The organism is Roseateles sp. GW821-FHT09H10, assembly GCF_059415865.1.
This window is the reverse complement of record NZ_JBWKOB010000001.1, coordinates 736361-791658: the sequence shown is the minus strand read 5'-3', so window position 1 is coordinate 791658 and position 55298 is coordinate 736361. Positions and strand designations below refer to the sequence as shown.

General features: G+C 70.0%; 53 protein-coding genes, 2 tRNA genes and 1 riboswitch (1 of these 56 cut by a window edge). Of the genes, 24 read left to right on the top strand and 31 right to left on the bottom strand.

Features of this window, described 5'->3' with window-relative positions; translation table 11 throughout:
• The 9 genes from ssuD to AC07OY_RS03525 all read left to right on the top strand — a co-directional run.
• On the top strand, positions 1 to 569 hold the end of the coding sequence (gene ssuD / locus AC07OY_RS03565) for an FMNH2-dependent alkanesulfonate monooxygenase (protein WP_495041141.1). 604 nt of this gene lie to the left of the window's left edge; 569 of the gene's 1173 nt are visible here — the last part of the coding sequence; its start codon lies off the left edge, out of view; its stop codon occupies positions 567 to 569.
• A 4-nt stretch (positions 570 to 573) separates the two neighbouring features.
• Positions 574 to 1338 (top strand): aliphatic sulfonate ABC transporter permease SsuC, encoded by a 765-nt coding sequence (gene ssuC / locus AC07OY_RS03560; RefSeq protein WP_495041140.1) that lies wholly within the window; start codon positions 574 to 576, stop codon positions 1336 to 1338.
• A 2-nt stretch (positions 1339 to 1340) separates the two neighbouring features.
• Complete coding sequence (locus AC07OY_RS03555; protein WP_495041139.1) at positions 1341 to 2129, top strand: ATP-binding cassette domain-containing protein; 789 nt, start codon at positions 1341 to 1343, stop codon at positions 2127 to 2129.
• A gap of 199 nt (positions 2130 to 2328) precedes the next feature.
• Entirely contained in the window at positions 2329 to 2775 is a 447-nt protein-coding gene (locus tag AC07OY_RS03550; protein ID WP_495041138.1) for an Ohr family peroxiredoxin, read from the top strand.
• Positions 2776 to 2844: 69 nt separating this feature from the next.
• Positions 2845 to 3171: a DUF4148 domain-containing protein gene (locus tag AC07OY_RS03545; protein ID WP_495041137.1), complete on the top strand. Its 327-nt coding sequence runs from the start codon at positions 2845 to 2847 to the stop codon at positions 3169 to 3171.
• Between the two features lie 35 nt (positions 3172 to 3206).
• A complete protein-coding gene (locus AC07OY_RS03540; RefSeq protein WP_495041136.1) occupies positions 3207 to 3467 on the top strand; it encodes a hypothetical protein in 261 nt (86 codons plus the stop codon).
• 90 nt (positions 3468 to 3557) lie between these two features.
• Entirely contained in the window at positions 3558 to 4022 is a 465-nt protein-coding gene (locus AC07OY_RS03535; RefSeq protein WP_495041135.1) for a MarR family winged helix-turn-helix transcriptional regulator, read from the top strand.
• Positions 4019 to 4363 (top strand): thioredoxin domain-containing protein, encoded by a 345-nt coding sequence (locus AC07OY_RS03530; protein WP_495041134.1) that lies wholly within the window; start codon positions 4019 to 4021, stop codon positions 4361 to 4363. Before AC07OY_RS03535 ends, AC07OY_RS03530 begins: the two co-directional genes overlap by 4 nt.
• Before the next feature lie 155 nt (positions 4364 to 4518).
• On the top strand, positions 4519 to 13014 hold the full coding sequence (locus AC07OY_RS03525; RefSeq protein ID WP_495041133.1) for a GH36-type glycosyl hydrolase domain-containing protein: 8496 nt from the start codon (positions 4519 to 4521) through the stop codon (positions 13012 to 13014).
• A gap of 55 nt (positions 13015 to 13069) precedes the next feature.
• Here AC07OY_RS03525 and AC07OY_RS03520 read toward each other — a convergent pair whose 3' ends face one another.
• Positions 13070 to 13273, bottom strand: a complete 204-nt coding sequence (locus AC07OY_RS03520) for a hypothetical protein (RefSeq protein WP_495041132.1) — start codon at positions 13271 to 13273, stop codon at positions 13070 to 13072.
• Positions 13274 to 13429: 156 nt separating this feature from the next.
• On the opposite strand from AC07OY_RS03520, the gene AC07OY_RS03515 reads away from it, so the two are divergent.
• Together AC07OY_RS03515 and AC07OY_RS03510 are read left to right on the top strand one after the other, a co-directional pair.
• Entirely contained in the window at positions 13430 to 14920 is a 1491-nt protein-coding gene (locus tag AC07OY_RS03515) for a glycine betaine ABC transporter substrate-binding protein (RefSeq protein ID WP_495041130.1), read from the top strand.
• Positions 14917 to 15732: a substrate-binding periplasmic protein gene (locus tag AC07OY_RS03510; protein ID WP_495041129.1), complete on the top strand. Its 816-nt coding sequence runs from the start codon at positions 14917 to 14919 to the stop codon at positions 15730 to 15732. The genes AC07OY_RS03515 and AC07OY_RS03510 overlap by 4 nt, the downstream gene beginning before the upstream one ends.
• A gap of 1 nt (position 15733) precedes the next feature.
• Here AC07OY_RS03510 and AC07OY_RS03505 read toward each other — a convergent pair whose 3' ends face one another.
• Positions 15734 to 16747 carry an MBL fold metallo-hydrolase gene (locus AC07OY_RS03505; protein WP_495041128.1) on the bottom strand — a complete coding sequence of 338 codons (1014 nt, stop codon included), beginning with the start codon at positions 16745 to 16747 and terminating at the stop codon, positions 15734 to 15736.
• A gap of 135 nt (positions 16748 to 16882) precedes the next feature.
• Here AC07OY_RS03505 and AC07OY_RS03500 point away from each other — a divergent pair, with 135 nt between their 5' ends.
• Complete coding sequence (locus AC07OY_RS03500) at positions 16883 to 17824, top strand: LysR family transcriptional regulator (protein WP_495041127.1); 942 nt, start codon at positions 16883 to 16885, stop codon at positions 17822 to 17824.
• 83 nt (positions 17825 to 17907) lie between these two features.
• Positions 17908 to 18696 carry a glycoside hydrolase family 19 protein gene (locus AC07OY_RS03495; protein WP_495041126.1) on the top strand — a complete coding sequence of 263 codons (789 nt, stop codon included), beginning with the start codon at positions 17908 to 17910 and terminating at the stop codon, positions 18694 to 18696.
• Between the two features lie 65 nt (positions 18697 to 18761).
• Here the strand turns inward: AC07OY_RS03495 and AC07OY_RS03490 are convergent.
• From AC07OY_RS03490 to AC07OY_RS03415, 16 genes are all read right to left on the bottom strand, one after another.
• Positions 18762 to 18837: transfer RNA gene (locus tag AC07OY_RS03490), tRNA-Lys, on the bottom strand.
• A gap of 74 nt (positions 18838 to 18911) precedes the next feature.
• Positions 18912 to 18987, bottom strand: a tRNA-Lys gene (locus tag AC07OY_RS03485).
• Positions 18988 to 19055: 68 nt separating this feature from the next.
• Positions 19056 to 19844 carry a tRNA threonylcarbamoyladenosine dehydratase gene (locus AC07OY_RS03480; protein WP_495041973.1) on the bottom strand — a complete coding sequence of 263 codons (789 nt, stop codon included), beginning with the start codon at positions 19842 to 19844 and terminating at the stop codon, positions 19056 to 19058.
• A complete protein-coding gene (gene ybgF / locus AC07OY_RS03475; RefSeq protein ID WP_495041125.1) occupies positions 19844 to 20623 on the bottom strand; it encodes a tol-pal system protein YbgF in 780 nt (259 codons plus the stop codon). Before ybgF ends, AC07OY_RS03480 begins: the two co-directional genes overlap by 1 nt.
• Entirely contained in the window at positions 20623 to 21159 is a 537-nt protein-coding gene (gene pal / locus AC07OY_RS03470; RefSeq protein WP_495041124.1) for a peptidoglycan-associated lipoprotein Pal, read from the bottom strand. Before pal ends, ybgF begins: the two co-directional genes overlap by 1 nt.
• A gap of 102 nt (positions 21160 to 21261) precedes the next feature.
• On the bottom strand, positions 21262 to 22539 hold the full coding sequence (tolB, locus tag AC07OY_RS03465) for a Tol-Pal system beta propeller repeat protein TolB (RefSeq protein WP_495041123.1): 1278 nt from the start codon (positions 22537 to 22539) through the stop codon (positions 21262 to 21264).
• Between the two features lie 70 nt (positions 22540 to 22609).
• Positions 22610 to 24094 carry a ribonuclease G gene (gene rng, locus AC07OY_RS03460; RefSeq protein WP_495041122.1) on the bottom strand — a complete coding sequence of 495 codons (1485 nt, stop codon included), beginning with the start codon at positions 24092 to 24094 and terminating at the stop codon, positions 22610 to 22612.
• A 62-nt stretch (positions 24095 to 24156) separates the two neighbouring features.
• Complete coding sequence (locus AC07OY_RS03455) at positions 24157 to 24759, bottom strand: Maf family protein (protein WP_495041121.1); 603 nt, start codon at positions 24757 to 24759, stop codon at positions 24157 to 24159.
• Positions 24752 to 25219, bottom strand: a complete 468-nt coding sequence (rlmH, locus tag AC07OY_RS03450) for a 23S rRNA (pseudouridine(1915)-N(3))-methyltransferase RlmH (RefSeq protein ID WP_495041120.1) — start codon at positions 25217 to 25219, stop codon at positions 24752 to 24754. Before rlmH ends, AC07OY_RS03455 begins: the two co-directional genes overlap by 8 nt.
• Positions 25219 to 25908 (bottom strand): ribosome silencing factor, encoded by a 690-nt coding sequence (rsfS, locus tag AC07OY_RS03445; protein WP_495041119.1) that lies wholly within the window; start codon positions 25906 to 25908, stop codon positions 25219 to 25221. Before rsfS ends, rlmH begins: the two co-directional genes overlap by 1 nt.
• Before the next feature lie 2 nt (positions 25909 to 25910).
• A complete protein-coding gene (nadD, locus tag AC07OY_RS03440) occupies positions 25911 to 26501 on the bottom strand; it encodes a nicotinate-nucleotide adenylyltransferase (RefSeq protein WP_495041118.1) in 591 nt (196 codons plus the stop codon).
• On the bottom strand, positions 26492 to 27427 hold the full coding sequence (gene hemF, locus AC07OY_RS03435; RefSeq protein ID WP_495041117.1) for an oxygen-dependent coproporphyrinogen oxidase: 936 nt from the start codon (positions 27425 to 27427) through the stop codon (positions 26492 to 26494). Before hemF ends, nadD begins: the two co-directional genes overlap by 10 nt.
• Complete coding sequence (locus AC07OY_RS03430) at positions 27424 to 28044, bottom strand: 1-acyl-sn-glycerol-3-phosphate acyltransferase (protein WP_495041116.1); 621 nt, start codon at positions 28042 to 28044, stop codon at positions 27424 to 27426. Before AC07OY_RS03430 ends, hemF begins: the two co-directional genes overlap by 4 nt.
• Positions 28041 to 29327 (bottom strand): phosphoribosylamine--glycine ligase, encoded by a 1287-nt coding sequence (gene purD / locus AC07OY_RS03425; RefSeq protein ID WP_495041115.1) that lies wholly within the window; start codon positions 29325 to 29327, stop codon positions 28041 to 28043. Before purD ends, AC07OY_RS03430 begins: the two co-directional genes overlap by 4 nt.
• Complete coding sequence (locus tag AC07OY_RS03420; protein WP_495041114.1) at positions 29327 to 30049, bottom strand: YebC/PmpR family DNA-binding transcriptional regulator; 723 nt, start codon at positions 30047 to 30049, stop codon at positions 29327 to 29329. Before AC07OY_RS03420 ends, purD begins: the two co-directional genes overlap by 1 nt.
• A gap of 54 nt (positions 30050 to 30103) precedes the next feature.
• Complete coding sequence (locus tag AC07OY_RS03415) at positions 30104 to 31354, bottom strand: hypothetical protein (protein ID WP_495041113.1); 1251 nt, start codon at positions 31352 to 31354, stop codon at positions 30104 to 30106.
• A 119-nt stretch (positions 31355 to 31473) separates the two neighbouring features.
• On the opposite strand from AC07OY_RS03415, the gene AC07OY_RS03410 reads away from it, so the two are divergent.
• From AC07OY_RS03410 to AC07OY_RS03385, 6 genes are all read left to right on the top strand, one after another.
• On the top strand, positions 31474 to 33027 hold the full coding sequence (locus AC07OY_RS03410; protein WP_495041112.1) for a helicase HerA-like domain-containing protein: 1554 nt from the start codon (positions 31474 to 31476) through the stop codon (positions 33025 to 33027).
• A gap of 81 nt (positions 33028 to 33108) precedes the next feature.
• Complete coding sequence (locus tag AC07OY_RS03405; RefSeq protein WP_495041111.1) at positions 33109 to 34173, top strand: sensor histidine kinase; 1065 nt, start codon at positions 33109 to 33111, stop codon at positions 34171 to 34173.
• Positions 34170 to 34949 carry a LytR/AlgR family response regulator transcription factor gene (locus AC07OY_RS03400; protein WP_495041110.1) on the top strand — a complete coding sequence of 260 codons (780 nt, stop codon included), beginning with the start codon at positions 34170 to 34172 and terminating at the stop codon, positions 34947 to 34949. Before AC07OY_RS03405 ends, AC07OY_RS03400 begins: the two co-directional genes overlap by 4 nt.
• A gap of 51 nt (positions 34950 to 35000) precedes the next feature.
• Positions 35001 to 35255 carry a hypothetical protein gene (locus AC07OY_RS03395; protein WP_495041109.1) on the top strand — a complete coding sequence of 85 codons (255 nt, stop codon included), beginning with the start codon at positions 35001 to 35003 and terminating at the stop codon, positions 35253 to 35255.
• A 10-nt stretch (positions 35256 to 35265) separates the two neighbouring features.
• Positions 35266 to 36081 (top strand): hypothetical protein, encoded by an 816-nt coding sequence (locus AC07OY_RS03390; RefSeq protein ID WP_495041108.1) that lies wholly within the window; start codon positions 35266 to 35268, stop codon positions 36079 to 36081.
• Positions 36082 to 36137: 56 nt separating this feature from the next.
• A complete protein-coding gene (locus AC07OY_RS03385) occupies positions 36138 to 37907 on the top strand; it encodes a glutamine--tRNA ligase/YqeY domain fusion protein (RefSeq protein WP_495041107.1) in 1770 nt (589 codons plus the stop codon).
• Between the two features lie 3 nt (positions 37908 to 37910).
• Here the strand turns inward: AC07OY_RS03385 and AC07OY_RS03380 are convergent, their stop codons facing one another.
• From AC07OY_RS03380 to AC07OY_RS03370, 3 genes are all read right to left on the bottom strand, one after another.
• On the bottom strand, positions 37911 to 39029 hold the full coding sequence (locus AC07OY_RS03380; RefSeq protein WP_495041106.1) for a sensor domain-containing diguanylate cyclase: 1119 nt from the start codon (positions 39027 to 39029) through the stop codon (positions 37911 to 37913).
• A 99-nt stretch (positions 39030 to 39128) separates the two neighbouring features.
• Positions 39129 to 39353: a hypothetical protein gene (locus AC07OY_RS03375; RefSeq protein WP_119043205.1), complete on the bottom strand. Its 225-nt coding sequence runs from the start codon at positions 39351 to 39353 to the stop codon at positions 39129 to 39131.
• Positions 39354 to 39481: 128 nt separating this feature from the next.
• Positions 39482 to 40366, bottom strand: a complete 885-nt coding sequence (locus AC07OY_RS03370) for a hypothetical protein (protein WP_495041105.1) — start codon at positions 40364 to 40366, stop codon at positions 39482 to 39484.
• A 148-nt stretch (positions 40367 to 40514) separates the two neighbouring features.
• Here AC07OY_RS03370 and AC07OY_RS03365 point away from each other — a divergent pair, with 148 nt between their 5' ends.
• Positions 40515 to 41018 (top strand): hypothetical protein, encoded by a 504-nt coding sequence (locus tag AC07OY_RS03365; RefSeq protein WP_495041104.1) that lies wholly within the window; start codon positions 40515 to 40517, stop codon positions 41016 to 41018.
• A 6-nt stretch (positions 41019 to 41024) separates the two neighbouring features.
• Here the strand turns inward: AC07OY_RS03365 and dbpA are convergent, their stop codons facing one another.
• From dbpA to AC07OY_RS03335, 6 genes are all read right to left on the bottom strand, one after another.
• Entirely contained in the window at positions 41025 to 42422 is a 1398-nt protein-coding gene (gene dbpA, locus AC07OY_RS03360) for an ATP-dependent RNA helicase DbpA (RefSeq protein WP_495041103.1), read from the bottom strand.
• The gene (locus AC07OY_RS03355) at positions 42419 to 43843 is read right to left on the bottom strand and encodes a S41 family peptidase (protein ID WP_495041102.1); all 1425 of its coding nucleotides are present in this window, start codon (positions 43841 to 43843) and stop codon (positions 42419 to 42421) included. The genes dbpA and AC07OY_RS03355 overlap by 4 nt, the downstream gene beginning before the upstream one ends.
• A 73-nt stretch (positions 43844 to 43916) precedes the next feature.
• A complete protein-coding gene (locus AC07OY_RS03350; protein WP_495041101.1) occupies positions 43917 to 45014 on the bottom strand; it encodes a helix-turn-helix domain-containing protein in 1098 nt (365 codons plus the stop codon).
• Positions 45015 to 45018: 4 nt separating this feature from the next.
• Positions 45019 to 45363 carry a translation initiation factor Sui1 gene (locus AC07OY_RS03345; RefSeq protein ID WP_495041100.1) on the bottom strand — a complete coding sequence of 115 codons (345 nt, stop codon included), beginning with the start codon at positions 45361 to 45363 and terminating at the stop codon, positions 45019 to 45021.
• 160 nt (positions 45364 to 45523) lie between these two features.
• A complete protein-coding gene (locus AC07OY_RS03340; protein WP_495041098.1) occupies positions 45524 to 47749 on the bottom strand; it encodes a S9 family peptidase in 2226 nt (741 codons plus the stop codon).
• Between the two features lie 22 nt (positions 47750 to 47771).
• Positions 47772 to 48179, bottom strand: a complete 408-nt coding sequence (locus AC07OY_RS03335; protein ID WP_495041097.1) for a rhodanese-like domain-containing protein — start codon at positions 48177 to 48179, stop codon at positions 47772 to 47774.
• Positions 48180 to 48243: 64 nt separating this feature from the next.
• Between AC07OY_RS03335 and ftrA the strand changes: the two genes are divergently transcribed.
• The 3 genes from ftrA (at position 48244) to AC07OY_RS03320 (ending at position 50757) form a co-directional block, all read left to right on the top strand.
• Entirely contained in the window at positions 48244 to 49230 is a 987-nt protein-coding gene (ftrA, locus tag AC07OY_RS03330) for a transcriptional regulator FtrA (RefSeq protein WP_495041096.1), read from the top strand.
• Between the two features lie 86 nt (positions 49231 to 49316).
• Positions 49317 to 49976: a peroxiredoxin gene (locus AC07OY_RS03325; RefSeq protein WP_495041095.1), complete on the top strand. Its 660-nt coding sequence runs from the start codon at positions 49317 to 49319 to the stop codon at positions 49974 to 49976.
• 82 nt (positions 49977 to 50058) lie between these two features.
• On the top strand, positions 50059 to 50757 hold the full coding sequence (locus tag AC07OY_RS03320; protein WP_495041094.1) for a DUF899 family protein: 699 nt from the start codon (positions 50059 to 50061) through the stop codon (positions 50755 to 50757).
• Here AC07OY_RS03320 and AC07OY_RS03315 read toward each other — a convergent pair.
• Genes AC07OY_RS03315 through AC07OY_RS03305 form a run of 3 tightly spaced genes read right to left on the bottom strand, consistent with a single transcriptional unit; the run spans position 50754 to position 52713 of the window.
• Positions 50754 to 51662: a tRNA dihydrouridine synthase gene (locus AC07OY_RS03315; RefSeq protein ID WP_495041972.1), complete on the bottom strand. Its 909-nt coding sequence runs from the start codon at positions 51660 to 51662 to the stop codon at positions 50754 to 50756. The two genes, AC07OY_RS03320 and AC07OY_RS03315, sit on opposite strands and share 4 nt — an antisense overlap.
• A gap of 14 nt (positions 51663 to 51676) precedes the next feature.
• Positions 51677 to 52171 (bottom strand): YgjP-like metallopeptidase domain-containing protein, encoded by a 495-nt coding sequence (locus AC07OY_RS03310; protein ID WP_495041093.1) that lies wholly within the window; start codon positions 52169 to 52171, stop codon positions 51677 to 51679.
• Positions 52172 to 52221: 50 nt separating this feature from the next.
• On the bottom strand, positions 52222 to 52713 hold the full coding sequence (locus AC07OY_RS03305; RefSeq protein WP_495041092.1) for a 6,7-dimethyl-8-ribityllumazine synthase: 492 nt from the start codon (positions 52711 to 52713) through the stop codon (positions 52222 to 52224).
• A 90-nt stretch (positions 52714 to 52803) separates the two neighbouring features.
• Positions 52804 to 52954, bottom strand: a riboswitch (FMN riboswitch).
• 55 nt (positions 52955 to 53009) lie between these two features.
• Here AC07OY_RS03305 and AC07OY_RS03300 point away from each other — a divergent pair.
• Complete coding sequence (locus AC07OY_RS03300; protein ID WP_495041090.1) at positions 53010 to 53288, top strand: 2Fe-2S iron-sulfur cluster-binding protein; 279 nt, start codon at positions 53010 to 53012, stop codon at positions 53286 to 53288.
• A gap of 125 nt (positions 53289 to 53413) precedes the next feature.
• On the opposite strand, the gene AC07OY_RS03295 is transcribed toward AC07OY_RS03300, so the two are convergent.
• Positions 53414 to 55081 carry a serine hydrolase domain-containing protein gene (locus tag AC07OY_RS03295; protein WP_495041089.1) on the bottom strand — a complete coding sequence of 556 codons (1668 nt, stop codon included), beginning with the start codon at positions 55079 to 55081 and terminating at the stop codon, positions 53414 to 53416.
• Between the last annotated feature and the right edge of the window lie 217 nt (positions 55082 to 55298).

The window sequence follows — 55298 nt, the reverse complement described above, 5'->3', positions numbered from 1 at the left end:
CGCCCGCCGAGGTGGCGAAGAAGCTCGCCGATGTGCGCGGGCGCGCCGCGGCACGCGGCCGCCAGCTGCAGTACGGCATCCGCCTGCATGTCATTGTGCGCGAGACCGAAGACGAAGCCTGGCGCGCCGCCACCGAGCTGCTGTCAGAGCTGGACGAGGCCACCGTGGCCGCGGCCCAGCAGCGCTTCAAGACCATGGACTCCGTCGGCCAGCGCCGCATGGCCGAGCTGCATGGCGGCCAGTTCAACAAGGCCGATGTGCGCGCCGGCCTGGAGATCTCGCCCAACCTCTGGGCCGGCGTCGGCCTGGTGCGCGGCGGCGCCGGCACGGCCCTGGTCGGCAACCCGCAGCAGGTGGCCGACCGCATCCAGGAATACTCGGACCTCGGCCTGGAGTACTTCATCCTCAGCGGCTATCCGCATCTGGACGAGGCGCACCGCTTTGCCGAGCTGGTCTTCCCGCTGCTGCCGCTGGGCGTGCGCGAGAAGCTGACAGCGCCGGCACTGACGGGCCCGTTCGGCGAAGTGGTTGCCAACAGCTACGTCCCGAAAGCCGTCTCTGCAAGCTGAAGCCATGCTGAAGCGCCTCACTCCCTGGCTGCTGCCCGCCACCATCCTGGTCGCCTGGGAGATCGCCTCGCGCAGCGGCGTGCTGTCGGCGCGCATCCTGCCCGAACCCGCCGCCGTGCTGGCAGCCTTCTGGCAGCTGCTGCGCTCGGGCGAACTGGCCCATCACGTCGGCGTCAGCGCCGTACGCGCCTTCTCGGCCCTCGCCATCGGCGGTGGCCTGGGCCTGCTGCTGGGCCTGCTGACCGGCACCTGGAAGCGCGCCGAAGCCCTGCTCGACACCACGCTGCAGATGCTGCGCAACATCCCGGCCCTGGCGCTGATCCCGCTCGTCATCCTGTGGTTCGGCATCGACGAGGCAGCCAAGCTGGTGCTGGTGGCCGTGGGCGTGTTCTTCCCGGTCTACCTGAACACCTTCCACGGCATCCGCAACGTCGACCGCGACCTCATCGAGATGGCGCGCAGCTACGGGCTGTCGGGCTGGCAGCTCTACCGCCAGGTCATCCTGCCCGGCGCCCTGCCCTCCATCCTCGTCGGACTGCGCTTCTCGCTGGGCCTGATGTGGGTGCTGCTCATCGTCGCCGAGACCCTGTCGGCCCAGGCCGGCATCGGCTATCTGACGATGAATGCCCGCGAGTTCCTGCAGACCGACATCGTGCTGGTGGGCATCCTGCTCTACGCCCTGCTGGGCAAGCTGGCCGACGTGGTCGCCCGCGGCCTCGAGAAGGCCTGGCTGCCCTGGCACAAGGGCTATGCCGAACAAGGAAGCTGACCATGTGGCTCACCGAAGTCGACTCCCCCGTGCTGCCGCGTGAACCGGTCGCCGAGGCGCCGCCAACAAGGGACACCGCCAACGGCCTCGCGCTGAAGCTGCGCGGCGTCGCCAAATCCTTCGGCGCCCGCCATGTGCTGGAGGCGCTGGACCTGAACGTCGCCCCTGGCGAGTTCGTCGCCCTGGTGGGCCGCAGCGGTTGCGGCAAAAGCACGCTGCTGCGCCTCATTGCCGGGCTGGATGCACCGAGCGCCGGGCTCATCGAGGCGGGCCGGGCCGACGAACGCCGGCTGATGTTCCAGGACGCCCGCCTGCTGCCCTGGAAGCGCGTCGCCGACAACGTGGCCCTCGGCCTCGATGGCCGGGATGCGAAGGATCGAGCCCTGCAGGCCCTGTCCCAGGTCGGCCTCGCCGGCCGCGGCGATGACTGGCCGGCGACGCTGTCCGGCGGCCAGCGCCAGCGCGTCGCCCTGGCTCGCGCCCTGGTGCATCGCCCGCGCCTGCTGCTGCTGGACGAGCCGCTGGGCGCCCTGGATGCGCTGACGCGGCTGGAGATGCACCGACTCATCGAGCAGCTCTGGCGCCAGCACGGCTTCACGGCCCTGCTGGTCACCCACGATGTCGCCGAGGCCGTGGCCCTGGCCGACCGCGTGCTGCTGATCGACCGCGGCGGCATCGCCCTGGACGCCACGGTCGCCCTGCAGCGGCCGCGTTCCCGCACGGCGGCGGGCTTCGCCGAACTGGAGGAGCGGGTGCTGCGCCACATCGTGGGGCACCCGGCCACGGCTTGAGAAACCGGCGGGGCGGCAGCGGGCGTGGGCGTGCAGGCGCCCCCATCACGGCCCGGGTCGGCGACACGGCCGCGCTGCCGCCCTGCCAAAAAAGTTCTTGACCTCGTTCTGCTCGCCATCTACAGTGCACTACATCGCATGCGATTTAAACGTATGCGATTGCAAACCAACCCACCCACCATCCTCCGAGTCCGACACCATGAGCAAGATCCAGAACGTCCTCGTCACCGGCAAGACCCACACCACCGTGAGCGGCGGCGCCAAGCCCGGCCGCCACGACAAGGTGGACATCCGCCTGACGGCCCCGCGTGGCGCCGCGCCCTCGCACGCTTTTGAAGGCATCGCCGCCCACCCCACCGCCGAGCAGCTGTTCGCCGGCGCCTGGTCTGCCTGCTACACCGGTGCGCTGGACCTGGCCGCCCAGTCGCTGAAGGTCGCCCTGCCCGCCAATCTGTCCGTGGACATCGAGGTGGACCTGGGCCAGGCCGGCAGCGAGTACCTCCTGCAAGCCCGCCTGACCGTCAGCCTGCCCGGCGTCGATCCCGAAACCGCCGCGGCCGTGGCCCACAAGGCCGATCAGATCTGCCCGTACTCCAAGGCAGTGCGCGGCAACATCGACGTCGCGCTGAACGTCATCACGGCCTGAATTTTTCAAGCATTAGACATCGCATGCGATGCAATCGCATGCGTTTTCAAGCAGATCAAGGAACCCATCATGAAGACCTTTTCCACCATCGTCATCGCCGCCGTCCTGTCCGCCATTGCCATTTCCGCGAGCGCGGCCGGCGCAAGCCGTGAGCAGGTCATCGCCGAACTGGCCCGTGCGCGCGCCTCCGGCGAACTGACCGAGCTGAACAGCGAGAACGCCGGAGCCTTCCGGCGCAACGCGCCGTCCACCAAGACCCGTGCCCAGGTGGTTGCGGAATTGCAGGACTCCCGCAACAGCGGCGAACTGGCCCGGCTGCAAGCCGAAGACCCGACTCTGCAGCCGAACCAGCCACGGATCGCCGGCAGCAAGCTGGCGGTTGCCCAGGCCCGTTGATGCCGCGCCAGGCCTGCCTCGAAAGGACAGCTCCCATGAACGCCCTCCCCGCCAACTACGTCCCCATCAGCTGCGAGTTCCACGACCTGCTGGAAATTCATGCGATGGCGGGCCGGGCCGTGCCCCTGCTCTTCCGTGACGAGGAAGGGGCGCTGCAGGCCCAGACCGCCCGCATTGCCGATCTGTTCAGCCGCGGCGGTGCCGAGTTCCTCAGCACCGCATCCGGCCAGTCCATCCGCCTGGACCAGCTGGTCGAGGTGGACGGGGTCAGGCTGGCCAGCTTCTGCAGTGGCTGACGGAAGACTCATGCGATACAGTCGCATGCGATTTTCGACGCAGCGGCCGGCGAGCTCTCGTCCTTGCGCATGCGCCACCAGAGGATGCCCATGAAATCCAACACCGCCGACGCGCCAGCCCGCCCGCTGTCCGACTACCTCTGCTTTGCGGTCTATTCAGCCAACCTCGCGTTCGGCAAGGCCTACAAGCCGATGCTGGACGAGGTGGGGCTCACCTACACCCAGTACATCGCCCTCATCGCCATCTGGGAAGAGGACAACCAGACCGTCGGCAGCCTGGGGGAGAAGCTGTTCCTCGAGTCCAACACGCTGACGCCGATGCTGAAGAAGCTCGAGGCCATGGGCTTCGTGGAACGCCAGCGCGACCCCCAGGACGAACGCCTGGTGCGCGTCACGCTGACGAAGAGCGGCCGCCGCGTGCGCGAGAAGGCCTTGGCCCTGAATGCGGGCCTGCTGCAGGCCACGGGGCTCTCCGCGGACGAGTTCGCCAAGCTCCAGCGCGCCGTGGTGGGGCTGCGCGGCAGCCTGATCCGCTCGACGGGCACCGCGGAATGAATCCCGTGCTGCACATCGCCTGCCTCTGCGCCGCCTGGTGCCGCACCTGCGAGTCCTACCAGCAAGTCTTCGAAGCCGCCTGCGCCGAGCTGCCGCAGGCCGGCCTGCAGGTGCGCTGGATCGACATCGAGGACGAGGCCGAGTTGATCGGCGACCTGGACATCGAGACCTTCCCGACGCTGCTGATCGCCGATGCAGAGCACGTCCGCTTCGCCGGGCCGCTGACGCCCCAGCCCGAGACGCTCAAGCGGGTGCTGCGCGCCCACCTGGCGGACGCACGGCCCATGGCGGTCGAGGCGGCCTACATCGAGCTCGCCTCCCGGCTGCGCAGCCGGGCCTGACCCCCTACAAACGCACTAACCGAGCAGACAACGCCGCCGCTTTTCACCATGCGGCAGAACCGGCGTTTTTCATGGGGGACGCGTAGGACAGCACTGACAGAGACACGCGACGCATGCCGCTGTGCCGACACGGCCTCGACACCCAAAGTCGAATCATGTCCGCACCGCCCCAACATCCTCCGCATGACCTGACACCCACGGGCGCTGCACAAGCCTTCGTCAAGCTCGCCGGAGGGCATGAGGCCGCGGCTTCTCCCGTGCGAGCCGTGCAGTTCGGTGCCGAGCGCTTCGCCGAGCACGGCCGCAGCCTGGCCGCCGCCCAGCGTGTCGACGACCCGCGCCACCAGCCCCGTCCCTTCTCGCCACGCCTGCGCAGCAATCTGCAGGTCTGGACCTCGGCGCTGGCGGTGTTGTCCGAGGAAGGCCTGCAGGCCGACATCGATCCGGCCCATGCCTGGCTGCTGGACAACGCCCGCATCGTGCAGCAGCAGCTCGACGAGGTCTTGCACGACCTGCCGCGCAGCTATTTCCAGCGCCTGCCGCGCTTGGCCGACGAACCCCTGCAGGGCCTGCCGCGCGTCTATGGCGTGGCCTGGGCCTGGGTGGCCCACGCCGACAGCTCGCTGGACCTGGCCCTGCTGCACCATTTCCTGACCGGCCACCACGAGGTCGAGGCGCTGACGCTGCGCGAGCTGTGGGCCCTGCCGTCGACGCTGCGCGTCGTGCTGGTGGAGAACCTGCGCCGCCTGGCCGAGCGTGCCGCCTGGCGTCATCTGGCCCGCCGCGCCGCCCAGGGCCTGTTCGAGGCCCTGCCGCATCTGGACGCCGACGCCGTGCGCCGACAGCTGCAGCAATGGCAGGCCGCCTGGCCGCACGACCCCGCCATCGCCGCCCTGGCACTGCGCCTGCATGAGCGGCTGACCGACCGCGCCCTCGGCCAGGCCGACCAGCGTGATGCGGAGGATTCGTCCTGGGGCGCCGTGGCCGCCTGGCTGGCCGAGATGCTGCCCGACCCTGGCGCCGTCCAGGCCGCCGAGCAGGCCGAGAGCGGCGCCGACCACCAGAGCATCCGCAATGCCATCGGCAGCCTGCGCAACCTCGGCGCGGCCAACTGGGCCGGCCTGTTCGAGGCCGTGCACCCGACGCTGCGGGCGCTGGGCCGCATCGACGTCTACCGCCAGGAGCACGAGGCCACGCGCGACATGGCCATGCATGCCATCGAGGCGCTGACCGAAAGGCACAACGTGCCCGAGGCCGACGTGGCCCAGGTGCTGCGCCTGCTCTGCAACGACCCCGCCTGGGCCGAGGACGCCGAGGAGCGCGCGCCGCTGTACTGGCTGTCCGGCCCCGGCCGTGAGCGCCTGCTGGCCGAACTGCGCCTGAAGGCCACCCGCGGCGAGCGCTTCGCCGCCGCGCTGCGCCGCCATCGCGTCGCCCTCTACCTGACCAGCCTGGGCGGCCTGCTGGTGCTGGCCGAGCTGACCCTGCTGATGCTGGGCCTGCCCGCAGGCGCGGGCTGGCCCATGGTGGTGGTGGCCGTGCTGCTGTCGCTGCTGCCGACCAGCGAGGCCGTCGTCGCCCTGGCCAACCGCCTCATCAGCGAATGCGCCCCGCCGGCCTTGCTGCCGCGCCTCAGCTGGCCGCAGGGCATCCCGGCCACGGCCCGCAGCCTGGTCGTCATCCCCTGCATGCTGACGCGGTCCAAGGGCATCGCGACGCTGCTGGCCCAACTGGAGCGTCACCACCTTGCCAACCTCGAGGACGAAGCCCAGTTCGCCCTGCTCAGCGACTGGACCGATGCCAAGGCCGAGCACCAGCCCCAGGACTCCGCCCTGCTCGCCGAGGCGCGTGACGGCATCGCCGCGCTGAACCAGCGCCACGGCACCGCCAGCGACGGCCGGCCGCGCTTCCTGCTGCTGCACCGCGAACGGCGCTGGAGCGAGTCCGAGCAGCGCTGGATCGGCTGGGAGCGCAAGCGCGGCAAGACCGAGGCCCTGGCCGCCCTGCTGTCCGGCCAGGCGCCCGACGCCCTGCCCGACCGCTTCGTCGACCTCGGCGAGCTGTCCACCCCGGCGCCGGGCATCCGGCACATCGTCACGCTGGATGCCGACACCGCCCTGCCCCCCGGCGCGCTGCGCGAGCTGGTGGCCATCGCCGCCCACCCGCTGAACCGGCCGCGGCTGGGACGCTCGTCCAGCGGCGCCGTCACCGTCGTGCGCGGTCACGGCATGCTGCAGCCGCGCATCGCCACGCCGCTGGCCACCGCCGCCGGCAGCTCGACGGTGCACGGCACCTGGTTCCACAGCCTGTTCGCCGGCCAGCTCGGTCTGGACCCCTACAGCGCCGCCAGCTCCGAGGTCTACCAGGACCTCTTCGACGAAGGCAGCGCCACCGGCAAGGGACTGATCGACGTGCAGGCTGCGGCCGCCGTGCTGGCCCACCGCCTTCCCGAGGGCCAGGTCTTGAGCCACGACCTGCTGGAAGGCTCGCTGATGCGCTGCGCGGGCGTCAGCGACGTGGTGCTGGTGGAGCCCGCCCCCATGCATGCCGACGTGGCCGCCTCGCGCATCCACCGCTGGACGCGCGGCGACTGGCAGCTGCTGCCCTTCCTCGGCAACCCGCGCCGCTGGGGCCTGCGCGGCGTCCACATCTGGAAGATGCTGGACAACCTGCGCCGCTCCCTCGTCGCCCCTGCTGCGCTGCTGCTGCTGGTGGCCTCCTGGGTGGGCATCGGCCTGTCGCCGGCCTGGGCCCTGGGCCTGGTGGCCGCCGTCTTCGGCGGCGGGCCGCTGATGGGCGCCCTGGCCGCCTGCGCGCCGTCGGGCGACAACCTGTCGCTGGCCCGCTTCTACCGCCACGCCGCCGTCGAGCTGGGCCGCGCCGTCGGCAGCGTGGTCTGGCATCTGGCCCTGCTGCCGGCCTCGGCCTGGCTGGGCCTGGACGCCATCGTGCGCGCGCTGTGGCGCCAGCGCGTGAGCCACCAGCATCTGCTGGAATGGACCACGGCCGACGCCGCCGAGGCCGCCGCCCGGACCGACTGGAAATCGCTGTGGCGCCAGCACAAGCACATCACCGCGGCCGCCGGCGTGCTGGCCCTGCTGCTGATGACACCGGCCCTGATCGGCCGCCCGGTCGACTGGGAGCAAGCCCTGCCCCTGCTGCTGGCCTGGGCACTGACGCCGCTGTGGATAGGCCTGGCCAGCCGGCCGCGCGCCCGCCCGCGCCGCGAGGCCATCAGCGACGACGAGCGCCAGTACCTGCTCGGCGTCGCCCGCGACACCTGGCGCTGGTTCGAACGCTGGGTCACCAAGGACGACAACGACCTGCCGCCCGACAACGTGCAGTTCGACCCCGACATCGCCGTCGCCCACCGCACCTCGCCCACCAATATCGGCCTGTACCTGCTGTCGGCCTGCTGCGCGCGCGAGTTCGGCTGGCTGCACGACGTCGGCCTGGCCGAGCGCATCGGCCGCACGCTGGACACGCTGGACAAGCTGCCCCGCCATCGCGGCCATTTCTACAACTGGATCGACACCCAGCGCATGGCCCTGCTGGAGCCGCACTACGTCTCCGCCGTGGACAGCGGCAATCTCTGCGCGCATCTGCTCGTCGTCGCCGCGGCCTGCGAGGGCTTTGCGCGCGGTGGCGAGGGCATGCCGCCTCAGCCCGAGGTGGCCGAGGCGCTGCGCCAGGTGGCGGCCCGCGCGCGCAGGCTGGCGCTGGAACACGACTTCAAGTGGCTCTACGACCCGCAGCGCCGCCTGCTGCACATCGGCGCCGTCGCCCCCATGGGCGTCGAGCCCGGTGACGAGCGCCTGGACCAGAACCACTATGACCTGCTGGCCTCCGAGGCCCGCCTGGCCAGCCTGGTCGCCATCGCCAAGGGCGACATCCCGGCCGGCCACTGGGGCGCCCTGGGCCGGCCCTTCTTCTCGCGCGGCCGCGTCACCGGGCTGAAGAGCTGGTCGGGCTCGATGTTCGAGATGCTGATGCCTTCGCTGGTGCTGGACGAGCCCACCGGCAGCGCCCTGGCCGAGGCCTCGCGCGCCGCCGTCATGGAGCAGATCCGCGCCGGGCGCGCCGCCGGCCTGCCCTGGGGCGTGTCCGAGAGCGCCTATGCCAAGCGCGACAACAGCCTGGCCTACCAATACGGCCCGCAGGGCGTGGCCTCGCTGGCCCTGCGCGACACGCCGCCGGAAGAGATCGTCATCGCCCCCTATGCCAGCCTGATGGCGACCATGGTCATGCCGCGTGCGGCCGTCGCCAACCTGCGCGCGCTGCAGGCCCTGGGCGCCCGTCACGACGGCGGCTTCATGGAGGCGCTGGACTACACGGCCACCCGCCAGCCCGAGGCGCCCGCCGACGCACCGCCCGGGCGGCGCTTCGTGCGCATCGGCACCACCATGGCCCATCACCACGGCATGTCCCTGGTGGCCCTGACCGAGGTGTTGTGCGGCGGCGCGCCGCAGCGCTGGGCCGACGCCGAGCCGCGCCTGTGCGCGGTGCGCTGGCTGCTGCACGAGCGCGCGCCGCACAAGGTGGCGCCGCTGCGCGAGCAGCCGCCCAAGCTGACGCGCAGCGCGCCGCGCAAGGCGCGCATCTCGCTGGTCGTGCCCGAGCTGCACGGCCGCGCCCTGCCCGCCACGGCCTGGCTGGGCAGCGGCCGGCTCAGCGCCATGGTGCGCGAGCATGGCGGCGGCACCCTGGTCTGGGGCGAGCCCGGCAGCCAGGTGCTGGTGAGCCGCTGGCGCGACGACCTCGCCCAGGACCTGCTCGGCCACCATCTGCATCTGCGCGACCTGGACCTGCACTGGAACGGCACGCCCGAGCAAAGCCCCTGGCGTTCGCTGACGCTGCGGCCGACGCCCGGCCCGCAATGGCGCTACGGCTGCCGCCTGCATCCGGCCAGCGCCCAGTTCACAGCTGAGGGCGAGGAGCTGCATGCCCACACCGAGGCGTGGGTGGCGGTGGAGGACGATGTCGAGCTGCGCCGCATCACACTGCGCAACCTCGCCCACCGGCCGCGCCGCCTGGCCCTCGTGTCCAGCTTCGAGCCGGTGCTGGCCCCGGCCAAGGCCGACCTGGCCCATCCCGCCTTCGGCAAGCTCTTCCTGCAGGTGCAATGGGAGCCCGGCCAGCAGGCCCTGCACTGGCAGCGCCTGCCGCGCGGCCACAAGGAGCAGCCGCTGCATGCGGTGCATGCGCTGGTCGGCGTGGAGCTGGAGGGCGGCGCGCGCCTGGACCGCGTGCGCGCCGGCGCTGACCGCGCCCACTGGCTGGCGCGCGGCGGCACGGCGGGCCAGCCGGGCGGCGCCATCGCGCATGCCGGCGTGCAAGCCCTGCTCGGCACCGACGTCAGCGGCCTGAACACCGAGGCCGGCACGCTGGACACCGGCAACGACCCGATCTCGCTGCTGCACCTGGTGCTGACGCTGCCGCCCGGCGCCAGCATCACGCTGACGCTCGCCACCGCAGCGGCCCGCGAGCCGCAGACGCTGAACCATCTGCTGGACAAGCTGCGCCAGCCGGCCCTGTGCGAGCGCTCGCTGATGCTGGCCCACACCATGGCCGGCGTGCGCACCCAGGGTGCCGCGCTGGCGCCGGGCGCCTGGCGCGCCGGCCTGACGCTGCAGACCCTGCTGACCTCGCAGGCCGCCCGCGAGCCCCTGCCCCTGCCCGAGACCGGCTATGAGCGCGATGCGCTGTGGCGCCACGGCATCTCGGGCGACGACCCCATCGTGCTGATCCGCGTGGCCGACGCCACCGGCGTCGCCATGGTCCGAGAGCTCTGCGCGCTGCTGCAGGCCCAGGGCAGCCCGCTGGCGGTGGACATCGTCGTGCTGGACGCCGAGCCGCCGTCCTATCTGGCGCCGGTGTCGCGCGCGCTGCGCTCGCTGGCCGAGCAGCAGGGCCACGGCCGCTGCCGCGTGCATGTGCTGTCGGACGAAGCGGTGGGGCCGGACACGCGCTTCGCGCTCAACCTGCTGGCCCGCGTGCGCTGGTTCGCCGACGGCCGGCCGCTGGCCCAGCAGCTGGAGCGCCTGGGCATCAACCACGAGCAGTCGGCCAAGGCGCGCCGCGCCGCCGGTGCGACCCTGGTGTCCAGCCTCGCCGCCCAGCCCGGCGCCGAGGCGCCGGCCAGCGACTTCGATCCCGACAGCGGCGCCTGCCGCTTCGAGCTGGCCGAACGCGCCCAGCCGCCGCGGCCGTGGATCAACGTCATCGCCAACGAGGAGTTCGGCTGTCAGGTGTCGGAGCGCGGCGCCGGCATGGCCTGGGCCGGCAACAGCCGCCTGCACCAGATCACGCCCTGGTCCAACGACGCGCTGCTGGACTCGCCCGGCGAATGGCTGATGCTGCACTGCCTGTCCAGCGGCAAGGCCTGGCTGCTGGGCCGCGCCGCGGCGAAGCAGAACGTCGCCCACCTGCCCGGTGCCACGGCCATGGCCTTCCAGCTGCCGGGCATGGTCGTGCGCCTGCGCTGGTCCGTCGACGAGAGGACGGCCGTCAGGCAGTGCCAGATCGAGCTGCATGCAGCCCCGGGCAAGCCGCCGCGCCCCATGCGCCTGCTGGCCGGCGCGCAATGGCAGCTGGGCATGGACAGCAGCGCGCGGCGCAGCGTCGTCACGCGCCTGGAGCCGTCGCAGGGCGATGGCCCGCTGCTGGCCCTGGCCACCCAGGCCGACGGCCTCAACGGCTTTGGCGGCCACACCGCCTGGATGGCCCTGCGCCCCACCCGTGAAGGCGACGCCACGGCCGACCAGATCGACAGCCTCGCCAGCGACCAAGCCCTGTGGCCCTGGCCGGCGGACGCCGGCTTCACGCCCGACCTGAACCGCCCGCGCCCCTGGACGGCCGCCATCGAGGCCAGCGGCGACCGCCGCCTGCTGTTCGACGACGAAGGCCGCCTCGTCATGCCCCATGCCCTGGACGGCCTGGCCGGCCCCGCCACCGATCCCGCGGCCCTGCTGGCCGTGCCCATCCGTCTCGAGGCCGGCCATGCCTGGCACGGCACGGTGCTGCTCGGCCACGCACCCAGCCTGGCCGCAGCTCGCGAGCAGGCCGCCAGCGCCTGGGCCGCCGACCCGCTGCGCCGCCTGGCCGCCCAGCGCGAGGTGTGGCGGGCCTTGTGCGCGCCCGTTCAGGTCGACACGCCGGACCCGGCCTTCGACGCCCTCGTCAACCACTGGCTGCCGACCCAGGTACTGGCCTGCCGCATCTGGGGCCGGGCCGGCTTCTATCAGGCCGGCGGCGCCTTCGGTTTCCGCGACCAGCTGCAGGATGCGATGTCGCTGGTGCAGCACGCGCCCGAGCGCCTGGCCGTGCAGATCCGCAAGCACGCGGCCCGCCAGTTCCCGCCCGGCGATGTGCAGCACTGGTGGCATGAACCCGCCGGCGCCGGCGTGCGCACGCATTTCGCGGACGACCGGCTGTGGCTGGCCCTCGCGCTGGCCCTGTATGTCGAGCGCACCGGCGACACCTCGCTGGCCGACGAGACCCTGCCCTTCCTGCAGGGCCGCCCCGTGCCCGAAGGCGCCGAGGACATCTATGAGGTGCCGGCCATCAGCGACGAGGTCGCGTCCATCTACGAGCACGCGGCGCGCTCCATCGACGTCAGCCTGCCCGTGGGCGCCCACGGGCTGCCGCTGTTCGGCACCGGCGACTGGAACGACGGCATGAACCGCGTCGGCGCCGAGGGCCGCGGGGAATCGGTATGGATGGGCTTCTTCCTGTGCGCCGTCATCGACGCCCTGCACCCGCTGGCCATCGCACGCGGCGAGCAGGCGCGGGCCGCCAGCTGGCGCCAGGCGCGCGAGAAGCTGGCCAAGGCCCTGGATGCCGAGGCCTGGGACGGCCGCTGGTACCGGCGCGGCTGGTTCGACGATGGCAGCATCCTCGGCACCCACGACGCCAGCGAATGCCGCATCGACCTCATCGTGCAGGCCTGGGCCGTGCTGACCGGCGCGGCCGACTCGGATCGCGCCCGCCTGGCCCTGGACAGCGCCTGGCGCGAGTTGCACGACCGCGATGCGCATCTGCTGCGCCTGCTGTGGCCGCCGCTGAAGGACCAGCAGCCGGAGGCCGGCTATATCCAGGCCTACCCCGGCGGCGTGCGCGAGAACGGCGGCCAGTACAACCACGCCGCCACCTGGGCCCTGATGGCCAGCGCCAAGCTCGGCCAGGCCGAACGCGCCTGGGCGGCCTTCACGGCCATCAGCCCGGCCCACCGCGGCGCTCATGGCGAGGACTACGGGCTGGAGCCGTTCGCGGTCGCTGGCGACATCGAAACCGCCTCACCGCATGCCGGCCGCGGCGGCTGGAGCTGGTACACGGGCGCGGCCGGCTGGCTGCTGCGCGCCGCTGTCGAGTCGCTGTGCGGCGTCAAGCTCGCCGACGGTCTGCTGCGCGTGCAGCCCTGCCTGCCGCCGCATTGGCCGCAGGCCCGCGTGCGCCTGCTGCACCAGGGCCGGCGCATCGAGGTCATGCTGCAACGCGCACCCATGGGCGCCGGCGCCGCGCCGCCGGCGGGCTTCCGCACCTTCGTGCCGGGCTCGACGCTGGCCCTGGGCGACGTTGACGGCGATCTGCAGCTGTGGGTGCCCGTGACCGAAGCGCCGGTGCGCCGGGCCGAACCGGCAGCGGCGTTCTGAACCCGCCCAAAGCAAAGCGGCCCCTCGGGGCCGCTTCTGTCGGGGTGGACGCCGCTCAGACCGTGACGCTCAGCACCGCCGCGATGAGAACGCTGCCCAGCACCACGGTGGTGAAGAGGCGTTCGCCGATGGCCGAGTCCAGCGCCTCCAGCGAGCACAGCATGCGCAGACGGCGGTCGGAGAGCGTGCGGCACTGGCGCAGATGGGCGCCCAGGCTGTCCAGGTGTTGACGCAGCAGATGATCGGTGGCGCGGGACATGGGAGACCTCCTCTGAGAACAATGTCTACAACTCTAGACACACCCGGGCGCCGTTGCATTCGGACACCGCGGGACCCGCATGTAGGGCGAGTCCGACAGGTCAAGATTGCCATCAGGCACCATCGGGGAATGAACATTCGCCGGCAAGTCTTACTGTTGCTGACGCTGCTGACGATGTGGAACGTTGCAGTGGCAAGCGGCGCGCCCGCCCTGCAGGTGGGCTCCAAGCGCTTCACCGAGAGCTATGTGCTCGGGGAACTCGTCACCCAGACCCTCACCGGCCAGGGCATCACGGCCGAGCACCGCCAGGGCCTGGGCAATACCGCCATCCTGGCGGCGGCCCTGCAACAGGGTCAGATTGATGTCTACCCCGAATACACCGGCACCATCGTGCGCGAGCTGCTCAAGCGCGAGGCCCCGGCGGATGCGCAGGCGCCGCTGGCCCAGCTCAACGCCTGGCTGCAGCCACTCGGGCTGAAGGCCGCCGTGCCGCTGGGCTTCAACAACAGCTATGCCCTCGCGCTGCGTGAAACCGACGCGGCGCGGCTGGGCATCACGACGATCTCGGAGCTGGCCGCCAAGGCCCCGGAGCTGAAAGCCGGCCTGTCCCACGAGTTCCTGGCCCGCGCCGACGGCTGGCCCGCCCTGCAGCGCGCCTATGGCCTCAAGCTGCAGCCCGGCGCCGGGCTGGACCATGGCCTGGCCTACCGGGCCTTGAGCGATGGCCAGGTCGACCTCATCGACGTCTACACGACCGACGCCCAGCTGGCCCGCCAGCCGGTGCGGGTGCTGCGCGACGACCGCGGCTTCTTCCCGCGCTATGACGCGGTGCTGCTGATGCGCGCCAGCGTCGACGACAAGCCCCTGCAGGCCCTGGCGGGACGCCTGCCCGAGGCCGAGATGACCCGCCTGAACGCGGCAGCCGAGCTGGACGGCCGGCCCTTCGCAGACGTGGCGCGCGGCTTTCTGCAGGCGGCCCCGGCAGGCACGGCAGGCCAGGGCCTGATGGCGAGGCTGCTGGCGCCCGACCTCGGCCGGCTGCTGGCCCAGCATCTGGCGCTGGTGCTGGCGTCCCTGGCACTCGCCGTGGCCGTGGCCGTGCCGCTGGGCGTGGCCGCCCACCGCCTGCCGCGCCTGGCCGCGCCCGTCATGGCGGGGGCGGGCCTGCTGCAGACCCTGCCTTCGCTGGCCCTGCTGGCCTTCCTGATCGCCGCCATCGGCCGCATCGGCTTCGTGCCGGCCCTGCTGGCCCTTTTCGTCTATGCGCTGCTGCCCATCGTGCGCAACACGCATGCGGGCTTGCAGGCCGTGTCCCGGGGGCTGACCGATTCCGCCCTGGCCCTGGGGCTGACGCGCGGGCAGACGCTGCGCGCCGTGGAGCTGCCGCTGGCCCTGCCGACGCTGATGGCCGGCGTGAAGACGGCCGCCGTCACCAATGTGGGCACCGCCACGGTCGCCGCCTTCGTCGGCGCGGGCGGCCTGGGCGAGCGCATCGTCGCGGGCCTGGCGGTCAACGACAGCACGCTGATGCTGGCCGGCGCCCTGCCCGCCGCCGCCCTCGCCGTCGCCGTGCAACTGCTGTTCGACGCATTGGAGCGGCGGGTCGCGCACAATGGGCCTCATCAATCTCGGGATCGAGGGGCATGAACGCAAGGGCGCGATCGGGCTTGTGGCTGTTGGGCTGGCTGGTGGCTGCGGCTGCCGAGGCCGGCTGCACGCGTCCCATCAATGTCCCCATGGCGCCCATAGGCCTGAGCGTCAGCTTCGAGGACAGCCAGCCTCGCGGCATCTATCCCACGCTGTTGCGCGAACTGGCTGCCGGCACGCAATGCCAGATCGACATGCACAAGGTGCCGCGGGCGCGGCTGCAATCCATGTTCGACGCCGGCCAGGCCGACGTCCTCGTGCCCGCCTCGGCCACGCCGGCGCGCGATGCCCTCGGCGAGTTCGTGCCGCTGATCCAGGTGCGGGCCAGCCTGCTGACGCTGGACCTCGAGATGCCGGTGCCGCGCTCCCTGGCCGAACTGCTGACCCAGCCCGACTACAAGCTCGTCGTCGTGCGCGGCTTCTCCTTCGGCCCGGCCTATGAGACGGCCATCGCGACGCTGCGCCAGAAAGGGCGGCTCGTCGAGGAGGCCGACCCTGCCGGCGTGGCGCGCGCCCTGCGCCAGGGCCTCGCCCAGGCCACCGTCATGACCGCCTCCATCCTGGTCGGCACCCTGGTCGTCGAGAACGACCTGACGCCCCTGCTCAAGCGCCTGCGCGTCGAGCCGCTGGAAGAACTGGGCTGGCACGTCAGCGGCCTCTACCTGTCCCGGCGCAGCCTGGGCGAGGCCGACCGGCGCACGCTGCGCCAGGCCCTCGGCCAGGTCGCCCGCAGCGGGCGCACCTGGCAGCTCTTCAACGAGTTGCATCCGCCCGGCAGCCTGGGCGTCAGCATCCGGCCGCTGCCGCCCTGATTCAGCGCACCTGGCTGCTGTAGTCCAGCGGCAGCCACTGCCAGCCCTTGCCGGCCTGGCGCAGGCGGCCGATGCCGGGGAAGTTGAAGTGCGTCACGGCCACCAGGCTGCCGTCCCTGGCGAGTTCGGCGAAGACGCGGGCACGCGTCCTGGCGGCCTGGGGCTCGTCCGTGTCGAAGGCGATGGTCACTTCCGGCGACGCCAGCTGCACCGAGGCGACATGGATGAGGTCGCCGACCAGCACCAGGCGCTGGCCCTGGCTCTCGACCGCGTAGATGGCATGGCCGGCGGTGTGTCCACGGGCCTGCAGCGCACGGATGCCGGGCAGGATCTCGCCGTCGCGCTCGAAGGGCGTGAAGCGGCCGGCCTTCACATAAGGCGTCAGCGAGGCCATCGCGCCCTGGAAGAAGCCCTTGGCGTCCTTGGGCGCGGCCTCCAGCTTGGCCTCGGACAGCCAGTGTTCGGCATCGGCCTTGTCGGCATGCACCGTGGCATTGGGAAAGACGCGCTGCCCATCGGCCGCGAGGCCGCCGACATGGTCGGGGTGCATATGCGTGATCAGGATGTCGTCGACCTGCTCGGGCTGGTAGCCGGCCGCGCGGATCTGCGTGACGAGCTGGCCCAGGGTCGGGCCGAACAGCGTGCCGGCGCCCGCGTCGACGAGGACGAGGCGGCTGCCGGTGTTGATCAGCCAGGCGTTGACCGAGGTCTCCAGCGGGGTCTGCTGGAAGTTCTGCTTGAGGCCTTGGGCGACGCGGCCGGCGGGTGCATGCAGGAGCTGGTCGACAGGCAGGCCGACAGTGCCGTCGCTGAGCGAGGTGACCTCGAAGCTGCCCAGCATCAGGCGGTACCAGCCCGGGGCCTGGGTCTTGAGCTGAGGCGCCGCGGCCTGGGCCGGCGCCGGCAGGGAGGCGGCGGCCAGGCCGGCCAGGGCCAGGGCCGCCGCGATCGCCAGGCGGCCCAGGGCGACGTGGCGACGGCGGGACGGGGTCGGGAAGAGAGAGGTGGAAGTCATCTGGGGGGCTTTCTGTTGCGGGCGGCGCGGGGCCGCGGTAGGGGTGGGTTCGCGAACGGAGCGGATTGTTTTGCTTTGCGTTTCACGGAACAATCACACCAAACGCAAACATTGATTGCGAATCTCGCAAAACCCATGATCGAGTCCTTCGAGACCTTCATCGCGGTCGCCGCGGCCGGCAGCTTTTCCGAGGTGGCGCGCCGGCAGGACGTCGCCGTGTCCTCGGTGACGCGCAAGATCGACGCCCTCGAGGCCGAACTCGGCTCCCGGCTCTTCCACCGCAGCCCGAGGCGGCTGGCGCTGACCGACGCCGGCGAGCAGTTCCTGCCGCGGGCCCGCCTCATCCTCGGCGAGCTGGCCGGCGCCAAGGAGGCCCTGCATGCCGGCGACGTCGAGCCGCGCGGCCTGCTGACGGTGACGGCGCCCACGGTGTTCGGGCGCCAGCATGTCGTCGGCGCGCTGGCCAGCTTCCTGCGGCGCTATCCCGACATCGAGGTCGACCTGCATCTGGTGGACCAGATCGTCGACCTGTCCGAGCAGCGCATGGACGTCGCCATCCGCATCGGCCTGCTGCCCGACAGCGACCTGCGCGCGACGACGCTGGCGCAGGTGCGCCTGGTGACCTGCGCCAGCCCGGCCTATCTGGCCCGCCGCGGCCAGCCGCGCAGCCCCGAGGAACTGCTCGAGCACGAATGCATCACCGTGGCCTCGCCGCCGGCGCCCAGCTTCGTCTGGCGCTATGCCGGCGTGAACCGCAACCAGCCGCTGCCGGTGCGCGGCAGGTTCAGGACGGACGACAAGGACGGCATGCTGCAGGCCGCGCTGCAAGGCCTGGGCGTGCTGCATATCGCGACCTGGGTGGTCTGCGAGCAGCTGCGCTCGGGCGAACTGGTCGCCCTCTTTCCCGAAGAGGCGGACGCCCCGCCCTCACCCGGCATGCCCGGCATCCATGCCGTGCGCCTGCCCGGCCGCAGCCACGCGACCAAGGCCCGGCTCTTCATCGACCATCTGCGCGCCGAGATCGGCGACACGCCCTGGTGGGATCGCATGCTGCAAGGCCGCACCGAGACGGCCTGAGGCTCTCGTCCCGCCGATTGAGGATTCACGCCGCGCGGCAAGCGAATAAGGTGGCAGCTGCTTTTCCTTCACGGAGGCTGACCATGTGCATTGCCAAGAGCGTCGGGCAGGGTGCCCGCAACGACGTCGCCGATGTCCGCATCGTGCAGGCGCTGCTCAACATGAACAGCGAGGCCTGGAGCGGCGCGGCCCTGAAGCAGCTGGGCGTGGACGGGCAGATCGGCCCCAACACCATCGAGGCCATCCGCGCCTTCGAGATCCGGGCCATGGGCCTGCCGGAATCCGACGGCCTGGTGACCCCCGGCGACGCCACCATGGCGCGCCTGCTGGCGGGCCTGCCGCCTGGCGCGACCAAGGAGAAGCTCGGCATCGTCATGCCGCGGGCGATGGAGAAGCGCATCGACCTCTACTTCCAGCCGCTGGTGCAGGGCATGACCCGCTACGGCATCGACACGCCGCGCCAGATCGCCCATTTCATCGCCCAGCTCGCGCATGAGTCCGGCTCGCTGCTCTATGCCGAGGAACTGGCCAGCGGCAGCGCCTACGACGGCCGCACCGACCTGGGCAACACCGAACCCGGCGACGGCCCGCGCTTCAAGGGCCGCGGCCTGATCCAGCTGACCGGCCGCAACAACTACCGGGACTACAGCAAGTTCACCGGCATCGACTACGTGGGCGACCCCACGCGGCTGGCGCTGGACCCCTTCGCCTGCGTCGACGTGGCCTGCTGGTTCTGGAAGACGCGCGGCCTGGGCCCGCTCGCCGAGGCTGACGACGCGAAGGCTGTCACCAAGCGCATCAATGGCGGCTACAACGGCCTGGACGACCGCCTGGAGCACCTGGCGCGCTCCAAGGCCCTGCTGGGCCTTTGATTCCCGGCCGGACGGATAAGAAAAAAGGACTTGTCTCGCGACAAGTCCTTTTTCTTTCTTAATTTTGGTGGGCCCTGAGTGACTCGAACACTCGACCTACGGATTAAGAGTCCGCTGCTCTACCAACTGAGCTAAGAGCCCTGATTCAACGCGGCGTATGCCTTGCTGAGCCAAAGATTGTAGCGTGGATTCCTTCGAATCTTCGCCAGAAATTCTGGTGGGACGTGCAGGATTCGAACCTGCGACCAACGGATTAAAAGTCCGCTGCTCTACCGACTGAGCTAACGTCCCGTGTCAAGCAGAGCCCGCCATTATAGGCAGATTTTGGCGGGCTTCACAAGATTTCCTTGAAATTCGTGTCAGCCTGGTTTTCGGGCCAGATGCAGGCGCTGCAATTCGGCCGCGGCACACAGCCCGAAAGTCGCCGTGACGGTGACGCTGGAGCCATAGCCGTGGCAGTTCAGGCTGCCGTCGCTGCTGGCGATTTCACAGGCTTCGCCCTCGCCCTGCTGGGGCAGGTGCACCGGCTCGCGCGAGTAGACGCAGGCCACATCCATCTTGCCGGCGCGCGGCGCGGCGTGATGCTTGCGCAGGCGCTGGCGCAGCGAGGCGAGCAGCGGATCGTGGGTCGTCGCGCTGAGGTCGTCGAGCTGCACGCGATGCGGTTCGCGCTTGCCGCCGGCGGCGCCGACGGTGACGAAGGGCATGCCTTGCTCGCGCGCCCAGGCAGCCAACGTCGCTTTTGCGCGCACCTGGTCGCAGCAGTCGATGAGGCCATCGAACTCGGCGTCGCCGACCAGCGCGGGCCAGTTGTCGGGTTCGACGAATTCCTCGATGACGCTCACGGCGCAGCCGGGATGGATGTCGGCGATGCGGCATTTCAGCGCCTCGGCCTTGGCCATGCCGACGGTGGATCCCAAGGCCTGGATCTGTCGGTTGATATTGGATTCGGAGACCTGGTCCAGGTCGATCAGCGTCAGCGCGGCGACGCCGCTGCGGGCCAGGGCCTCGACGGCCCAGGAGCCGACGCCGCCCAGGCCAACGACCGCGAAGCGTGCACTGCGCAGTTGCTGGTAGGCAGCGTCGCCATGCAGGCGGCGCAGGCCGCCGAAGCGGCGCTCGAGATCAGCGTCCTGCTGATCCACGATCAACGCAAGGCCGCCAGACGTTCCTTGGCGGCCTGGGCGGCCTCGGTGCCGGGGTAGGCCTTGATGAGGTCGTCCAGGCTGCGGCGGGCGGCCTTGTTGTCCTTCAGCTCGATCTGGCAGTTGGCCAGCGCGAGCAGGGCTTCGGCCGCGCGCGGATGGTCGGGATTGCCGGCGATGAAGGCCTTGAAGGTCGCGACGGCGTCCTTGTAGTCGCGCTTGCCGTACTGGGCATTGCCGAGCCAGAAGCGCACCGAGTCGGCGTAGCCGCTGGCCGAGTAGCGCTTCAGGAAGGCATTGAGCGCGGCGACAGCCTCGGAGAATTCGCCGCGGCGCACGAGGCCGACGGCGGCTTCGTACTGGCTGCGCTCGTCCGGGCCGACCTGGAACTCGCGGCCATCGAGGCTGACCTTCTGCGGCTCGAGCGGCTTCAGGCGAGCGTCGACGGACTGTGACTGGTCGGACAGCTTGCGCTGCGTGTCGGCGAGGTCGCGGGCGAGCTGCTCGTTGGCACCGCGCAGCTTGGCGATCTCGGCACGCAGGGCATCGATCTGGCCGTTCAGGTCCAGCATGCTGCGGCGCAGGGGCTGCAGCTGATCCTGGACCAGCGCGTTGAGCTGCTCGTCGCGCCGCTTGGCGGCGTCCTCGTTGGCCTGGACCTTGGCGCGCAGATCGAGGATGGCCTTGCGGGCTTCGTCATCCTCGAACAGGCCTGCCCGAGCTGGCTGCACAAAGGCCGCCGAGGCGGCCAGGGCGAGCAGCGTCAAACGCAGAACGCGCATCACTTGTCCTTGAGCTCGACGCGGCGGTTCTTGGCCCAGGCTTCTTCACTGCTGCCTTGAGCGGCGGGGCGTTCCTTGCCGAAGCTGACGGCCTCGACCTGGTTGCCAGCGGCGCCCAGCAGGGTCAGCGACTTGGCGACGGCTTCGGCACGGCGCTGGCCCAGGGCCAGGTTGTACTCGCGGCCACCGCGCTCGTCGGTGTTGCCTTCCAGCATCAGGGCGGCCTGGGCACGGGCCTTCAGGCGCTTGGCGTGCAGGTCGACGACCGGGCGGTACTCTTCCTTGACGACGTCGCTGTCGAAGTCGAAGTAGACGACGCGATTGGCACCCTGGTTAACTTCCTGGGTGTACTTGGTGAACAGGTCGACCGTCTGCACGGTGTTCTGGGCAACGGACGGCTTCTGCTCAGGCGTGGCCGTAGGCGGCGTGACCTGGCGCGTTTCGACCGTCGCGGGCTCCTCCAGCTTGACGGCGGAGCTGCAACCAGCCAGAACGGCGACGGCAGTCAGGGTGAGCGCATAGCGGGTCAGTTTCATTCGAGTGGTCTCCACAACAGACGGGGGCGGGGGGATGGGGCTAACTGCACCGGCGGCGGCGCAAGCGCGCCATTGTCCAACATGGTGCGACTTGTCAAGTTACTAGCGTGTAAATGGCCCCCAGGTGGGTTCGCGAACCTCCACCAGGGTGACCAGCAACGGCGTCTTGATCTTGCCGTCCAGCGTCGTCGTCATCAGCACTTCCTTGCCGCCGGCGCGGCTGGCGTAGACGATGAGCTTGCCGTTGGGCGAGAAGGCCGGACTCTCGTCGTCGTGGGCCTCGCTGATCTGCTGCGACTGGCCCGTGCCGAGGTCCATGACCGACAGGCGGAAGGCCCCGCTGATGCGCGTGATGTAGGCGAGCGTGCGGCCATCGGGGCTGACGGCCGGGCTGATGTTGTAGCTGCCGCTGAAGGTCACGCGCTCGGCGCTGCCGCCGGAGGCGGCCATGCGGTAGACCTGGGGGCCGCCGCCGCGGTCGCTGACGAAATAGATCTTGCTGCCGTCGGGCGAATAGCAGGCCTCGGTGTCGATGGAGCCGCTTTGCGTCAGTCGGCGCAGGCCCGAGCCGTCACGGTTGATGACAAAAAGCTGGGTGCCGCCTTCGCGCGACAGGCTGAGCACGAGCTGCTGGCCGTCCGGCGACCAGGCCGGCGCGCTGTTGGTGCCCTTGAAGTCGGCCAGCACCCGGCGGCCGCCGGTCTGCACGTCCTGGATGCGCACGGTGGCCTTGCGGCTCTCGAAGCTCACATAGGCCAGCTCGCGGCCATTGGGCGCCCAGGCCGGCGAGATGATGGGGTCAGGGCTGGTCAGGGCGATCTTGGCACCCTCGCCGTCGGCATCGGCGACGACCAGGCTGTAGCGCGAGCCGGCCTTGGTCACATAGGCCATGCGGGTGGCGAAGACGCCGCGCTCACCCGTCAGCTTCTGGTAGATGGTGTCGGCGATGCGGTGGGCGGCCAGGCGGGCATCGTCGGGATGCACGGCCTGGGCTTCGCCGACGAGCTCGGTGCGGTTGACGACGTCCCAGAGCTTGAAGCGGATGTCCAGCCGGCCGTCGGCCAGGCGAGTGATGGAGCCGGCCGCCAGCGCATCGGCCTGGCGGGCCTTCCAGTCCGGCCAGGCCGGGCTGCTCTGCTCGCTCAGGCCCGCCGGCGCGTCGACGCTGCGGAACAGGCCGCTGCGCTCGAGGTCGGCGCGGACGATGGCCGCGATGGGCTGGGCCGAGGCCTTGGCGTCATCGCGGAAGTCGACGATGGCCACCGGGATGCGGGTGCCACCGACGCCGGCGATGTCGATGCGGACCTGGGCAAAAGCGGGAGCGACACCCAGCGCGGCGAGGGCCGCAAGGCTGCGGCGGCGGGAAACGAGTTCGAGCATGGCGCGCGATTTTGCCGCAGCCGCGCGAGTTGTAACGTCGGACAAGGCCGCGTCCCTGCGCGGCCGACGGTCACAACAGAACGATGTCGTAGTGCTCGGTCTGGTTGGTCGGCTCGGCGGTCAGTGAGATGGGCTTGCCGATGAAGTCGGAAAGGCCGGCCAGATGGGCACTCTCCTCGTCCAGCATCATCTCGACGACGTTGGCCGCGGCCACGACGCGGAACTCGCGCGGCGAGAACTGGCGCGCCTCGCGCAGGATCTCGCGCAGGATGTCGTAGCAGACCGAACGCGCGGTCTTGACCTGGCCACGGCCCTCGCAGGTCGGGCAGGGTTCGCAGAGCATGCGGGCGAGCGACTCGCGGGTGCGCTTCCTCGTCATCTCCACCAGGCCGAGCTGGGTGAAGCCGCCGACCGTGACCTTGGTGCGGTCGCGGCCCAGCTGCTTGCGGAACTCGGCCAGCACCGCCGTCTTGTGCTCCTCGCGCGTCATGTCGATGAAGTCGACGATGATGATGCCGCCCAGGTTGCGCAGCCTCAGCTGCCGCGCTATTGATCCCGCCGCTTCGAGGTTGGTCTTGAAGATGGTGTCGTCGAAGTTCTTGGCGCCGACGAAGCCGCCGGTGTTGACGTCGATGGTCGTCATCGCCTCGGTCTGGTCGAAGACCAGCGAGCCGCCGGACTTCAGCTCCACCTTGCGCGCCAGCGCGCGGGCAATCTCGGCATCGACATTGCACAGGTCGAAGATGGGCCGCTCGCCGCGGTAATGCTCGAGCTTGGCCGTGGCCGCGGGCATGAAGGTCTCGCCGAAGCCGCGCAGCACGTCGTACTGCATCTTGGAGTCGATGCGGATGGAGCCGGTGCGCTCACTGGTCAGGTCGCGCAGCACGCGCTCCACGAGGCTGAGGTCCTGGTGCAGCAGGCTGGCGGGCGGCGTGGTGAGCGCACCCGCGCGGATCTGCTGCCAGGTCTTGCGCAGATAGGCGATGTCGGCAGCCAGCTCGTCATCCGAAGCGTCTTCCGCATTCGTGCGCAGGATGAAGCCCCCACCGCCGCCCTGCTCTTTCGTGCCGACCAGCGCCACCATGCGCGCGCGCAGCGCCTCGCGGGTCTCGGGCGACCCGATCTTCTGGCTGATGCCGATGTGCTCGTCCTGGGGCAGATAGACCAGCATGCGGCCCGCGATGCTGATCTGGCTGGACAGGCGCGCACCCTTGGTGCCAATGGGGTCCTTGATGACCTGCACCGTCAGCGGCTGGCCCTCGAAGACGAGGCGCTCGATGGGCGTCGGCGGCGCGTCGGCGTTCTGGTGCCGGCCATGGCCGAACTGCGAAGCGCTGTGCAGGTCGGCCACATGCAGGAAAGCCGCCCGCTCGAGGCCGATGTCGATGAAGGCCGACTGCATGCCGGGCAGCACGCGCACGACCTTGCCGAGGTAGACGTTGCCGACCAGGCCCCGCTCCAACGTGCGCTCGAGGTGCAGCTCCTGCACGGCGCCGTTCTCGACCACGGCCACCCGCGTCTCCTGCGGGGACCAGTTGATCAGGATGTCTTCCATCTCTCATCCTTGAATGCTGATGCTTGCCGCCGACCGGAGCGGCATGCATCAAAACTCAGGCCTCAGAACTCAAAGCCAAATTTGTCCAACAGCGAGGCCGTCTCATAGAGGGGCAACCCCATGATGCCTGAGTAGCTGCCGGCAATCTTCACGATCCAGGCGGCGGCCTGGCTCTGGATGGCGTAGGCGCCGGCCTTGCCGAAGGGTTCGCGGCTGGCGACATAGCGTTCGATCTGCGCGGCGGACAGCGGCGCGAACTCGACCTCGGACACATTGAGCGTCGCCACCCTGCGCGTCGCGTCGGCCACGGCGACGGCCGTGATGACGCGGTGGCTGCGGCCCGACATCAGGCCCAGCATGCGGGCGGCATCGGCCTCGTCCGCCGGCTTGCCGAGGATGAGGCCGTCGACGGCCACGGTCGTGTCGGCACACAGGATGGGCGCCGGCGGCAGGCCGCGTGCGGCCAGGCGCGCCAGGGCGGCCTCGAGCTTGGCGGCGGTGACGCGGGCGCAATAGGTCTCGGGCAGCTCATCGGGCTGGACGGCCTCCAGCGCCTCGGCATCCTCGTCGGCGCCGGGCAGCAGCAGCTCGTGCCTGAGGCCGATCTGCTCCAGCAGCTGGCGGCGGCGCGGGCTTTGCGAGGCGAGGTAAATGAACTTATTCACGGTGATAAGGATGCCCGGTCGTCACGGTCCACGCACGGTAGAGGCCTTCGGCCAGCAGCACGCGCGCAAAGGCATGAGGCAGGGTCAGGTCGGACAGACGCAGCGTCTCGTCGGCCGAGGCCTTGAGATCGGGATGCAGGCCGTCCGGCCCGCCGATGATGAGGGCCGCATCACGGCCCTCGCCCATCCACAGCTTGAGCCTTTCGGCCAGCTGCACCGAGGTGCGGCGCTCGCCGCGCTCGTCCAGGATGATGCGGCGCACACCCTTGGGCAGAGCGGCTTCGATGCGTGCGGCTTCCGCGGCCATCAGCTGCTCGGCCGTCTTGCTGCCGCGCGTCTCGGCCTTGACCGCCTTCAGCTCGAGCCTGAGCTCGGGCGGGAAGCGCTTGGCGAAATCCTCGTAGGCCGCGTCGGCCCAGGCCGGCTGGCGCTGGCCCACGGCGACAAGCAGCAGGCGCATCAGCCCTTCTTCGCGGCAGTCTTCTTGGCCGGGGCCTTCTTGGCGACGACCTTGTTGGCCGGCGCTGTCTTGGTGGGTGCGGCCTTCTTCACGCCGACCGTCGTCTTGACCGGCGTCTTCTTGGCGGCGGGCTTCTTGGCGGCAGGCTTGACCGCACCGACCTTGACCGTCTTGGCGGCCGGCGTCTTGGCGCCCACGACACGGCTCGGCGCCTTCTTGGCCGCCGGCTTCTTGGCAGCAGGTGCAGCCTTCTTGAGCGGCGCCGCCGCCTTCTTCGCAGGCGCGGCCTTCTTCTTGGCCGGGGCCGGCTCAGGCTCCGATGCCTTCACGAGCTTGACCTCGCCGCTGCCCACCTTGAGCTTGACCGGCTTGTCGCCCCAGATCTCCTCCAGGTGGTAGTAGTCGCGGATGGACGGCTGCATCACGTGCACGACGGCGGCGCCGCAGTCCACGATGATCCATTCGCCGTTGTCCTCGCCCTCGGTGCGCATGACCTGCATGCCGCGACCCTTGACGGTTTCACGCACGCTGGACGCGAGGGCCTTGGTCTGCCGGTTGCTCGTGCCCGAGGCGATGATGACGCGCTCGAACAGCGGCGACAGATGCTCGGTGTTGAACACGACGATGTTCTGGGCCTTCACGTCCTCGAGACCATCGACGATGGCTCGTTGCAGCTTGCGGATATCCATGCTTACTTCTTCTCGTAGAGGCGGTGCGAGGCAATATAGCTCGCCACCTCGGCGCCCACCATGGGGCTGATGTCCTCGCCGCGCGCAACGGCGTCGCGCACGGCGGTGGACGAAAGGGGCAAATCGGGCAGATCAAGGACCTGCAGGCGGTGCGCCGGCAGGCCCGCCGGCGTGACCACGGCCTCGCCGGCGCGCGGCACGACGACCAGGGTCGCCAGCGCGGTGACGGTCTCGACCTGGTACCAGGTCGGCAGGCGCGCGTACTGGTCCTGGCCGATCAGGAACATCAGTTCGGCACCCGGATTCTGGCCGGCGAACTCGCGCAGCGTGTCGGCCGTGAAGCTCGGGCCGCGGCGGTGCAGCTCGCGGTCGTCGACGATGAAGCGCGGCTCATCGGCGGTGAGGCGGCGGATCATCGTGGCCCGGTGCACGCCGGCGGCCATGATCTGGTCGGGCTTCTGCCACTGGCGGCCGGCGGGCAGCCACAGCAGGCGGTCGGGCGCCAGCGCGTCCAGCATGAAGCGGGCGAAGGCCAGGTGGCCGAGATGGGGCGGGTCGAAGCTGCCGCCGAAGAGGGCGATCTTCACAGCCATAGCGCCGTCGGGGTTTCGTCGGCCCAGTCGCGCGGGCGCAGGAAGTCGCTGTACAGGCGCGCCTCCGGCGTGCCGGCCTCGGGCGCCCAGTCGTAGCGCCAGCTCACCTGCGGCGGCATGGACATCAGGATGGACTCGGTGCGCCCGCCCGACTGCAGGCCGAACAGCGTGCCGCGGTCCCAGACCAGGTTGAACTCGACATAGCGGCCGCGCCGGTAGGCCTGGAAGTCGCGCTCGCGCTCGCCATAGGCATAGCCCTGGCGGCGCTCCAGGATGGGCAGATAGGCCTGCAGGAAGGCGTCGCCCACCGAGCGGATCAGCGCGAAGCCGGCGTCGAAGCCGCCTTCGGCAAAGTCGTCGAAGAAGATGCCGCCGATGCCACGCGGCTCGTTGCGGTGCTTCAGGAAGAAGTAGTCGTCGCACCAGGCCTTGAACTTCGGATGCAGCTCGACGCCATGGGGCGCCAAGGCGTCGCGGCAGACGCGGTGGAAATGCTGGGCGTCGCGCTCGTAGCCGTAATAGGGCGTCAGGTCCATGCCGCCGCCAAACCACGTCACTGCCGGCGCATCCGGCGGCAGCGCGATGAAGGCGCGCACATTCATGTGCACGGTCGGCACGAAGGGGTTGTGCGGATGCAGCACCAGGGACACGCCCATGGCCTCGAAGGGCGCACCGGCGAGCTCGGGGCGATGCTGGGTCGCCGAGGGCGGCAGCACCCGGCCCTTCACATGCGAGAAATTGACGCCGCCGCGCTCGAAGACCGCGCCGCCCTCGATGAGGCGCGACAGGCCGTCGCCCTCCAGCCGGCCGCCGGGCTCGCGCGTCCAGCCGTCGCTGAGAAAGGCATTGCCGTCGGCCGCCTCCAGCGCGGAGACGATGCGCTGTTGCAGCTCGAGCAGATAGTCGCGGACGGCTTGCGTGTTCATGTACGCGGGCGGATGGGGCTGGCCAGCTCGGGGCGCTTGCCCACGCGGTGGCCCAGATAGTCGGCGAAAGCGGCGAAATCGGTGTCGACGTTACCGGTCAACTGCACGAAGCGCGTCAGGGAAACCGTCCGGGTCTGGAAGTCAAAGTAACAAAGCCCAACCGGCACGCCGGCCTGCACGGCCACCTGGTAGGCGCCGGTGCGCCAGCCCGTGGAGAGCGAGCGCGTGCCCTCGGGCGCCGCGGCCAGCCAGAAGCGTTCGCCCCGCACGGCGGCCTCGCGCATCTGCCTCACCGTGTCGTCGACGATGCCGTGGCGGCTGCTGCGGTTGACCGCGATGCCGCCGATCCAGCGCACCCAGCGGCCCAGCAGCGGCACCTTGAAGAGGCTGTCCTTGCCCCAGAAGCGCAGCCGCAGGCCCAAGGCCCATTTGGCCAGCACGCCGATGACGAAGTCCCAGTTGGACGTGTGCGGATAGACCAGGATGACGCCCTGCTCCGCCGGCAGGCCGGGCGACTCCACCTTCCAGCCGAACAGGCCCAGCACCGCCCGCGCCAGGCGGCTCTGGTGACCGTGAGGGTGCAGCGGCCCGGTCAGGACTGCGGGAGCCTGGCTCAACGCTTGATGGCCCGGTGGCCGATGTCGGAGCGGTACTGGCGGCCGGCGAACTGGATGCCCGAGGCCGCGTCATAGGCACGCTGGGCTGCGGTGCGCACCGACTCGCCCAGGGCCGTCACGCAGAGCACGCGGCCACCGCTGGTGGCGAGAACGCCGTTGGCCAGCGCCGTGCCGGCATGGAAGACCATGGCCTCGTCCTCATCCTCGGGCAGGCCGGTGATGGCGTCGCCCTTGCGCGGGTTCAGCGGATAGCCCTCGGCCGCCAGCACGACGCCCAGCGCCACGCGGCGGTCCCATTGCAGCTCGACCTGGTCCAGGGTGCCGTCGGTGGCATGCATCATCAGCTCGAAGAGATCGCTCTTCAAACGCATCATGATGGGCTGGGTCTCGGGGTCGCCCATGCGGGTGTTGAACTCGACGGTGCGCGGCTGGCCGTGGTCGTCGATCATCAGGCCGGCATACAGGAAGCCGGTGAAAGGATGGCCATCCTTGGCCATGCCGGCAATGGTCGGCTGGATGATCTCGTGCATGACCTTGGCATGCACATTGGGTGTGACGACGGGCGCGGGCGAGTAGGCGCCCATGCCGCCGGTGTTGGGGCCGGCATCGCCGTCCAGCAGGCGCTTGTGGTCCTGGCTGGTGGCCAGCGACACGACCTGCTTGCCGTCGCAGACCACAATGAAGCTGGCCTCCTCGCCGGCCAAAAAGTCCTCGATGACGACGCGGGCGCCACCCGCGTTGTGGGTCACGCCGAGCTTGTTGTCTTCCAGGATCCAGGTGATGGCTTCGTGGGCCTCTTCCAGCGTCATCGCGACGACGACGCCCTTGCCCGCCGCCAGGCCGTCGGCCTTGATGACGATGGGCGCGCCGCGGCCGTCCACATAGGCATGGGCAGCGGCGGCGTCGGAGAAGGTCTCGTAGGCTGCCGTCGGGATGCCGTGGCGCTTCATGAAGTCCTTGGCGAAGGCCTTGGAGCTTTCGAGCTGGGCGGCCGCCTTGGTCGGGCCGAAGATGCGCAGGCCGCGGGCGCGGAACTCGTCGACGACGCCGGCGGCGAGCGATGCCTCGGGGCCGACGACGGTCAGCGTGATCTTCTGGTCGACGGCGAAGTCGGCCAGGGCCTTCACATCGGTCATGCCGATGGGCACGGTCTGCAGGCGCTCATCGCGCGCCGTGCCGCCGTTGCCCGGCGCCACATAGACCTGGCTGACGCGCTCGCCCTGGGCCAGCTTCCAGGCCAGCGCGTGCTCGCGGCCACCATTGCCAATGACTAGGACTCGCATCAGTTCAATTCAGCGTTGTGATAGACGGCTTGGGTATCGTCCAGGTCTTCAATGACATCCAGCAGCTTCTGCATGCGCTCGGCGTCTTCACCGGTCAGCGCAATGGTGTTCTCGGCCCGCATCGTCACTTCGGCCAGCTCGGGGGTGAGGCCGGCGGCCTCCAACGCGGCCTTGACGGCTTCGTAGTCGGCGGGCGAGGTCAGCACCTCGATGGCCCCGTCGTCGCCGGTAATGACGTCCTCGGCGCCAGCGTCCAGCGCCACTTCCATGATCTTGTCTTCCGAAGTGCCGGGCGCGAACAGCAGCTGGCCGCAATGCTTGAACTGGAAGGCCACCGAGCCGTCGGTGCCCATATTGCCACCGTACTTGCTGAAGGCATGGCGCACCTCGGCCACGGTGCGGACGCGGTTGTCCGTCATCGTGTCGATCATGATGGCCGCGCCACCGATGCCATAGCCTTCGTAGCGGATTTCCTCGTAGGTCAGGCCATCGATATTGCCGCTGGCCTTGTCGATGTTGTACTTGATGCGGTCGGCCGGCATGTTGGCGGCCTTGGCCTTGTCGACGGCCAGCCGCAGGCGCGGGTTGTCCTTGACGTCCGGGCCGCCCTGGCGGGCCGCAACCGAGATTTCACGAATGATGCGCGTCCAGATCTTGCCGCGCTTCTCGTCCTGGCGGCCTTTGCGGTGCTGGATATTGGCCCATTTGGAATGTCCTGCCATGTTCGGGAGCCCTGACGCTTTGAAATTCTGAGAAAACCGGCATTTTACGAAGCCTCACAGACAGGCCCGTGGATTACTGCCCTGGTAGGGCAGCCGGGCCAGCCAGATCAGGCGGTATTGGGCGTCCACCGCCAGCAGAATTTCGGGCCGCAGCACCGGGGCGCTCGGGCAGGCTGGCGGCTGCCAAGGTTGGAGGGTGCCGGACGCATTGGTGTTGACCGCCCCCTGGGAGCTGGTGCTGCTGGTGCTGCTGTTGGTGCCGACAAAAAGCAGCTCCTGGGTGCCCGTCAGCCGCAGTCCCTCGCCATTCCAGCTCAGGTCGGTACCGTAGCGACGCAACTCCGCGTAATGGCCCCGCCCGTCCAGCTGCGTGAACGGCAGGGTTTCGGGCGAACCCACCCGCCCGTCGTACAGCGCCTGGGCGTCGGCCAGCCAGGGCGGCACGTCGCCCAGCACCATGCTCGTATTGGCCAGCGCAAGGCCGGCGCGCAGACGCTGGTTGAGGGTCACCAGCGCCTCGCCAAGAGCCGCCGAACTCGCGAAGGCCATCATGGAGCCTTGTGCAGGGCGCAGCTTGATCAACTGGGTGCCACTCCCCAACACCAGGCCCTGGGCACCGAATTCGGCCGTCGCCAGCTGCCAGCCCGGACCACTCAGGCGCAACATCTGACGGCGCTCGCGCGCGCCGCCGTCGAACTCGAACACACCCTCGAAGCGTTCCACCGCGCCCGGCCAGGCCCAGCCGCTGTCCACGCGGTCCACCACGCGAACGGAGGCGCTGAATCCGGCGGGTAGGCCGCCGACCCAACCCTCCCAGCTGGACAGGGGCGTCACCTGCCAAGTGGCTGGCGCCGCCGCTTCGGTGCTGCCGAGCGCGCTGGCCTGCAGCCATTCCGGCCAGGCGCCGAAACCGGCCAGGCTCTGCAACTCGCGCTGGACTACTCCCGCTGCCAGGCCGCGGGGGTCGCCCAGTTGGGCGAACAACTCATTGCGCATGGCTCCCGGCGGCGCTGCCGCGATAAGCAAGGCTCGCTGGGCGAGGGCCGGCGCCGGCACGACCAGCGTCGCGTCGAACACGCTCGCCGTCAGCGGCACGGTGATGAACTGGTAATCGCCAGCGGCCAGGGCCTGGGCTGGCCGGGGCGACGCCGGGTTGCCCGGCTTGTACTGGCTCAGCAGCACGCGACGGTCGGTGGCCGCGACCGGCGTGGCCGTGGCGCTGTCGCCTGAACTGCCTCCGCCGCCGCCACAGGCGGCAAGGCCGAGTGCCAGCAGCGCGGCCGCGGGTGAGATCGTCTTGTTCATCTTGTGTTCCCTGTCTGCGGCCGGATTCTCGATGCACAGCCTGGCCCGTCGCCGCCTCGATCAAGGGGGGCGCAGGCTCGCAATAGACTCCGACCCAACACTTTCAAGGACCCGATGACATGGCCGATCCCATCCTGCTCGCCCGCCAAGCCGACATCGAGTGCCTGCTGCTGCCGGCGCTGGCCAACCGCCATGGCCTCATCACCGGCGCCACCGGCACCGGCAAGACCATCAGCCTGCAGAAGCTGGCCGAGAGCCTTTCGAAGATCGGTGTGCCCGTCTTCATGGCCGACGTGAAGGGCGACCTGACCGGCATCAGCCAGGCCGGCAACCCCAGCGAGAAGCTGCTGGGCGTGCTGAAGGACCGCGGCCTGGAAGCCCCCGAGAAGCTCGCCTGCCCCACCACGCTGTGGGACGTCTTCGGCGAGCAGGGCCATCCGGTGCGCGCCACCGTGTCCGACATGGGCCCGCTGCTGCTGGCCCGCATGCTGGCCCTGAACGAGACCCAGGCCGGCGTGCTGCAGATGGTGTTCAAGATCGCCGACGACAACGGCCTGCTGCTGCTGGACCTGAAGGACCTGCGCGCCATGCTGCAGCATGTGGGCGACAACGCGAGTCAGTTCACCACCCAGTACGGCAATGTGTCGGCCGCCAGCGTGGGCGCCATCCAGCGCGGCCTGCTGCAGATCGAGGCCCAGGGCGGCGACAAGTTCTTCGGCGAGCCCATGCTCAACATCGCCGACTTCATGCAGACCGAGGGCGGCCTGGGCGTCATCAACGTGCTGGCCGCCGACAAGCTGATGAACTCGCCACGGCTGTACGCGACCTTCCTGCTGTGGATGCTGAGCGAGCTGTTCGAGACCCTGCCCGAGGTGGGCGACCTGGACAAGCCCAAGCTGGTGTTCTTCTTCGACGAGGCCCACCTGCTGTTCAAGGATGCGCCCGACGCCCTGGTCGAGCGCATCGAGCTGGTCGTGCGCCTGGTGCGATCCAAGGGCGTGGGCGTCTATTTCGTGACGCAGAACCCGCTGGACATCCCCGATGCCGTGCTGGGCCAGCTCGGCAACCGCGTGCAGCATGCGCTGCGCGCCTTCACGCCGCGCGACCAGAAGGCCGTCAAGAGCGCGGCCGACACCATGCGCGCCAAGCCGGGGCTGGACATCGCCGCCGCCATCACCGAGCTGGCTGTGGGCGAGGCCCTGGTCAGCCTGCTCGATGAGAAGGGCCGGCCCAGCATCACCGAGCGCGTCTTCGTGCTGCCGCCGGGCAGCCAGATCGGCCCCATCACGCCGACCCAGCGCCAGCAGCTCGTCGCCAACTCGCTGGTGGCCGGCGTCTACGAGAAGCAGCTGGACCGCGAATCGGCCTACGAGAAATTGATCGGCAAGCCGGCCACCGCCGCGCCGCAGGGCGGCGGCATGGCGGCCGAGGCCGGCCAGGTCTTCAACAAGGGCACGGCCCAGCCCGCACCGGCTGAGGCCGGCGGCGGCATGATGGACAGCCTCAAGGACGTGCTCTTCGGCAGCACCGGCCCGCGCGGCGGGCGGCACCCGGGCCTGGCCGAGACGGCGGCCAAGTCGGCCGTGCGCAGCATCGGCTCGGCCGTAGGCCGCGAGATCATCCGCGGCGTGCTGGGCAGCATCCTCGGCGGCGGTGGCGGCCGCCGGCGCTGATCGGGCGGCGCTCCGCGCCGGCCTGCCCCCGCTCGTCGCAAGCCGCTGGCGCGGGGCCGCACGTCAGCCGATGCTTGCCGCATGAGTGCTGCCCCCAACCGCCGCGAATGGCCGACCTATGTCGGCGGCACGATTGCAATCTGTCTGATCGTGGGGCTGTTGAACTATCTGCTGCGCGGCGGCAGGTTCTGGCATGGCATGCTGTACGCGTTCACGGTCGGCGTGCAGATCTCGATCTACATCTCGCTGCTGACCCATGGCCTGTCCCTGCTGCTACGACGCAGGGGCGGCGATTCGGCCGCGCTGCGCCATGGATGGATAGGCTGGGGTTGGATGCTGCCCTGCATCCTGCTGGGCTCGCTGGCCGGCTACAGCGGCGGCCTGTGGCTGGGCGACCTCATCAGCGGTGGCCGCACGATGCAGCTCTGGCAGGCGACCGACCGGCGGGTGATGCTGTCGGTGAGCTTCACGCTGCTGATCTCGGTGGTGTCCACCTGGTTCTTCTTCTCGCTGTTCAAGATCAACGCGGCCCGCATCGAACGCGTGGAGGCCGAGAGGCAGGCGGCCGAGGCGCGGCTCACGCTGCTGCAGAGCCAGCTGGAGCCTCATATGCTGTTCAACACCCTGGCCCATCTGCGTGTGCTGATCAAGCTTCAGCCCGACGAAGCCCAGCGCATGCTGGACCAGCTGATCGACTATCTGCGCGCCACGCTGCAGGCCAGCCGCGCCACCGAGCATCCGCTGGCCGAAGAGTTCGAGCGCTTGTCAGACTACCTGGCCCTGATGCAGCTGCGCATGGGTGAACGCCTGCGCGTGAAGCTGGACCTGCCGGCCGAACTGGCCGGCATCGCCATCCCGCCGCTGTTGCTGCAGCCGCTGGTGGAGAACGCCATCAAGCATGGGCTGGAGCCGCATGTGGAGGGAGGCGAGCTGAGCGTGAAAGCTTCGAGGCAGGGAGCGCGGCTGGTCTTCGAAGTGGCCGACAGCGGCGCCGGGCTGGTCCAAGCGACGGTCCTGCCTGGCACCGGCTTTGGTTTGAGTCAGGTTCGTGAGCGCCTCGCCCAGCGCTACGGCGACGCCGCGAGCTTCGAGCTGAAAGCCCAGGACGGCGGCGGCAGCATCGCCCGCATCGAGATCCCCGCATGAAAACGACCGCCCTCATCGCCGAAGACGAGCTGCTGCTGGCCGAGAACCTGCGCGCCGAACTGGCCTCGGCCTGGCCGGGGCTGGACATCGTCGCCCAGGCCGGCAGCGGCACCGCGGCCGTCGAGCTGGCCCTGCAGCACCGGCCCCAGCTCTGCTTCCTGGACATTCGCATGCCCGGCATGACCGGGCTGGAGGCCGCCCAGGCCATCACGGAGGACTGGCCCGATGGCGCCGGCGCCCTGCCCCTGTTCGTCTTCGTCACGGCCTATGACCAGTACGCCCTGCAGGCCTTCGATGCGGCGGCGGCCGACTATCTGCTCAAGCCCGTCACCTCCGAGCGCCTGGCCCAGAGCGTCGCGCGCCTGCAGGCCCGTCTGCAACAGCCCGTCCCCGGGGACGCCACGCTGGCGTCGCTGCGCCAGCTGCTGACCCAGGCCGTCTCGCCGGCCCCGCGACTGCGGCATCTGCAGGCCGCCGTCGGCGACGCCATCGAACTCGTGCCGGTGGAGGCCATCGCTTACCTCGAAGCCGCCGACAAATATGTGCGCGCGCTGACGGCGGAGCGCGAGTACTGGGTCCGGGCATCGCTGCGCGAACTGCTGCCCCAGCTCGACCCCGAGCGCTTCTGGCAGGTGCACCGCTCCACCGTCGTCCACATCGACGCCGTCGCCCGCGCCCAGCGCCAGGAAAACGGCACGGTGCTGCTGACGCTGCGCCACCGCCCCGAGACGCTGACCGTCAGCCGCGTGCACGCGAATCGTTTCAAAGCCTTGTAGCCGCGCGATAGCAAGCAAACGATGGAAACCGTATAAACGGTTTCCATCGTTATGAACCCACACCGCAAACCCGCCCCTCCTGAGCGCGCCAAGCTGGTTCGCGACGGCTTCACCATGCCCGAGGCCGACTACGCCTTGCTCAAGGAGCTGAAGAACCGCCTGCACGACGTCAAGCGCGAGGCCAAGAAAAGCGAGCTGCTGCGTGCCGGCCTGCAGGTCCTGGCCCAGCTCGATGCCAAGGCCCTCGCCGCGGCGCTGGACCGGCTCGAACCGGTCAAGACAGGTCGGCCGCGGAAGTCGGCGTAAGGAGAACAAGATGTCCGACGCAACCTACTGGTGGCATCTGCTCTGCGCCATCGCCGGCCTGAATCTGATTGCCTGGACGGCCTCGACCGCCTGGCTGCACCGCCACCGCCCCGACGGCACCACCTGGCCCCACCAGCGCCTGCAGCTGCTGCTGTCGGCCCTGTATGTGCTGGGCTGCGGCTACCGCTCCTTCCTGCCGGTCTTCGACGTGCCGCGCGTCGTCATGGTGGATTCCTGGGCATCGAGCGTGCTGGTGGGCCGCACCGTCGCCACCATCGCCGAGCTGAGCTTTGCCGCCCAATGGGCCCTGCTCTTGCGCGGCGGGGCGCTGACGACCGGCCACCGCTTCAGCCTCTGGGTGGCCCATGCCATCGTGCCGCTGATCGCGATCGCCGAGGTCAACTCCTGGTACGCGGTGCTGACCACGCGCAACATCGGCCATGTCGTCGAGGAGACGCTGTGGGGCACGGCCGCCGTGCTCAGCGTGCTGGCCATGCTGGCGATGTGGCCACAGGCGAACGCCCGCGGGCGGCGCTGGCTGGCCCTGGCCATCGTCGCCGGCAGTGCCTATGCGGCCTATATGTTCGTGGTCGACGTGCCCATGTACTGGGCCCGCTGGCTGGCCGACGAGGCCGCCGGCCGCACCTACACGACGGTGGCCGCCGGCGTCGCGGATGTGTCCAGCCGCTGGCATGTGTCGCACGACTGGGCGCACTGGCGCAGCGAGGTCGTCTGGATGACGCTCTACTTCAGCGTGGCGGTCTGGATCAGCATTGGCCTGGCCCATGTGAGGCTGCCGCTGAGGGCCGGGCAGCGGCTTCCTTAGAATCGGTGCCATCGCGGGCCTGAAAAAGCGGCCCGCTTCCATTTCCAGAGCCGACGATGAGCAACCCCGCCGCCCCCGCCGCCCCGGCGACCAATTTCCTGCGCCAGCGCATCGAGAGCGATCTCGAAGCCGGCACTTTTGCCGGCCGACATTTCGCCGGCACGCCCGGCGACGCGGCCCATCACGGTGCCGGCCCGCTGGACGAAGCCCGCATCCGCACCCGCTTCCCGCCCGAGCCCAACGGCTATCTGCACATCGGCCATGCCAAGAGCATCTGCCTGAACTTCGGCCTGGCGCGCGACTTCGGCGGCGCCTGCCATCTGCGCTTCGACGACACCAACCCTGAGAAGGAAGAGCTGGAGTACGTCAACGCCATCAAGGAGATGGTGCAGTGGCTGGGCTGGAGCTGGGGCGACAACCTGTTTGAAGCCAGCAGCTATTTCGACTTCATGTACGCGGCCGCCGAAGCCCTGGTCAACGCCGGCCACGCCTATGTGGACGAGCAGAGCGCCGAGGACATGCGCGCCAACCGCGGCGACTTTGGCCGCCCGGGCGTCAACAGCCCCTTCCGAGACCGCACCCCGGCCGAGAACCTAGCCCGCCTGCGCGAGATGCGCGACGGCAAGCACGCCGACGGCGCCATGGTGCTGCGCGCCAAGATCGACATGGCCTCGCCGAACATCAATCTGCGCGACCCGACGCTGTACCGCATCAAGCATGCGGAACACCATGCCACCGGCGACAAGTGGTGCATCTATCCGATGTACACCTTTGCCCACCCCATCGAGGACGCGCTGGAGCGCATCACCCACAGCATCTGCACGCTGGAGTTCGAAGACCAGCGGCCCTTCTACGACTGGCTGCTGGAGCATCTGGCCGACTTGGGGCTGCTGGCCCGCCCGCTGCCGCAGCAGATCGAATTCGGCCGCCTGAACCTGAACTACGTCGTCACCAGCAAGCGCAAGCTGCGCCAGCTGGTCGAGGAAAACCACGTCAGCGGCTGGGACGACCCGCGCATGCCGACCCTGGTGGGCCTGCGCCGCCGCGGCTTCACGCCGGCCAGCGTGCGCGCCATGGTCGAGGCCACCGGCGCCAGCAAGCAGAACGCCTGGATCGACGACACCGTGCTGGACCAGGCCCTGCGCGCCGACCTCGAACCCCAGGCCCCGCGCGCCTTCGCCGTGCTGCAGCCTCTCAAGCTCAAGCTGACCAACTACGCCGAAGTCTTCGGCAGCGCCGAGCACCGCGAGCCCTGCGAGACGGCCGCCCACCCGCACAAGCCTGAACTGGGTCAACGCAAGTTCTCCCTTGGCCCCGAGCTGTGGATCGAGGCCGAGGACTATATGGAGACGCCGCCCAAGGGCTATTTCCGCCTCTTCCCGGGCAACAAGGTGCGCCTGAAGGCCGGCTACATCATCGAATGCACCGGCGCCGAGAAGGACGCGGATGGCAACATCACCGCCGCCCTGGCCACCGTCATCCCCGACACCAAGAGCGGCACGCCCGGCGCGGATGCCGTCAAGGTCAAGGGCACGATTGGCTGGGTGGGCGCCCACGAGGCCGTTGCGGCCGAAGTGCGCCTTTATGAGCGCCTGTTTGCCGAACCCCAGCCCGATGCCGGCGGCCGCGACTTCCTCGAGTTCGTCAATCCGAACTCGCTGCGCGTGGTGCAGGCCTTCGTCGAGCCCTCGCTCGCCGGGGCGCCCTCAGATGCGCGCTGGCAGTTCGAGCGTCACGGCTATTTCGTGACCGACCGCGTGGACCACCGCGCGGACAAGCCCGTGTTCAACAAGATCACCGGGCTGAAGGACAGCTTCGCCAAATAGGACTCAAGCAGCCAGCAGGCTCGCCCCGCCGCCGCTGCTGACGACGCGGTTGCGCCCGCCGCGCTTGGCGGCGTAGCTGCGCGCATCGGCCAGGGCCTGGGCGTCGGCGGCTTCGCTGCTGTGGGCCACGCCTATGCTGGCCGTGATGCGCAGTTCCAGTTCGCCGACGGGGATGCGCAGCGCCTCGATGGCGGCGCGCAGCTCGCCGGCCAGTTGGGCCGCGTCGGCCGCCGGCGTGTGCGGCAGCAGCACGCCGAACTCCTCGCCGCCGATGCGGGCCACCGAGTCCAGCTTGCGAAAGCTCTGGGCCAGCAGGCCGCCGACGGCCTTCAGCACCGCGTCGCCGGCGGCATGGCCGTGGCTGTCGTTGACCTTCTTGAAGTGGTCCAGGTCCAGCGCGATGACGGCATGGCCCTCGCCCCAGCGCTTCTCGCGTTCGCCTTCCAGCGTGTTGGCCTCGTCCCAGGCGCGACGGTTCAGCAGGCCGGTCAGTGCATCCGTATGGGCCAGGCGCTGCAGTTCGGCCTGGGCCTGCTGCAGCTCGCGCTGCTTGCGGCGCAGCTCCAGCAGGGCCATGGCCTGCTGCGCGAGTTGCGCCAGCCAGTCGAGCTGTCTGTCGGTCAGGCGGCGCGGGATGGTGTCCAGCACGGCCAGCGTGCCGATGGGTGCGCCGCAGGAAGCGCACAGCGGCACGCCGCTGTACATGATGTAGCCCTTGTCCCGAGTCAGGGGCAGGTCACGGGTGCGCGCGTCGGCACGCAGGTCGGCGATGTGCAGGCCCCCGGGCGCATCGATGACGAGTGAGCAATAGGCCTGGTCCCGGCCCATGTCGCCGCGCGGCACGCCCACCGAGGCCTTGGTCCAGACGCGGTCGTTGGCGACCAGGTTGATGACAGCCACCGGGCTGCCGGTCAGTTCGCTGGCCAGGCGGGCGATCAGGTCGAACTGCGGCTCGGCCTCGGTGTCGAGGATGTCGTAGTGGGACAGGGCCGCGAGGCGCCGGGCCTCCGGCCCGGGTGCGGCTGCCAGGGGCCGCGCGGGCGTGGCCTCGCCGCGAAACCAGCGCAGCATCGCCGACGTGGTGGCGGTCTTTTGCTTGGGCGGTCGGGCAGTGGCAGGCATGGCGTCATTCCTCGCGGCGCTTCACGATGGCCGCATCTTGGGCCTGGGCCGTGCGCTGCGAAAGCCCGCCCGGCGCAATTCACTGGTGCGCCAGCGTCATCAATCGCGGGCGCCGCCGCAGCGCAGCACGATGGGTGTGGCGTATTCGCGGCCGACCACGGCGCGGGCGAACAGATAGTTCTGCCGCGCCCTGTCGCTCAGCGAGTCCAGCCGCACGCCGCCCTGTGCATCGCAGGGGAAGGCGAGAGCGCGGCCGGCCTGGAACAGGGACTCGAAACGCAGCTCGTAGTTGTCACACATCAGGGGCATGGGGCGTGAGTTCATGGGGCACCTCGTCTTGATTGCAGACTAGGCGCCGCATGCCCCCGTTGCGCGTGAAAAGGTCGCAGCCGCGCTCGCCGCCCCCCGCAGTTGCCTGCCCAGGCGCCAACATGTCACGCCCGTTTCAGCTCCTAACGCGGCGGCGCACGCAGCACGTCGACCTGGAAGGGCCGGTCGTTCATCTCGACGATGGCGGCGCCGGGCACGTTCAGCGTCATCAGCCGGCGCTGCGGCAGATTGAGCAGGGCCAGCGAAGGCTGCAAATGCTGGCGCAGCAGGGCCTGCAGGGAACCGTCGGCGTAGGCCATGCGCAGGCCCCGGGCGATGCGCTCGATGGCCACATGATTGCCGGGATGGGTGTAGATGTACTGCGGCAGGTCGTAGGCCAGCAGCACGCTGTCGTCCAGGGCCAGGCCCTTGAGCCCGGCATGCGCCTTCACTTCCTCGCCCACCTCCAGCACGCTGCGGCAGAAGGCGTCGGCGCGGCCCAGGGCGACCATCTGGAACAGCGCCTCGTAGGTGCTGATCTCGGCCACCGTGAAGCCGTTGGCGCGCAGGATGTCGGCATCCGCCCAGCCGCGGCCCTGCACATGGCGCAGCCGGGCCACGGCGCTCACCGTCTCGGCCTCGCGCAGCAGTGCGCGGCTGGACGCATGCACGAAGCAGACGCGGTAGCGGCTCACACCGAGATGGATGGGAAACAGCACCGGCACGAGCCCGGCGGCACGCCCGGTCTCGGGCCCGGTGACGAGCAGGAAATTGGGCACGGACTGCTGGGCAGCCTCCAGCAGCGCGCGGCGCTTGTTCATGGGCGCGGACAGCTGCAGGCGGTAGGGGCCGTCGGTGGCGCGCGTCTTCTCCAAGGCGAGCTGCACTGCATCGCGGTTGTAGGCGTTGCGCAGATCGGTCTCGCTGTCCGGCGAGCGCAGCGTCAGCGTCAGCTCCTGGGCGTGCGCTGGCCCGGCCGCGGCGGCAAGCAGCGCGGGCAGTCCCTGCAGCAGTCTTCTTCTTTGCATCTTGGCGGGCACCGCTGACAACCCTGGTTCAGCGCGTTAGGCCAGCCTAACCGATTCGTGACTTCCTGCACAAATGCCGGATGGCCGGGTGCCGCGCTTGCAATTGCTCACAGCCCGGGCAGCGGGGGCTTTCTAGCATTCCGAAGTCATGCCGACCACGACCTCCTCGCCCACCCGTTCCGCCCAGCCGCGGCTGCTCAGCGGCACCGGCGGCGGCCGGCGCCCCGGCGACAGCACGGCCACCGAGGCGACGAGCTTCACGGCCACCGTGCCCTTTCCCCGGCCGCAGCCCACGCCGGCGCGCACGGCCGCGGCGCCGGCGCCCGCCGCCAACGCCCTGCCGCGCTGGACCAAGGGTTTTGTCATCGGTGGCGTGCTGCTGGCCGTCGCCATGCCGGCTTCGGTGCTGATGTCGCGCTCCATGCTCGTGCAGGAGGCCCTGGCCGAACAGAGCGGCTCCAAGGCCGCCATGGTCTGCACGGCCGGCGAAGGCAAGGCCGTTGACGGCTCCAGCCTGATGGGCTGGCTGTTCGGCGGCTCCTATTTCAGCTGCGGCGACTGGGAGACCCGCGAGGCTCGCGTGCAGCGCGAGCGCGACCAGGCGCACAACAACTACATGGCCCGGGAAAGGGCCAAGCAGGGGCTCAACTAGTTCCGCTCACTCAAGGTCGGCCATGCGGCGGACCTTGACCTTGCGGCCCTTGAGCTTGCCCAGCGACAGCCGCTTCACCGCTTCCTTGGCGATGCTTCTCTCCACGGCCACATAGCTGTGGAAGTCGGTCACGTTGATCTTGCCGATCTGCGTGCCCGCGAAACCCGCCTCGCCGGTCAGCGCGCCGAGGATGTCGCCGGGGCGGATCTTCTCCTTGCGGCCGCCCAGGATCTGCAGCGTGTCCATGGCCGGCAGCAGCGGGCCGCCGCGCGCGTCCTTGACGTCGGCCAGCGGCTGCCACTTGAACTCGGCGCCCTGCAGCTGCTCGATGCGGCCGATGCGGCCCATCTCGTCCAGGCTGGCCAGGCTCAGGGCCAGGCCCTCCGCCCCCGCGCGGCCGGTGCGGCCGATGCGGTGCACATGCTGCTCGACGTCGGCGCTGATGTCGACATTGATGACGCAGGCGAGATTCGCGATGTCCAGGCCGCGGGCGGCCACGTCGGTGGCCACCAGCACCGAGGCGCTGCGGTTGGCGAACTGGATCAGCACCTGGTCGCGGTCGCGCTGCTCCAGGTCGCCATGCAGGGCCAGGGCAACGAAGCCCTGGGCGGCCAGCACGGCCTCCAGGTCGCGGCACTGCTGCTTGGTGTTGCAGAAGGCGATGGTCGACTCGGGCCGGAAGGCGCGCAGCAGGCGGGGCACGGCATCCAGGCGCTCGCCCTCGCCCACTTCGTAGGCGATCTGGCGGATGGTGGAGGCCGCCGCGCTGGTCGAGCCGGCGACCTGGACCGTCTGCGGGTCGCGCATGAACTTGGCGGCGATGTCGTTGACACCCTCCGGGAAGGTGGCAGAGAACAGCAGAGTTTGCCGGTTGGCGGGCGCTCGCTTGGCAATCGCTTTGATGTCGTCCAGGAAGCCCATGTCCAGCATGCGGTCGGCCTCGTCCAGCACCAGGGTGTTCAGGGCCGCCAGGTCGAGCGAACCGCGCTCCAGATGGTCGATCAGCCGGCCCGGCGTGCCGACGACGACGTGCGCGCCGAAGGACAGGCTTTCCATCTGCGGCTTCATCGGATTGCCGCCGCACAGGCTCAGCACCTTGATGTTGTCGGCCGCGCGGGCCAGGCGGCGGATCTCCTGGGTGACCTGGTCGGCCAGCTCGCGGGTGGGACAGAGCACCAGGGATTGCACGCGCGGCAGGTCGGCCTTCAAGCGATGCAGCAGCGCAACGGCAAAGGCCGCCGTCTTGCCCGAGCCGGTCTGGGCCTCGCCGATGACGTCCTTGCCAGCCAGGGCCAGCGGCAGGCTGGCGGCCTGGATGGGCGTCATCTGCGCGTAGCCGAGCTGGCCGAGGTTGGCCAGCATGGCGGGGCTGAGGGGCAGGCGGTCGAAGGCGGTATCGGTCATCGGCCCGATTGTCGCGGCTCGCCTTGCAGCAGCTTCAGCGCAGCCGAGAGTTCGGCGTCTACTTCTCCCCAGCGCGGCACCACCTGCACATCGGGTTGAACGCCCGCATCCGGCGGATCGCCGGGCGCGAAGTTCGCCACCAGCGGGATGTCCACAGCCACGCCGGAGGCCGGCAGCGTCAGCCAGGCCAGCTGCCCGCCGTTCAGCCCGCGCCGATTGCCGCCGGTGGGCCGGCCCAGCAGCGTGGCCGCGCCGCTGGCCTGGAGGTCGCGCGCCAGCAGATAGCCGGCCGAGCTGTTGTGGGGGCCGACCAGGGCGACGACGCGCCCCGCGAAGGGGCGTGCCGAGGGCTCGATGACGCGCGGCGGTGCATCCGGCATCGCCCAGTTGCGGCCTGCCGTCTTCGTGACCTGGCCGGTGCGGTCGAAGAAGCCGAAGTCCCAGGTGTCGAGATGGCGCGCCAGCACATAGGGCACGCGCTCATAAGCCGACTCGCGGCGGCCGCCGGGCTGGGTGAAGGGCCGGGCGATCAGATGGCTGAGCAGGGCCCGGCCCAGGGCGTCGTCGCCGCCTTCGTTGTCACGCAGGTCGATGACGAGGCGGGCGATGCCACGCTCGGCCAGCTCGGCAAAGCTGCGCTCCAGGAAGGCAGCGCCGTCGAATTGGCGATCCCAGAAGGCGAAGCTGGGCAGGGTCAGCACGGCGATGCCGTCTTCGATGCGCAGCCGCCAGCCGCGGTCGGGTTCACGCCAGCCCGTGGCCCGCAGCGCCTGCTCGCGCTCTGCGGCCGTCAGCACCGCCGCCCTCACCTCCCGCCCATCCGCCAGCTTCAGCCGCCAGCCCTCGGGCCCGGGCGAAAACAGCAGCGGGAAGAGGCGCTGCATCGCGCCGCCATTGGCGTCATCGTCCAGCTGGGCCAGGCGCTTGCCGTCGCTGCCGCCGTCGGCGCGCAGATAGGGCAACAGGACGGCGGCAATCTCGGCCGGCGTCAGGCCCTCGATGGCCAGCAGCTCGCTGCCCGCCGGCACCGCCGGGCTGGCACTGGCCACGACAAGGATGCGGCCCTCGACGAAGCGCAGCACCAGGGGCAGTGTCCGGCGGCCCAGCATCTCCCGCACGGCCGGCGGCTGGTTGGCAGGGTTGGTCCAGGTGTGTCCACAGCGCACGGCGGCGGCCAGGCGCGTGGCCAGCAGATAGAGCTGGCCGCGGCTGGCGCCATTCGCCACCTCGGCCTGGGCGGCCGCGAAGCCGGCCTCGATCTGCGCCGGCGCGGCGTAGCGGTAGAGGCCGGGATGCAGCTCGGTCAGCGCCCGCTGCAGGATGCGCAGGTCGCGGCGGGCCTGGTCGGCGCTGAGTTCGGGGCTGGCCTGGGCGACACCGAGTGCCCAGGCCAGGCCGAGGGCGAGCAGCAGGTTTTTCATGCCGCCCAGCCTCGCCGCAGCCGCGCCCGCACGCGCCCCAGATCAGCACAAGTCCGCGTGGATCTTCAGCTTTTCAGGATTTGGCACGCCGCCAGGCCGACGGCGTCATGCCGGTGCAGGCCTTGAAGACGCGGTTGAAGCTGGTCTTGGAGCTGAAGCCGGCCTGCAGGGCCAGGTCGAGCAGGTCCTCATCCGACCCGGCGGCCAGGCGCTGCTGCAGCCAGGCCACGCGCAGGCCGCCGATGACCTCCGCAAAGCCCTGGCCCAGGCCCTCATTGAAGGCCCGCGACAGGTAGTTGCTGTTGGTGCCCAGCAGCCGGGCCAGGCTGTCCAGGCTCAGCTCCGGGTCGCGGAACCAGGCTTCGGCCTCGGCGCGCTCGCGCCAGCTCGCTCCCAGCGCAGCCCAGTCGGGCGGTGGGCGCGGCGCGGGCGGCTCTGGCGGCGCCGCATCCGGCTGCAGCGGATGGCGCTGCCCGGCATGGCGCCAGGCCTCCAGGCCCAGGGCGAAGACGAGAACGGTCAGCGCGAGGTAGAGGCCGAAGCGGTCGAAATAGTTGAGCCGCCAGACCGCCGTCGCGGCCTCGTAGGGCAGGCTGACGGCCAGCAGCAGGCCCAGGGCGGCCAGGGTGCCGGCCAGGCCGCTGTAGCGGTGCTCGTCGGCGTTGCTGACATGCTGGCCCAGCCAGGCCTGGAAGTCGCGATGCCGGCGCCAGGCCAGGGCCAGGTAGACGGCCAGCGAAACCAGGCCGGCCCAGGTCAGCACCGGCGCAATGAAGCGGGCGTGGACCGTGTCGTTCCAGTGGTCCTTCCAGGCCAGGGGCTGCACGAAGCAGATCGCGAAGTAGAGGGCGATCAGCGCGGCCGGCAGCAGATGCCAGGCCCAGCCGCGCGGCAGCTGGGCACGCGTGCGCTGCTGCACATGCAGCCACAGCAGGGGCCCGAGGGCCAGCTCATGGTCCAGGGGCGCGAAGCTCAGCCAGGGCCAGGCGTCGTAGAAGCCGGCATAGCCGATGACGTAGGGCGTCAGCTTCAGCGCCATGACGGCCAGCAGCGCGGCCACCCAGCGGTTGGCGCGGCGCTGGGCCGCCGGGGCGATCAGGGCCGCGGCCACGGCCAGGGCGAACAGCGCCCCCAGGCCCAGCGTGGTGCTCCAGGGGCCGAAGCGGATCACGGGCTCAGCCGCCAGCGCGCTTGACCGTCCAGCCCTCCGGCCGCGCCTTCAGCCAGGCCAGCGCCTTGTCGAGGTGATCGCCCTGGATCTCGACGACACCGTCCTTGACCGTGCCACCACTGCCGCAGACGGCCTTGAGCTGCTTGGCCAAAGCGGTCAGCGCCGCGTCGTCCAGCGGCAGGCCCTTGATGACGGTGACGCCCTTGCCCTTGCGGCCCGCCGTCTCGCGGCTGACGCGCACGATGCCGTCCCCCGCCGGGCGGACCTTGGCCTTGCAACTGCATTGCGCCACGGGCTGGCCGCAGCCGGGGCAGACGCGGCCGACATCGGTGGAATAGACGAGGGTCATGGGTCAAATTTGAATTCAGATATTCCGGGCCGAGCGACGGGCCGCCCCTAGCCGGCCCGCAGGGCGATGTGCTTGCGGCTCGATGCCGCAAGCAGCGCCGTCCCCTGGGGAGACCGACCGGGTTTGCCCGCATTCAGCGCGGCAAGACTGGGCGAGGGGCTCACTTCAACGTCCGCTCGAAGAAGGCATCCATGGTGCGATACAGGTGCAGCCGCGCCGCGCGGCCGGCAATGCCATGGGCCTTGCCGGGATAGATCTGCAGGTCGAACGTCTTGCCGGCCGTCTGCAGGGCTTCGACGAGACGCAGCGTGTGCTCGAACAGCACGTTGTCGTCGGCCGTGCCGTGAACCAGCAACAAGGGCTTGGACAGCAGCGCGGCGCGGGTCGGCAGATTGGCGCTGGCATAGGTGGCCGCCTTGCCGCCTTCCGGCATGCCGAGGTAGCGCTCGGTATAGGCCGTGTCGTAGAGCGTCCAGTCGGTCACCGGCGCCACGGCGACAGCGGCGGCGAAGGGCGTGTCGGCATCCAGCATGGCGCGGGCGCCGAGGAAGCCGCCATAGCTCCAGCCGAAGAAGCCTATGCGCATAGCGTCGACGCTGGGGATGCGCGCAGGCAACTGGCGCACGGCGGCGAAGAGGTCGGCCACCTCGACCTGGCCGAAAGCGCGGTGGTGAGCGCGGGTGAAGTCGCGGTCACGGTGCTGCATGCCGCGCGTGTCCAGCGTCAGCACGCCATAGCCGCGATGCTGCCAGTAGGCAATCAACGGCATGTCACGGCCCCAGCCCCAGTTGACCGTGGCGGACCCCGGGCCGCCATAGGCCATCACGATCACCGGATGCTTGCCGCCTTGACGCCGAGGCGCGAAGAAGAAGGCGTTCAGCGGCGTGCGGCCGTCTGCTGCGACCAGCGCCAGCGGGTCCGGTGTGTTTGCAAAGGTGGCGAGTGCCTTGTCGGGAGCGTCGCCGGTCAGCGCGATGGCGGCGCCACCACCCAGGCTGCGCAACTCCAGCTGAGGGGGCTGCCCCCAGGCCGAGCGCGTCACCAGCAGCCGGTTGCAGCCGGCATCGGCCTTGGCGTCGCGCCACTGGCGTTCGCCGGCCCCCGGCAGGGCCTCCTCACGGCCACCGGCCAGCGAGATGCGGTAGAGCTCCTGGCCGCGCCCCCAGTCCGTTGCCGCGGCGAACACGACGCCCCCCTCGTTGGCGCAGACGGCGTGGGCCACCGCCTCGGGCATCTGCGACAGCGGCGTGCGCCGGCCGCTCGCGCGGTCGATCAGCAGCAGTTGCCGCCGCCCGCTGGCCTCGCTGGACCACAACAGGCCGCGCGGTGTCTCCATCAGATCGTCGTGAACCTCGACCCAGGCCGGGTCGGTCTCCACGGTGACGTCGCGTGGAGCGGCGCCGGTCTTGTATTCGGTCAGCGTGAGCCGGGTTTGCGCCCGGTCGAACCATTGCAGCCAGGGCGTGCCGTCGCCAAACCATCCGGCGCGCGCGATGTACTCCGCGCCCGTGGGCAAGGGCAGCGCCTGTTGCCGCCCCGTGGCCGCGTCGATGACGAAGGCGCTGACCTTGGCATTGGCTTCACCGGCGGCGGGGTAGCGCTGCTCGGTCATGGCCGTGCGGTCGGCAAAGATCTGCGCCCGCGTCTTGACGGCCACGCCGGACTCGTCGACGCGCAGGGCCAGCAGCGACTTGCTGTCCTTGGACCACCAGAACCCACGCTGGCGGCCGAGTTCCTCGGCCGCGATGAACTCGGCCAGGCCCCAGCCCAGCGTGGCGCTTCCGTCGCGCGTGAGCGGGCGCGGGGCCGCCCCCGCCTTCAGTGGCAGCACCACGAGGTTGCCGCCCTGCACATAGGCCAGACTTCGGCCGTCAGGGGCGCAGCGCGGGTTCTGCTTGGGGGCATCGGGTGTCTGCGTCAAGCGTTGTGCCAGCGGGCCGGTGGCAGCGAGGCGCACGACGTAGAGGTCGCCAGACAACGGGAACAGCAACGCGCTGTCATCGCCGCCACACCACTGGTAGCTGGTGATGCCGCGCTGGCTGATGCGCTGCCGCTCCAGCGCCATCTTCTCGGCCTCGGAGAGCTTTTGCTCCGCGCCGCCGAGCAGATCGGAGGCAGCCACCAGCTTGCGCGGCTCGCCGCCGGCCGCCGGCTGCGCCCACAGCTCCAGCACTTCGCTGTCGGCCTGCGAGGGCCGCAGGAAGCTGACCCACTGCCCACCGGGCGACACTTCTGCCTGACGCGGCAGGCGGCCTGCCAACGGCGGATCGGCCGTGAGTCGCTCGAGGGTCGGCGATGGCGGCGATGGCGGCGAAGGGGCGGTGGACAACGCCATGACCGCGCCCGTCATGAAGACGCAGGCGATCGGACAGACAAGTTTTTTCATCCCTGCATGCTAGCGGCGCCGCTCAGGCAGCCGGGGCCTCCTGGGCCAGCTCGAAGCCTTCATCCACCCAGCCGGTCAGGCCGCCGGCCATGATCTTCACCGGCCGGCCCAGCCTCGCCAAGCGCAGAGCGCCACGGGCAGCGCCGTTGCAGTGCGGGCCGGCGCAATAGGTGACGAAGAGGGTGTCCATCGGCCAGGCGGCGAGCTTGCTCTCGACCAGCTTGCCGTGCGGGAAGTGAATGGCGCCGGGCACATGGCCGAGGGCATAGAGCTCGGCCGAACGGACGTCCAGCAGCACGAAGTCGACTTCGCCGCGGCTGAAAGCGTCGTGCACATCCCAGCAGTCGGCCTCGAAGCTGAATTCGGCAGCGAAATGGGCCTCGGCTTCGGCGGACGGGGCGGCGGGAACAGCAGACACATGGGAGGGCATGGTGGGCTCCGGTTGAAAGATGCGCCATGGTCGCGGCGCCCGCCCTGGCCCACAATTGGCGCCCATGACGAGTATCGACAAGATCACGCCAAACACCGCCGGCCCGCTGGTGGTGGCGCCGGTCTACGACGGCCTGTGCACCTTCGAGTTCGCCATCGCGGCGGAAATCTTCGGCCTGTCGCGGCCCGAGATGGGCCCGGGCTGGTACCGCTTCGCCAGCGCCGCCATCGAGCCCGGACCGCTGCGCGCGCATGGCGGCCTCAAGGTCACAACCGACGGGGGCCTGGAACTGCTGGACCGCGCCGACCTCATCGTCATGGCCGGCTGGAAGGGCGCCGACGCGCCCGTGCCGGAAGCCTTCGCCCAACGCCTGCGCCAGGCCTGGCAGCGCGGTGCGCGCCTGGCCTCCATCTGCTCGGGCGCCTTTGTGATGGCGGCCACCGGCCTGCTGGACGGCCGCCGCGCGGCGACGCACTGGCGCTATGCCGACAAGCTGCGCGGGCGCCACCCGGCCATCGAGGTCGATGCCAGCGTCCTCTATGTGGAGGAGGACCGCGTGCTGACCTCGGCCGGCAGCGCCGCCGGCATCGATCTGATGCTGCACATCGTGCGCAGCGACTTCGGCATCGAGGCGGCCAACAGCGTCGCGCGCCGCCTCGTCATGCCGGCCCACCGCAGCGGCGGCCAGGCCCAGTTCATCGAGAGGCCCGTGCCGGCCGACCGCGCCCATCGCCTGGCCGGCGTGCTGGAGCAGGTGCGCGCCGACCTGCGCGCGCCCTGGACGGTGGAGCGCATGGCCGAGGCGGCCGCCATGAGCCCGCGCACCCTCCTGCGCCGCTTCAGCGAGGCCACCGGGCAGTCACCGGGCGACTGGCTGATCGCCGAACGCGTGGCCGAGGCGCAGCGCCTGCTGGAGGCCAGCGCCCTGCCCGTCGAGCGCGTCGCGGCCGAAGCCGGCTTTGGCAGCGTGCAGGCGCTGCGCCATCACTTCCAGGCCCGGCTGGGCCTGGCGCCGCGGGCTTACCGTGCGTCGTTCGGCGCCGCGGCATAGATATTTCCCGAACAAGCTCATGCGCAACAGGACCTTGCTTCGTTCCTATGATCCCCTCCTTCCCCCGGCCACCCATGGAGAGCCCCATGTCCCTGCGCATCAATGACATCGCCCCCGACTTCACCGCCCAGACCACGCAAGGCGAGATCAAGTTCCACGACTGGATCGGCGACCAGTGGGCCGTGCTGTTCTCCCACCCCAAGGACTTCACGCCGGTGTGCACGACCGAGCTGGGCTATATGGCCAAGATCGAGCCCGAGTTCACGCAGCGCAATGCCAAGCTGATCGGCCTGTCGGTCGACCCCGTGGACAACCACCACCGCTGGGCCGCCGACATCGAGGAGACGCAGGGCCATCTGCCCAAGTACCCCATGATTGGCGACCATGACCTGGCCGTCGCCAAGCTCTACAACATGCTGCCGGCCGACATCGAGGGCACGTCCGAGGGACGCACCGCCGCCACCAACGCCACGGTGCGTTCGGTCTTCATCGTCGGCCCGGACAAGCGCATCAAGCTGATGCTGACCTACCCGATGACGACGGGCCGCAACTTCGACGAGATCCTGCGCGTGCTGGACAGCATGCAGCTGACCGCCAAGCACAAGGTCGCCACGCCGGTGAACTGGAAGAAGGGCGACGACGTCATCATCGCCGGCTCGGTCTCCGACGAAGACGCCAAGACCCTGTTCCCGCAGGGCTGGAAGGCCCCCAAGCCCTATCTGCGCATCACCAAGCTGCCGGGCTGATCGCCGGGCAATCTGTTACGACTGGAGGGGGATGCCGGCGGACATAGGAGTTAGGCTTTTTCGGCAATACCGAAAGACCGCAATGGCCCCGCTCACCCCCACCGCCCAGCTGGCCGAGAAGGCCAATATCCCCTTCCCCGGCGCCTCGGCGCAATACCTGCAGGCGCGCAAGGCCCTGCTGGCCGAGGAGATCGAGTTCCGCCGCCACATGACCCGGGTGGCCGAGCAGCGGCGCGCGCTGCCGCCCGGCCCCGTCATCAAGAAGCCCTACCGCTTCAAGGACGAGCAGGGCTTCGAGGTCAGCCTGGCCGAGCTCTTCGGCAGCAAGGACGCCCTGGTCACCTATTTCTGGATGTACGGCCCGCAGCGCGAGCGGCCCTGCCCGATGTGCACCAACTGGCTGGGCGCCGTGAACGGCAATGCGGCCGACATCAAGCAGCGCGTGGCGCTGAAGATCCTCGGGCGCTCGCCGGTCGAGCGGCAGTACGCCTTTGCCCAGCAGCGCGGCTGGCGCGACCTGAACTTCGTGCAGACGCTGGGCGACGACTACGCCAGCGACCTCGGCCTGCTCAACCCCGACGGCAGCGAGAACCCGGCCCTGGCCGTATTCAAGCGCGATGGCGACGAGGTGAGGCTGTTCTGGTCCAGCGCAATGACGCGCGAGATGGCCGACCCCGGCCAGGATCCGCGCGACGCGCCCGACATCGCCTCGCTGTGGTCCATCCTGGACCTGACGCCCGAGGGGCGCGGCACGGACTGGTATCCCAAGCTGCAGTACTAGGCGAAGAGGCGCCGCGCCAGCTCATCCGGGTCGTTGACGGTGCGCAGCTCGGCATACGCCGCCTCGGCCTCCGGATAGGCGCGCTTCAGATAGTGCAGCCATTGCTTGAGGCGGCCGCCCTGGTGCCTGGCGGCGACGGTGGCACGCACCTGGTCGAAGAAGACCTGCATCAGCGGCAGCAGCTCGGCCCATGGCAGGCAAGTGCTTCGCGAACCCGCCACCCGCAATGCCAGGCCGGGGTCGGCCACCATGCCACGGCCCAGCATCAGGTGTTCGCAGCCGCTGCGCTCGCGCGCGAGTTCGGCGTGCTCGACGGTCCAGATCTCGCCGTTGGCGATGATCGTCAGGGGCACCGCCTCGCGCACTTCGGCGATGCGCTCCCAATAGGCCGGCGGCTTGTAGCCATCGGCCTTGGTGCGGGCGTGGACGACGATCTCCTGGGCACCGGCCGCATGGATGGCGCGGGCAACGTCCAGCGTCTTGCTGCTGTCCATATAGCCCAGGCGCATCTTGGCCGAGACCATCACATCCATCGGCACCGCACGGCGCACCGCCGACACGATCTCATGGATGAGCTCGGGCTCGTCCAGCAGCACAGCGCCGCCGCGGTGGCGGTTCACGCACTTGGCCGGGCAGCCGAAATTCAGGTCGATACCCTCGGGCCTGAGCTCCGCGAGACGCGCCGCGTTCTCGGCCAGGCAAGTGACGTCCGACCCCAGCAGCTGCGGGTGCACGGGCACGCCGGCCAGCGTGCGGCCGCCGTTGTGCAGCTCGGGCACGATGCGCGTGAAGACACGCTTGGGCAGCAACTGGTCGGTCACGCGGATGAACTCGCTCACGCAGCGGTCCACGCCGCCGACACGGGTCAGCACATCGCGCAGGATGTGGTCGAGCAGGCCTTCCATCGGGGCGAGGAGGATCACTTGCTCTCCTCGAGGTGCATCAGATACAGCCGCAGATCGAACTCCAGCTGGAAGTAGTCCGGCTCCATGTGCTGGCAGAGCTGGTAGAAGGCCTTGTTGTGCTCCAGCTCGCGCAGATGAGCCAGCTCGTGCACGACGATCATGTTGAGCAGCGCGGCCGGCGCCTCCTTGAACAGCGTGGCGACGCGGATCTCGCGGCGGGTCTTGAGCTTGGCGCCCTGCACCTGGGTGCGGCGGGTGTGGGTGCCCAGGGCCTGCTGCAGCACGCGCAGCTTGGCGTCGAAGCCCACGTATTGCAGCGGGCCGGCATTGCGCATGTGGCGGTTCTTCAGTTCCTGCACATGGTCGAACAGGGCGGTGTCGCTGCGCACCTCATGGCGTTCGGGCAGGCGTCGGGCCAGGTGGTCGGCCAGGCGGCCTTCCAGGCGCAGCTGTTCGGCCTGGACGATCAGTTCAGCGGGATAGCCGGCGAGGTAGCGGGCGGCAAGCATGGTGCGGTTCAAAAGGCACGGCGCCCGGGTGAGCGCCGCGCGGTGCGAGGTCAGGCGGGCAGCGTTTCCAGCTGCTCCAGGCTCGCTATTGTCGCGAGGCAGGCGCGGGCCACCTCCACGCCCTTGGTGGAGAAGTGCTCGGCAAAGAAGCGCTTGTGCTCGCCATGCTCGTGGAAGTGATGCGGCGTCAGCACGGCGGAGAAGACCGGCACGTCGGTGGACAGCTGCACGTCCATCAGCGCCTGGATGACGGTCTGGGCGACGAAGTCATGGCGGTAGATGCCGCCGTCCACGACCAGGCCGCAGGCGATGACGGCATCGAAGCGGCCGCTGCGCGCCAGGCGCTGGGCATGCAGCGGAATCTCGAAAGCGCCCGGCACATCGATGACGGTGACCTGCTCGGCAGGGATTCGACATCGGCCAAACTCGCTGCGAATGGCCGCCACGGCGACGCCGACGATGTCCTTGTGCCAGCTGGCGGCCAGGATGGCCACGCGCGGCAGGCGGGACAGGTTGAATGTGGGGTTGAGGGTCTGATTCATGGTGTCCTCTTGAAAGACGGTTTTTCCAGAATCAGGGCAAGCGCACGCAGCAGCAGCGCCCTTCCGCTTGCATGGAAAGGCGCCGACACGACGCGATCTCTTTCATCCGGACTGTGACCGTCGGCCCTGGCATCGCACCAGGTCTGCTGACCCTTCGTCGCTTGCGCGGTGAAGGCGCTCGCGGGCTCGTGCTTGCGCACATACCGCCGGTGGGGAATTCCGCCCCGCCCTGAGAACGCTGCCGGCCTTGCGAGCCGGCGACGCCATATTAGGGGCGGGACGGCATGATGGCGGTCATGTCCGAGACATTTAGAGTGACGCTACTCCCCGGCGGTGAACAGTTCCCCGCCGCGGCCGACCAGACCCTGCTGCTGGCCGGCCTGGCCGCCGGCGTCGAACTGCCCTGGTCCTGCCGCACGGGCACCTGCCGCACCTGCCTCTCCCACCTCGAAGCGGGGCGGATCGAGCACCGCATCGAATGGCCCGGCCTGTCCTATGAAGAGAAGGCGGAGGGCTTCATCCTGCCCTGCGTGGCGGAGCCGCGCAGCGACGTGACGCTGCGATACCCGATTTGAAACCGGCGGGCCGAGCGACGGGCCGCCCCTAGCCGGCCCGCTCTGGCGATGTGCTTGCCGGTCGAACCGGCAAGCATCGCCGTCCCCTCGGGCGACCGGCTAAGGTACTCCTTGGACGAGGGGCTTCAATGTCTGCGCTGCATGAGCAGCTTCTGGCCGCCCTGGGTCAGGGTCAGCGACGCCGCCTTGCCTTCCTCGGCGCTGAAATCGAGCACGGCGTCGACCTCGGCCACATAGAGCTGGCGCGGCGCCTGGGCCTTGAGCTCAAACGCCGGCTGGCCCGGCGCCTGGCCCATCAGCCGGCCCTTGTCGTCGACGAAGACGCGCACGGACAACTGGGGCGAGGTGTAGTCGCCCACCAGGGCCTGCTGCTGCGCCGGGGCCAAGGGCTGGTAGACGCGATCGGCCGGCAGGTCGCCACGGCGGGTCCAGCGCTCGCCCTCGGGCTCACCCTGGTTGAAAACCTGCACGGCGTTGACGCGACCATCGGCACCCCGCTCCAGCTTCATCGTCGTCAATTGCTCAGGAATGGCGAAGCGATCCTCGCCCAGCGCGATCAGCGGGCCCACGCCGCCACCGCTGCGCTGGTTGGTCAGCGCGCCATCCTTCACGCGCAGGGTGCGGGTCTGCTGGTCCCGAACATAGACGCCCTCGGCCGCCTTGAGCTGCTCGGCCGGCACGGCCACCGGCTTGGGATCGGCAAAGGGCTCGCCGATGGCAAAGGCCGCCAGCTTGCGCGACACGGTCTCCATGGCGAGGCCGGGGCCGTCGCTGTTGCGCAGGATGACGACGGTGGTCTGGCTCTGCGGCAGGTAGTTCAGGACCGACACGAAGCCATGGATGCCGCCGCCATGGAAGAGCATGGGCTGGCCACGCAGGGTGCCCGTGAAGAGGCCGTAGCCATAGCGGTGGGCCGCGGCCGGCGCCACCGGCGTGGTCATGCCGTCGTAGCTGGCCTTGCTGAGCAGCTTGCCGCCGTGCAGGGCCTGGTTCCAGCGCCACAGGCCTTCGGTGTTGGCGATCAACGCGCCGGCGGCATGGGGCTGGGTCATGCTGAGCAGGCCGGCCGGTGCCACCTCGCGCTGGGCGTTCAGCGTATAGCCCTGGGCCATGCCCTTGAAGAGCTTGTCGCCGGCCTGGAAGTGGATGCTGCTGATGTGGGCGGGCTTGAGCAGCAGCTCGTCGATGGACTGATGCCAGCTCTTGCCCGAGATGGCCTCGACGACGGCGCCGAGCAGCACATAGCCGGAGTTGTTGTAGGCCCACTTCTCGCCGGGCTGGAAGTCCACCGGCTGGTCCTTGAACTCCTTGACCAGCTCGGCCGTGCTGAGGTCGCGGCGGATCTGGTTGTGCATATAGCCCGGGATGCCGGTGTAGCTCTTGACGCCCGACGTGTGGTTGAGCAGCTGGCGCAGCGTGATGCGGCTGCCGTCGGGATAGTCGGGCAGGAACTTGGACAGCGGATCGTCCAGCTTGGCCTTGCCTTCGTCGATCTGCTTGAGCAGGGCCGCGGCGGCGATCTGCTTGGTGACCGAGCCGATGCGCATCAGCTGGTCGGGCTGCAGGGGCACGCCGAGCTCGATGCTGGCCATGCCGCGCGCGCCCTTGTAGAGCAGCTGGTCGCCGCGCGCCACCAGCACGGTCACGCCGGGGCCGTCCTTGTTGATCTTGCTTTCGTCGAGCAGCTTCTCGGCATAGGCCGCCATGGCCGCGGGCGTGGCGGGCTGGCCGGCGTGTGCCGCACCGATCAGCAGGGACAGCAGGACGGCGATGGAAATCGAGGGTGTGCGCATGGCTGCAAACGGAGGTTTGAACGGCGCGCAGCATCGCGGCGGACCCGGTTGGCGGCAAGCGGGCGTGCGACCAACGGTAGAAAGCAGGGCATGAGCCGCAGCGGCCCCGGCGAGCCCTGCCAGCTTTTTGGGCAGTTTGTGGGTTGGCCGGGCCTGACAAGGGCTTAGACCACCGGCTCCAGGCTTATCCACAGACTTGCGCACCATTTCGGCGAAC

Coding starts and splice junctions, on each gene's coding strand:
- ssuC (WP_495041140.1), top strand. CDS start 574: ATGCTGAAGCGCCTCACTCCCTGGCTGCTGCCCGCCACCATCCTGGTC.
- AC07OY_RS03555 (WP_495041139.1), top strand. CDS start 1,341: ATGTGGCTCACCGAAGTCGACTCCCCCGTGCTGCCGCGTGAACCGGTC.
- AC07OY_RS03550 (WP_495041138.1), top strand. CDS start 2,329: ATGAGCAAGATCCAGAACGTCCTCGTCACCGGCAAGACCCACACCACC.
- AC07OY_RS03545 (WP_495041137.1), top strand. CDS start 2,845: ATGAAGACCTTTTCCACCATCGTCATCGCCGCCGTCCTGTCCGCCATT.
- AC07OY_RS03540 (WP_495041136.1), top strand. CDS start 3,207: ATGAACGCCCTCCCCGCCAACTACGTCCCCATCAGCTGCGAGTTCCAC.
- AC07OY_RS03535 (WP_495041135.1), top strand. CDS start 3,558: ATGAAATCCAACACCGCCGACGCGCCAGCCCGCCCGCTGTCCGACTAC.
- AC07OY_RS03530 (WP_495041134.1), top strand. CDS start 4,019: ATGAATCCCGTGCTGCACATCGCCTGCCTCTGCGCCGCCTGGTGCCGC.
- AC07OY_RS03525 (WP_495041133.1), top strand. CDS start 4,519: ATGTCCGCACCGCCCCAACATCCTCCGCATGACCTGACACCCACGGGC.
- AC07OY_RS03520 (WP_495041132.1), bottom strand. CDS start 13,273: ATGTCCCGCGCCACCGATCATCTGCTGCGTCAACACCTGGACAGCCTG.
- AC07OY_RS03510 (WP_495041129.1), top strand. CDS start 14,917: ATGAACGCAAGGGCGCGATCGGGCTTGTGGCTGTTGGGCTGGCTGGTG.
- AC07OY_RS03505 (WP_495041128.1), bottom strand. CDS start 16,747: ATGACTTCCACCTCTCTCTTCCCGACCCCGTCCCGCCGTCGCCACGTC.
- AC07OY_RS03500 (WP_495041127.1), top strand. CDS start 16,883: ATGATCGAGTCCTTCGAGACCTTCATCGCGGTCGCCGCGGCCGGCAGC.
- AC07OY_RS03495 (WP_495041126.1), top strand. CDS start 17,908: ATGTGCATTGCCAAGAGCGTCGGGCAGGGTGCCCGCAACGACGTCGCC.
- ybgF (WP_495041125.1), bottom strand. CDS start 20,623: ATGCGCGTTCTGCGTTTGACGCTGCTCGCCCTGGCCGCCTCGGCGGCC.
- pal (WP_495041124.1), bottom strand. CDS start 21,159: ATGAAACTGACCCGCTATGCGCTCACCCTGACTGCCGTCGCCGTTCTG.
- tolB (WP_495041123.1), bottom strand. CDS start 22,539: ATGCTCGAACTCGTTTCCCGCCGCCGCAGCCTTGCGGCCCTCGCCGCG.
- rng (WP_495041122.1), bottom strand. CDS start 24,094: ATGGAAGACATCCTGATCAACTGGTCCCCGCAGGAGACGCGGGTGGCC.
- rlmH (WP_495041120.1), bottom strand. CDS start 25,219: ATGCGCCTGCTGCTTGTCGCCGTGGGCCAGCGCCAGCCGGCCTGGGCC.
- rsfS (WP_495041119.1), bottom strand. CDS start 25,908: ATGGATATCCGCAAGCTGCAACGAGCCATCGTCGATGGTCTCGAGGAC.
- nadD (WP_495041118.1), bottom strand. CDS start 26,501: ATGGCTGTGAAGATCGCCCTCTTCGGCGGCAGCTTCGACCCGCCCCAT.
- hemF (WP_495041117.1), bottom strand. CDS start 27,427: ATGAACACGCAAGCCGTCCGCGACTATCTGCTCGAGCTGCAACAGCGC.
- purD (WP_495041115.1), bottom strand. CDS start 29,327: ATGCGAGTCCTAGTCATTGGCAATGGTGGCCGCGAGCACGCGCTGGCC.
- AC07OY_RS03420 (WP_495041114.1), bottom strand. CDS start 30,049: ATGGCAGGACATTCCAAATGGGCCAATATCCAGCACCGCAAAGGCCGC.
- AC07OY_RS03415 (WP_495041113.1), bottom strand. CDS start 31,354: ATGAACAAGACGATCTCACCCGCGGCCGCGCTGCTGGCACTCGGCCTT.
- AC07OY_RS03410 (WP_495041112.1), top strand. CDS start 31,474: ATGGCCGATCCCATCCTGCTCGCCCGCCAAGCCGACATCGAGTGCCTG.
- AC07OY_RS03405 (WP_495041111.1), top strand. CDS start 33,109: ATGAGTGCTGCCCCCAACCGCCGCGAATGGCCGACCTATGTCGGCGGC.
- AC07OY_RS03400 (WP_495041110.1), top strand. CDS start 34,170: ATGAAAACGACCGCCCTCATCGCCGAAGACGAGCTGCTGCTGGCCGAG.
- AC07OY_RS03395 (WP_495041109.1), top strand. CDS start 35,001: ATGAACCCACACCGCAAACCCGCCCCTCCTGAGCGCGCCAAGCTGGTT.
- AC07OY_RS03390 (WP_495041108.1), top strand. CDS start 35,266: ATGTCCGACGCAACCTACTGGTGGCATCTGCTCTGCGCCATCGCCGGC.
- AC07OY_RS03385 (WP_495041107.1), top strand. CDS start 36,138: ATGAGCAACCCCGCCGCCCCCGCCGCCCCGGCGACCAATTTCCTGCGC.
- AC07OY_RS03380 (WP_495041106.1), bottom strand. CDS start 39,029: ATGCCTGCCACTGCCCGACCGCCCAAGCAAAAGACCGCCACCACGTCG.
- AC07OY_RS03375 (WP_119043205.1), bottom strand. CDS start 39,353: ATGAACTCACGCCCCATGCCCCTGATGTGTGACAACTACGAGCTGCGT.
- AC07OY_RS03370 (WP_495041105.1), bottom strand. CDS start 40,366: ATGCAAAGAAGAAGACTGCTGCAGGGACTGCCCGCGCTGCTTGCCGCC.
- AC07OY_RS03365 (WP_495041104.1), top strand. CDS start 40,515: ATGCCGACCACGACCTCCTCGCCCACCCGTTCCGCCCAGCCGCGGCTG.
- dbpA (WP_495041103.1), bottom strand. CDS start 42,422: ATGACCGATACCGCCTTCGACCGCCTGCCCCTCAGCCCCGCCATGCTG.
- AC07OY_RS03355 (WP_495041102.1), bottom strand. CDS start 43,843: ATGAAAAACCTGCTGCTCGCCCTCGGCCTGGCCTGGGCACTCGGTGTC.
- AC07OY_RS03345 (WP_495041100.1), bottom strand. CDS start 45,363: ATGACCCTCGTCTATTCCACCGATGTCGGCCGCGTCTGCCCCGGCTGC.
- AC07OY_RS03340 (WP_495041098.1), bottom strand. CDS start 47,749: ATGAAAAAACTTGTCTGTCCGATCGCCTGCGTCTTCATGACGGGCGCG.
- AC07OY_RS03335 (WP_495041097.1), bottom strand. CDS start 48,179: ATGCCCTCCCATGTGTCTGCTGTTCCCGCCGCCCCGTCCGCCGAAGCC.
- ftrA (WP_495041096.1), top strand. CDS start 48,244: ATGACGAGTATCGACAAGATCACGCCAAACACCGCCGGCCCGCTGGTG.
- AC07OY_RS03325 (WP_495041095.1), top strand. CDS start 49,317: ATGTCCCTGCGCATCAATGACATCGCCCCCGACTTCACCGCCCAGACC.
- AC07OY_RS03320 (WP_495041094.1), top strand. CDS start 50,059: ATGGCCCCGCTCACCCCCACCGCCCAGCTGGCCGAGAAGGCCAATATC.
- AC07OY_RS03315 (WP_495041972.1), bottom strand. CDS start 51,662: ATGGAAGGCCTGCTCGACCACATCCTGCGCGATGTGCTGACCCGTGTC.
- AC07OY_RS03310 (WP_495041093.1), bottom strand. CDS start 52,171: ATGCTTGCCGCCCGCTACCTCGCCGGCTATCCCGCTGAACTGATCGTC.
- AC07OY_RS03305 (WP_495041092.1), bottom strand. CDS start 52,713: ATGAATCAGACCCTCAACCCCACATTCAACCTGTCCCGCCTGCCGCGC.
- AC07OY_RS03300 (WP_495041090.1), top strand. CDS start 53,010: ATGTCCGAGACATTTAGAGTGACGCTACTCCCCGGCGGTGAACAGTTC.
- AC07OY_RS03295 (WP_495041089.1), bottom strand. CDS start 55,081: ATGCGCACACCCTCGATTTCCATCGCCGTCCTGCTGTCCCTGCTGATC.